This is a genomic window from Leptotrichia sp. HMT-225 (assembly GCF_030644325.1).
Classification (GTDB): Bacteria; Fusobacteriota; Fusobacteriia; order Fusobacteriales; family Leptotrichiaceae; genus Leptotrichia; species Leptotrichia massiliensis.
The window spans coordinates 576,714-634,384 of the sequence record NZ_CP130323.1 but is presented as its reverse complement, the minus strand read 5'-3'; the positions used below and the strand labels follow the sequence as shown (position 1 = coordinate 634,384).

Here is a 57,671-nt window from a genome sequence, read left to right as displayed (position 1 = left end):
CTGACGATTCATGCTTCAAAAGGATTAGAATTTGATACGGTATTTTATTATAAAAGAGAAACAAATAAGGGGCGTACCGATAAAGATAATTTTAAAAGCTATTTAGATTTTGATGAAAAATTTAATATTGTAAAAAAATTTATTGTGCTGTTTACAGATTATAATAAAAAAATGTTTGAGAATGAATTGAGTGAAATGAGAGATAATAATTCTCAAAAAGAAATTATGGAAGAAATTAACAATGATTATGTTGCATTGACTCGTGCTAAAAAAAATCTGATATTATTGTTTGACGCTGAAATAACAAAAGACAAACGATATGCTGATTCTTTAGTGAAAAGAGTGATTGATGTTTATGAAGATGAAAACAGATATGAAATAGGTGAAATTGTAGAATCGGAAATTCCTGAAGAAACAACAGATACTTCAGATGTAAAAGTGAGCAATAATTTATTTGAAACGTATTTTGATGATGATAAATTTGTTGTAAAAAAATCTTCAAATACATTGGAAAATGAGTTTAAACGTAAAAAAGGGCTTGCAATGCACTACTACTTTGAACATATTTCAAATAATCTGGAAAATGATAAATTAATTGCAAAATCTGCACTTTTGAGCCGATATGGAAATATGCTTGGGAAAAAGATTGTAGAAGAATTAATTGTCAGAATGGAAAAATTCATTGAAAAAAATAGCGATATTTATGATGAGAAATACAAAGTTTATACAGAATTTGAAATTTATGATTCTGAAGGGAAAAAACGTATCATTGATAGAATTAACATTGATGAAAATAACAAGAAAATCTATATTTATGATTATAAGACTGGATTTGAGCCTGAAACAAATGAGAAATATCAGGAACAGATTAATGAATATAGGGATATTTTAAGCAAAAAAGTTTCGGCAGATTATGAAATTGATGTTCAATTGTTAGAAGTTTAAAGTGATTTTTGAAAAAAACGGATTTTTCTATTTCAAAAATAAGATTAATAGGTTATAATAATATGAAATGATTAAAATTTAGGAGGAAAAAATATGTCAATATTAGTTTTTGGACACAAAAATCCAGATACAGATACAATTTGTTCGGCAATTGCTTATGCGGAACTGAAAAATAAATTAGGAAAAGATGTTAAATCTGTAAGACTTGGGGAAATTAATGAGGAAACTAAGTATGCCTTGAACTATTTTAAAGTTGAAAAGCCTGAATTAGTGGAAAATGTGGCTGGAAAAGAAATAATTCTGGTGGATCATAATGAAAGAACTCAAACTGCTGAAGGATTTGAAGAAGCAAAAGTTCTGGAACTAATTGATCATCACAGAATTTCAAACTTTAATGTGGATGAGCCGTTGTATGCAAGATTAGAGCCTGTTGGATGTACTGCGACAATTATCTTAAAATTATTTAAGGAAAATAATCTTGTACCAAGCAAGGAAACAGCAGGACTTATGTTAAGTGCGATTATTTCAGATACATTGCTTTTCAAATCGCCAACTTGTACAGAATGTGATGTGAAGGCTGGTAAGGAACTGGCTGAAATCGCTGGAGTAAATGCGGATGAGTATGGTCTTGAAATGTTGAAGGCTGGAACTGCTCTTGGAGATAAATCTGAAGCAGAACTGTTAAATATGGATATGAAAATCTTTGAAATTGATGGTTCAAAAATTGGTGTTGCACAAGTTAATACTGTAAATGAAGCAGAAGTTTTGGAAAGAAAAGAAAAATTACTTGCTGAAATTGATAATATTATTACAAAAGAAGGATTAAAATTCTTTATGTTTGCAATTACAAATATTTTATCAAATGATTCTGTGGCTCTAGTTTCAGGAGATGGAAATGATATTATTGAAAAAGCATTTGGAGAAAAAGTCGACAGCAACTTAGTAACTTTGAAAGGTGTTGTTTCAAGAAAGAAACAAATTATTCCGCCATTGACAAAAGCAATTCAAGGGTAAATTTATAAAAATAAAAAATAAGGATTTGAAAAATGGCAATAGTAAAATTTAAGAAAAGAGAAGAATTAAAAATATTATTTGCAATAAAACTGCCTCCAATAATTTCTGAACTTTATAAGGAAGTTAGAAGTAAAAAGACAGCGAATGAAATAATAAGAAATTCTCTTAACATGAAAAAAAATCGTGTAATTAACACACTAGAGCTTGTGGATGGCTTTGGAAACCAATTTTCTGTACTTGTTATTTATGATAATATTATGGAAGAAAAGGAGCTTTTAAAATACAATATGGAAATTGAAGATATTGATTTTAGAATTCTGGAATTTGATTTTAATGGCAAAATGGAAATTGAAGAAATGATAATGCACGTAAAACGATTATACAATAAATAGTTATATAATTCGGCACAATTTATTTAAGTAATGAGTTTTTATATTTTGACTAAAATTATAACTTAATGTAAAGCGAGGAATGTTTATGAAGAAAAAAATGGTAATATTGGTTAGTATTTTGATGTTGTTAATGGCAGCTATTGTAAATGCTAAAGAAAAAAAATCAAAAGAAGAAAAAAAATTTGAAAAGGCAATGCAAGGTTTTCAATTGGAAGCAGTAATAAAAACAACAAAAGGAGAGATTTCATTTTATCTATATCCTGAAGCTGCTCCTAAAAACGTTGCAAGCTTTGTATTTTTAGCAAAAAATGATTTCTACAATGGATTAACTTTCTTTAGAGTTGTTCCAAATGCACTTGTTCAAGGTGGGGATCCTTCTGGAAATGGAACCGGTACGGCTGGGTATTTTCTATCAGATGAATTTACAAAGTGGCTTACTTTCGATGTTGAAGGAATATTGGCAATGGCAAATTCAGGTCCAAATACAAACAGCAGCCAGTTTTTTATAACTATGCAAGCAATGCCAAACTTAAATGGAAAACATACAATTATCGGTGGAACAAAAAACCGTGAAGATTTAAGTATATTAAGAACTTTACGACAAGATGATAAAATATTAAACATCGACATTAAAGGAAAAAAAGTTGATAAATTTCTGGATTATTTCCCAGAAGAAGTTATTGAATGGGAATCTAAACTACAAAAACCTGAAAATAAGTAAGCAAAAAAACTCTCAATTTATGGTTGGGAGTTTTTCTTTTTTTGTATTACTTGTAAAACTTGTAAACTTAGTTCACAACTCCCAGTAAAAATGATATAATATTACATAACTTAAATTAAAGAAATGAGGAAACCAATGCATAAGGAATTTGCCGAAATTTATGATATTTTTATGAAACATGTAGATTACGATAAATGGTATGAATTTTTGAAAATGTTTATTAAAAAAAAAGGAACTGTCTTGGATTTGGGATGTGGAACTGGAGAATTTTTATGGCGGTTCTTGAAAGATGGATTTTCTGTAGTTGGAGTAGATTTATCCAAAAAAATGTTGGAAATATCTGAAAAAAAATTATTAAGAAATAATTTAGTAAATAATTACAAATTAGTAAAAGAAAATATTATAAATTATGATAATATAAATAAAAAGAATGAAATTAAACAAGTTGATTATATTATTTGTAATTTTGACACAGTAAATTATTTAAAAAATGAAAAAGAATTTTTAAAATTTATTGAAAAATGTACCCAAAATTTGAAAAAAGATGGATATTTGATTTTTGATGCTGTGACGGAGGATATTTTTGAAGAAATATTTGAAGATGATATTTTTCTAGACGAAGAGCCGGAATATACAAGTATTTGGCGACATGAGCAATTAAGTAAAAATAAACATTTGATCGAAATTGATTTATTTATCCGTGAGAATGAAAATGATAATTTATTTAGAAAATATAACGAAGTTCAGCATAAATTTATTTATGAGCCTGAGTGGATTGTGGAAACTGTTCAAAATAATGGTTTTGAAATATTTGATACTGCTTCTAATCCTGAATTTGGAGAAAGTAGAATATTTTTTGTACTAAAAAAATTGTAATTATCGTTAAATCAAATTGATAAAAATTTAAAAAGGAAGTAATTTTATGGAACTTGAAAAGGAAAAGGAAAAAGAAACTTTAGAAAATGAAATAACTGAAGAAGACAAAATTGCACAACTAGAAGAAGAAAAGCGAAAACAGAGACTTTTTGAAATAGAAAAGAAGTTGGGTAGACATAACAACGAAAAAGAATTACAAAATAGAAGAAACAATAAATTAATGAAGTATTTTGCACTTGCAACAAATATGGTTTATATTCTAGCATTACCGATATTGCTTATGTTAGGATTTTATTTGCTTTTGAAAAAATATTTTTTTAAAACCGATCAACCACTTGTTTTAATTATTTTCTTAATAATCGGAGCTATTTCTGGATACTGGTCGCTTATAAAACAAGTAAATAACATAAAATAACTAAAAATTTCAAAAATGATTTTAGAAAGGGAAAAAAGAAAAATGTTTGAAAAGATGCCAGAAGAAATAAAAAAAGCATACATCATTTCTATTTTTACAATGATACTACTTTCTATTTTAGGAATAATTTTTAACTGTGTCGAGCTTTATTTTGGGTACTTGATTGGTGCCATAATTTCTACTATAAATATAAATTTACTTGTGACTGGAGTACACAACATTTTATATTTTCAAGACAAGGGAAAATTGCGTGGAAATTTTGAATATTTGAAAAGAATGATAATATTTTGTGTGGGAATGTTTATTGTTGGAAAAGTAAGCCAGAAATATTTTGAAAATCATGTTTTAACAAATATTCTGGCAACTGGAATTGGAGCATTAAATTTTAAAATTTCATATTTTTTATATCATTGGACTAAAAAATTATTTATACAAAAAAAATAATTTACTTTAAAACAGCATATTTACAAAAAAATATGTTACAAAATATGCAACTGAATTAAAAACACCATTAAACATACCGTTTATAAGTAAATGTATTATAGAAAAACAGAATATCGCTACAAAACTTGTAACATACATCAATAATATATTTTTTTTAATATCTTCTAATCTAAATTCCTTTATCTTATCTCCTATTGTGGGCTTTTCCACTTCTTTCCCAAAATATGAAACTTTTCCACCAAACTGAACTCCCAATGCTCCCGCTACTGCACTTTCTGAATGTCCTGAATTTGGACTCGCGTGATTTTTTCTATCTCTTTTAAATATTTTCCATGCATTTTTGTAATTATATCTTAAAATATAGCTTGCTACTGTTATAAAAATTCCTGAAATTCTCGCTGGAATGAAGTTTACCACATCATCTAATTTTGCCGAAAATGTACCAAATTTTGCATATTTCTCATTTTTATATCCAACCATTGAATCAAGTGTATTTATTGCCTTATAGGCCATTGCAAGTGGAAGTCCACCTACAAACATATAAAACATCGGTGCAATCACGCCATCCACCATATTTTCCGAAATAGTTTCCATTGTACTTCTAATAATCATAACTTTATCCATCTTTTCAGTATCTCTTGAAACCAAATAAGACAATTTTTCCCTTGCCACTTTCAGATTTCCTAATTTTAAAATCTTATAAACCCTTTTTCCTTCACGAGCCAATGATTTTACTGAAAATATCGTATACATCAAATAAATTTCAAAAATCTGCAGAACTTTTACAATTTTTGTTAATTTGACAAATCCGTACATTACTAAAAATGTACTTATAACTACTAAAATACCTAAAACTGCTCCACCAACAAAGCTTCCCTTTTTCCCATATAATTTTTTCTCTAAAAATGTAATCATTTTACCAATAATCTGGACTGGATGTGTAATTTTTTCTGGATCTCCAAAAATCAAGTCCAAAATAAATGCAATCCATATTTTTATTAAAAAATTCATTATTATCTCCTATTTTATTTAAAATTATTTTTTTAATAAGCTATATCGTCTGTTGCTTTTGTCCCTATTTTTTCCATAATTTCTATCATTCCCGCATCATTTTCATCATTTTTATTCCAAAAATCTTTACTGTAAAAACGTTTCCATTCTCCATTTATTGTATCATAAACAATCAGGTAAGCCATAAATTCTTCTTTATTTTCTGGACTATAAATATACATTCTATATTTATAATATTCTGGAGAATTACTGTATTCTAATTCTGTTAAGTTTTTCCAAGGGTATAATTTGTTTACATCATTTTCAAATTTATCAATATAATCAGCAATTTCAATATATGTAAGATCTGCTTTACTTCCCCCTTTATTATAAACTAACCCGATTTCCAAAGAACTTACGTTTTCTTTGTCTACTGTTTCATATACCATTTTATTTTTTTCTATATCACAATAAATTTTATTTGTTAATTTTGCAGTTTTTACTAATTCTACCATTTTATTTGCATATCCTGTATTGTTTTCATACCAATTACAATTAGAAGAAAAAGCTATTGTTCCCCCTACTAAAAATATTAAAAATAGAACTTTTTTCATAATTTCATTTCCTTTCTTTTTTATTGTTTTTTTATTTAAAACTAATCATAGCCGTAGCCCTTCCAGCAATTTTTCCTTCCCTTCTATAAGAATGAAATTTTTCATCAAATGTACTTTCAGTTGCCACAATCAAATTTTCCTGTTTTATCCTAAGTTTAAGTGCCATAAGTTCATTAAATTTTGTATTGTCAAAATGATATTTTCCTGTTTTCTCATTAAACCAAAATGATTTTTCCACAATTTCTCTGTTACTTTTCCCAAATTTTTCCACAAACTTATCATAAAATTCATTTCCAACTTCGTAGTCCTTCTGACCAATTCCAATTCCTAATGCCATTACTACATTCTCAACTTGCGTCCCATAATTTTTTTGCATTTCCAAAAGCCCTGACTTCATCATTTCTTTAAATGTCCCCGGCCATCCTGAATGCCACGCTCCTATAACCTGATTTTCCTTATCATATACAAAAATCGGCAAGCAATCCGCATAAAATGTAAAAATCGCAATGTCTTTCCTTTTTGTCAGAAATCCATCAATATCTTCTTCTTTTTCATAATAATATTTCGTTGTATCTTCATCAATAATTTTCACATTGTTAGAATGTGCCTGAAATGCCATCACTTCCTGTTTATCTGTTAAATTCAAGTCTTCTAATAACTTTTCACGATTTTTTTTTTGTATTCCTTCTTCCTGATTTTCAATGGGACAGTAATCAGACATATTTCCAGCAATTTTTTTTGTATAAACTGTTGTAATACCATATTTTTCAAACTCTTCAATATAATAATAATTTTCCTTTTCTATAAACATAACTATCTATCCTTCTATATTTTTTTACATATTGTTCGCTAAATTTGAAAATATTGTTTCTAATGCTTTAATTTGTTCATCCAAATCTTTCATATGCCAAGTATTATTTACTTTATTCATATTTGAAGTTACAGTCATTTCTATATAATTTTCTTCTTTTTTAAATTCATCTTCTATAATTTCACTTATAGCATTCATAATTTTAGAAAAAACTTCTTTTTTATTCATTTTTTCCATTTGAGCCATCATATCCTCTGTATCTTTATATTTTAATTTTTGTGCAACAAGTTTAAGAAGTTCATATTCATTCTGAAATTTTGCAATATTTCCTTTACTACCATCAAAAATTTTTACTTTTTGAGTAACCTGTGCTTCTGTGTCATTAAAAAATCTAATCTCTTCTATTTTACTTTGCTGATGCTCAATTCCTTTTTCCATCATACTAACTGCCATTTGCTTTAACATTTCAGCAGCAAAACTTTCATCTGTACCTTGAGTAGCTTTTTCTACCGTCTTTTCTAAAAAACTTTTAGCCGCTTCTTTCGTTTTACTTTTGTATTTCTCAGTGTCAGCTTCAAAACCCTTTTTTACTTCTAAAGAATTTTTTTTCATTTTTTTCTCAGAAATTTTATAACTTTCACTTTTTGTAACATTATAGTCTAATTTAGGCTCAGGTCCGCACATTTGTACAGTTAATAATACTAATACTGTCATTACTAATTTTTTTATTTTCATAATATTTTATTTCCTTCCTGTTTTTTTTATTACACTAAAATAATTTTTTATTACCATTTTTTATAAAAACATCATTATCATATATCCTGAAATTATCGAGAAAATCCAAAGCGTAATACCATACAAAAGATTTTTCCCAGTCATTTTTTTTATAGCCTGAATATTTAATGAAGTTCCGATCATATAAAGTGCAAGAGACAGCATCATTTTCCCTATTTGAGTAAGTAAGCTGTAAATTATCGGCAAATTTATTATTGTCGCAACAATTGAAGCTAAAATAAAAAATAATATAAAAATTGGAAATTTAATCTTCTTATTTTCAGATTTATTTAAAATGCTAAGAACAATAACTATCGGAATAATCCAAAGTGTTCTTGTAAGTTTCATAATTGCGGCTATTTTCAAGGCTTCTGTACTGTGAAAAGCTGCAGCTGATACTACCGAACTTGTATCATGTATGCTTAATGCAGTCCATATTCCAGTTTGTTCAGCATTTAATTTGAAATAATTTATAAAAAATGCAAAAAGAAATAATGCAACTGTGTTTAAAATAAATACTATCCCTGTAGACAAGGCAATATCCTCATCAGAAGCCTCAATTACTGGAGAAGTTGCTGCAATGGCACTTCCACCACAAATTGCAGTTCCAAACACAATTAATTGTGATAATTTTTTTTCCATTTTAAAAATTTTTGCCAAAATTAAACCAATACTTATCACTAAAATTAAACTGATTGCAGTCTGAAAGATCCCTTTGCTTCCAACAGCAACAACCTTGCTTATGCTAAGTCCAAATCCAAAAAATACAACAGCTGAATTTAACGTAAGTTTTCGTATTTTTCCTAAATTTTTCGGAACCAGAATTAAACTAAAACTTGCTAGAATAATTCCCATAAGAAGAGATATTCCCGAAGCAAACGCATGAACACTTTTAATTAATGGAAGTATTAACGCAATTAAGCACCCCACATAAAATATAATTTTTTTATTCATTTTCACCCCTAATTTCTAAAAAATCGTCAAAAGTCTTTTATTATTTTTTTCTATTCCCAAAATAATCAGTTAATTCCAAAAATAATTGATTGCCCTCAAACTCATCTTCAATAATCTTTTTTGCTTTTTCCAAATATTCCTGAAGCAGCTTTTTGCTTTTTTCAAGTCCAAAAATACTAGGATAAGTCGTTTTTTCATTTTGGACATCATTGGATTTTTTACCAATTTCCTCAAAATTGCCTTCAATATCCAAAATATCATCCTTAATCTGAAAGGCAATTCCTAATAATTTTGAATATTCTACCATTTTTTCACGCTTTTTACCTTCAATATCCAAAGCAATCATCGGCAATTCTATTGCAGCAGTCAGCAATTTCCCAGTCTTATGAGCGTGAATATACTTTAATGTGTCAATTTCCACTTTCTTATTTTCAGACTCCATATCCACAAACTGACCTCCGACCATTCCAAAAAATCCTGCATATTCAGACAATTTCGAAATAATTTCAACCTTATTTTTATCTCCTAAACTTTTAGAATTTGCAATTATTCCAAAGGCTTCCGTCAAAAGAACATCTCCCACAAGAACTCCAATTGCTTCATTGTATTTTTTATGAACTGTAAGTTTACCACGTCTGTAATCATCATTGTCCATCGCCGGCAAATCATCGTGAACAAGTGAATAACAATGTATAAACTCAAGCGCATTGGCAATTTCCTTAATTTTATCATAACTTTTACAATTATTTTTTTTAAACAAATCGCAAATCATATACATTAAAATAGGACGTATTCGCTTTCCTCCGTTCATAACCGCATATTCCATTGCTTCTGCCAATTTTTTAGGATATTTATCCCTATAATTCTGAAGCAATTCTATCAGACTGTCTTGCACAATCTTCTTTTTTTCTTCCAAATATTCCCGTAACATTTTATCCCCCGTCACTCAAATTTTTATTTTACTTAAAAACTAATACTAAACTCTTTTTGAAAATAGGAATAAATTTTTATACTAGCTATTTCATAATCATTCAACTAATTACTATGTTTTTCTTTTTTTAAATTTTTTTAATAAATTCACTATTTAAATGGATTTAGTATGAACTCAAATATTTTAAAAAATCTATCTTTAATCTTTATTCAAACTCTTCCATTTCCACTTTCCCATTTTTTTCAAGTACCTTCATAACTTTCCCTTCCCCAGCTTCAAGCAATTTCTCGGAATCTTTAATAAGCTTGATTGCTTTCTCATATTCAGAAATTGAATCATCTAGCGATAATTCCTCACTTTCCAATTTTTCCAAAATTTCATCAATTTGTGCAATATTTTCTTCATAACTTTGTTTTTTTACTGCCATTTTTATTTTTCTCCTTTATTTTTTTATTTATCCTTCAAACCTATAAAAACTAACTACCTTCTTATTATAATCCCTTTCATCATATTTCACAAAATTACCTATTTTATAAGCCATTTTCTCATATGTGCTATGTTCTGAAATTATAATTCCATCTCGTTCCAAAAGATTTTCTTCTGATATTTTTTCAATCGTTTTTGTTGAAATATTTTCCTTGTAAGGCGGATCCAAAAATATTATATCAAATGTTTCATTTTTTCTTGAAAGGATTTCTATCGCTCGAAAAACATCATTTTTATAGGCACGACATTTTTCTTCCATGCCTAAATGATTTACATTTTCAATAATTACTCTAAGTGCCTCCTTATCCTCTTCAATCATAATCGCCCTTTTTGCCCCACGGCTAAGTGCTTCAAATGAGACATTTCCAGTTCCTGAATACAAGTCCAGAAATTTTGCATCTACTACTTTTTCTCCAATTATACTGAAAATTGCCTCTTTTATTCTTTCTAGCGTAGGTCTGGTTTCTCTTCCTTCCCTTGATTTTATTCTTCTATTTTTCAATGTTCCTGCTACAATTCTCATTTTTTCCTCTTTTCAATTTTTATGATTCTCTCTATATTTGAATTAATCTGTGTATATTTTACTACATTTCAGGCAAAATTACCAACATTTGCCCTACTTAAATTTTATTGAAATTTTTCCATCCAGATTTACTCCACTCTCTAGCAGTTCATAATGCTCTTTTGTACTATTTTTACTAATATTCTTAAATCCATAATCTTTAAAATTTATACTGTCAATTTTTAAATCTGATTTATTATAAACATTTACATACAATATTTCCGCCTTATTTTTGTTAAAAAAATTGTCAACTAACTCAAAACTGTAGACAAAATCCTTATTTCTTGAAAATTTTGTATTTACTAAATTATAATAAACAGCGATTTTCCCTTCTTCCATCGATGGAATAACCTTTGAAATGGCAAACCATTCACGCTGGATACTATCTGTAACTTGACTTTCATAAATATTTTCATCAAATTTTATAACTGCTCTCAAGTTTTGTGCCTTTTTATAATCTGTCAAAAACTTTATATTTTTTACAAATTTTCCCCGATTATTCGTATTTTTATTACTGAAATCCTCTTTCAAACTTTTCTCAATATTCGTATCCAGCCAGAACATAAACGTCGATTTTACATTATAATTCCCAATATTCTCAAATGTATAAACACTTTCAACCTTTATTGTCTTATTTTTCTCAATCGTAATATTCAGATCTTCCCTCTTTATAACTAACGGCTCCTGTCTTACAATTTTCAAATTTCCAATTGCCAAAAATTCTGATTTTGCAGAAAATGTTACAATGTTTATTGCAAAAAATATTATCATTATAAATGTTACTTTAAAAGATTTTTTTAATTTCTTATTATTCAAAAAAAACATATTTCAACTCCTTTAATTTTTTTATCATTTCAACTTTATTCTCTCAACCCCCACCAATTTCACAACTTTCCTAATAAACTTGAGCGACAAGTTCACATTATATTTTTCAGACAGTTTTACAACTTCCTTTTTCTCATTCGTTTTAAACGCTAAAAATACTTGATTATCACCTTTATTTTTCAAAATAAGCTGCTTCAATTCCTGATTTTTTTCTTTCACTTCTTCGTCAATCAAGATGTATAATTTCAGATTCTTGTTTTCTTCCAGATTTTCAATGTTGCAAATGTTGTTTAAAATAACTGTATTTTTATTTTGCTCGGAATTTACAATTCCTTCCAGCACCATAATCTGATCTTCCGTAATTTTATATCCAAAAGTTATGTATTCTCTTGGAAAACAGACAACTTCAATACTTTTTTGAAAATCTTCCATTTCAAATTTTACCATTGGCTCTTTTCCAGCCCGTGTTGCAAATTTTTTTACATTTTTTACTATTCCGATAATTCGTACTTTTTTTAGCTCTTTTTGAGAAATTTCTGATATTTTATTGTGGAAAATTATATTTATCAGATTTTTTTTCTCATTTAAAGGATGACTTGAAACATAGATTCCCAAATATTCCTTTTCATTTTGAAGCAATACTTTTTGAGGAAATTCATCATTTTTTTCCATCTGGAAGTCAACTGACATTTCTTTTTTACCTCCGAATAAAATTAATTGCAAATCTTCTTCAGATTCGTATTTTTTCTGGCTGTATTCTAGAACTTTGTCAATGGACTTGTATTTTTCAAACCTATTTCCATCAAGTCCATCCAATGCTCCTGACAAAATTAGCGATTCCAGCTGTTTTTTTGTAATTCCGTTTTGCTTCATCCGATATCCAAAATCTTTGTAGGAAACAAACTTTCCGTTTTTTCGTTCTTTTTTTATTTCATTAATTAATGCTGCTCCCACGCCTTTTATCGCAAAAAGTCCAAATCTTATTCCAGCCTTTCCAAAATTTTCGTTATCCGCCTGATTTTCTTCAATTTCAAAATCATAATCAGATAAATTCACATCTGGCAAAAATATATTAATCCCTTTTTCCTTCGCTTCATTCACAAAAACAACAAATCTATCCAGATTATGCACTTCGGTTGTCATTATCGCAGCAAAAAATTCTAATGGATAATTTGCCTTAAAATATGCTGTCCAGTAAACAATCAAGGCATAAGCCGCCGAATGTGACTTGTTAAATCCATATCCACCAAATTTTTCCACTAAATCATAAATTTCGTTTGCCTTTTTCGATAAAACTCCGTTTTTTTGAGCATTTGTTACAAATTTTTCACGATTTTTCTTCATTAGTTCAGGATTTTTCTTTCCAATCGCACGCCGCAGCTCATCAGCTTCCCCAAGTGAATAATTTGCCATTTCACTCACAATTTTCATAACCTGTTCCTGATACAAAATTATTCCGTAAGTTTCCTCAAGTATGTATTTTAGCGAATCATCAATATATTTTATCTCAGTCCTGTTATTTTTCACATTTATAAAATCATCCACCATTCCACTTCGCAAAGGTCCTGGACGATACAGTGCAAGTAATGCGATTATGTCCTCAAATTTTTCAATTTTCATTTTTTTCATAAGGCTTCTGATTCCAGCTGACTCACATTGAAAAACTCCCATTGTATCAGCTTTTGTAAGTAATTCGTAAGTTTTTTCATCATTTAGCGGAATATCATTTAATACAATCTTTGTTTTTCTTCTTTTCTCAATATTTTCAACAGTTTTCCGCAAAATTGTGAGATTTTTCAATCCAAGGAAATCCATTTTTAAAATTCCCAGCTCTTCCAGTTCCTTCATCTGATACTGTGTCGAAACAATCTTTGTTTTCCCATCAGAATAAGTCGGAATCTCGTCACTTAGCACATCTTTGGAAATAACGACTCCAGCAGCATGAACAGAGGCGTGCCGCACTTTTCCTTCTAATTTTAGCGAATAATCAATCACTCTTTTTATTTCCCTGTCAGTTTCATACATTTTCCTAATTTCAGAAATATTGTTCAAGGCATCTTTCAGTTCCGTATTAAATGGTATCATTTTAGCGATTTTATCGACTTTTACAAGCGAAACATTTAACACGCGTCCCACATCACGAATGGCAAGCCTTGCTTTTAGCGTTCCAAACGTAATAATATGTGCCACATATTCTGCCCCGTATTTATTTACCACATAATTTATAACAATTTCCCGCTGTTCCTGATCAAAATCTATGTCAATATCAGGCATTGAAATACGTTCAGGATTCAAAAACCTCTCAAAAATCAAGTTATACTCAAGCGGATCAATTTCTGTAATATTCAAAGCATACGAAACAATGCTCCCAGCCGCAGAACCCCGTCCAGGCCCAACGTAAACCCCATTTTCACGTGAGAATTTTATAAAATCCCAGACAATGATAAAGTATCCGTTGTACCCCATTTTATCAATAATTTCCAGCTCATACTCTGCACGCTTCAAAACATTTTCCAAATTATGCTTTAATAATTCTTCCCGAATTTTAACTTCTTTCAATTTCTGCCCAGCAATTTCATCTTTTGCAATTTCTTTTTCAATTATCTCAAAATTTTTATCCAGCTGCAATTTTTCAGGTTCTGAAACAGATTTTTTCAAGTATTTGTGAAAAAGTCCCTCAAATACTAGATTTCGTAAAAATTCCTTTTCACTCACATTTTGTGGCAATGAATATTTTGGAAATTTAAAATGATGAAACTCAAAATCAACATTGCAGTTTTCCACAATTTTTTTCACATTATTAATTCCAGTTTCGTAAAATTCGCTATATTCCTTATTTTCAAAACTTTTTTCTATTTCCTTCTCAGACTTTAAATACAGATCATCATATAAAATTTCACTATTTTCGGATTTTTCTGTATCAATTTTGCTTCCCTCTTTTATTGATTCCACAATTTTCTGCAAAACTGCATCTTTTCTATTTGGATAATAAACATCGTTTGTAATAACAAAATTATCAAATTTATTTTTACGCACAATGTCAAAAAGCATTTTCCTAGCCTTTTCCAGCCTTTCCACAGCAGGAACTTCAATAAAAAAATTATCCCCAAAATCTTTACCAAGTTTCTCAATAACCCTTCTAACCTGAGTATTTTCCAAATCCAGAATACCCTTTACAACCTCACTATTTATGCCACCTGACAAAATATACAAGTCATCTGAATATTTTTTCAATTCATCATATTTAATTTTATTCCTATTCCGTGTGAACCTGCTATATGAAATTGACGATAACTTCGACAAATTCTTATACCCATTCTGATTTTTAGCAAGTAAAGTAAGCGAATACTCCCCCACTTTCTCCAACCCATCCAGAAACACTTCAAGTCCAATAATCGGCTTTATTCCAGCATTTTTACACTTCTTAAAAAATTCGATTGCCCCAAACATCGAAGTATCGGTAATTGCAAGTGCTTTTATTCCAATTTCCTTAGCCTTTTCAACATATTCATCTATTTTTCCTACTCCTTCAAGCAGTGAATACTCCGTATGCAATTTCAAATGTACAAATTTATTTTCCATAATTTCTACCTAATTTCTATTTTTATAAAAATACCTAAAGTGCCTTTATCACTTCATAAATCCCATCTTCATCATTTGACAATGTAATCCTGTCTTTTGAAAATTCCTGTTTCAGCTCTTCCGTAGCATTCCCCATAAGATACCCATATTTCACAAACTTCAACATTTCCAAATCATTCCACTGATCCCCAAACGCCATTGTTTCTTCTGGAGAAATATCATATTTTTTCAACAGTTCCTTTATTGCCAGCCCTTTATTTACTTCCTTATTCAAGCATTCTAAATAATGCGGTTTTGAAAATACAAAATTAATATGTGGTAATTTTTCTTCCAACTCCTTTTTTAACTCCAGCAAAATGGAATTTTCTGCAATAAATAAGGCTTTCGTAGAAGTTTTTCCAATGAATTCATCAAAATTTTTCACATAATATGGAATTTCCACACTTTCTGAATAATTTTTACCTTCATCTGTTTCATTTTCAATATATAACTTGTCATCCATATATAAATTTAAGTGAATTCCCTTTTCTCTTGAAACTTTAATAAGCTCCTTAACATCCTGTGCCTCAACAGGTTTTTCAAAGATAACTTCACTATTCAAAGGATTTGTAACTCTCCCACCATTATAATTAATTACTGGATTTTTTATACCCAGCATTTCTACAAAAGGCTTTGATGAAATAAAGGTTCTCCCAGTTGCAATAAATATTTTCACTCCCTTTTCTTCCAATTCTCTCAATTTTTTTATCAAATTTTCCGAAACTTTATGCTCACTTGTCAGCACTGTTCCATCCAAATCCATAAATATCGCTTTTATATTATTCATTTTAATTCTACTCCTTATTAACAAATTTTTCTTTAATTTTTTTAACTTATTTTATACCTCAAGATATTTTGATTAATAATTGTTTTTTGAAATTAACTGTTGTAATTAAATTAACAATATCATGATTTTTGTAAAATCAATAATAAAAATTACCTTTTTTGTAAACAACTAATCAACAAATTTATTACAAAAAAAATCTATAAATCCAATTTCATAATCATGTTCAAAAATACTGCTATTCTCAATTTTTATGACTTTTTCTGTCTTGTACTCAACCACATTATCATCTTGCAAATAAAATTCTTCCAAATCTTTTTCTAAATTTTTCAAAAATTCCTCTTCTCCAAAATTATCAAGTGCTATAAAAAATTTTACATAAGTTTCGTATTTTTTTATTTCTCCATATTTTTTCAATATCCCCTCAAAAATTTTAGGATTTTTCAAGTTTTTCAAAAATTCTTTTTTCTTTTCTAAAACAAGAAATTCTTGTACTCCAAAAAGGACTTTTTTATTTTTGGTATTTATACCAATTTCTATACTTTCAGTCATTATATTCTCATATTTAGTAGATTTTCCTTCTGCTTTAAGCAAATTTTTTAATTTTAATAAACTAAAGAAATCATTTTGCAATTTTTCGTATTCATCCATAACAAAACAATCTTTCTCATTTATTTTCAAAAATATATCAGCAATTGGCAAAAATACCTCAAGGATATAGTTCAATGTGTTTACTTCAATATTGTCAAATTGCATTTTGGGTTTAGTTATTTGCCCTTTTTCAAAGTTATTTTCCTCAATAATATTTTTACCATTCATACTGCTAAAATGATTATTTTCATGAGTATTTAAAATTTTTATATAATTCAAAATATATTTAGCAAAATAAGTCCATATTTCATTATTTGCCATTTTTTCAGATTCAAATAAATAACTGGAATATCTATTAGAAAGTTTTTCTACTGCATTTCTAAAATAACTTACAATTTCATTTTCTAATTCTGTTTCTGCTTGCATTTCATGTTTAAAATTAGGATTTATCAATTCATTATCAATCTTTTCCAATTTTTTACATTTTTCAATTAATTCTTGCGTCTGAATTTCACAAATATTTTCCAAATCTTTATTTTCGTTTGTTTTTACCAAATTTATAAAATTAATTACACTATACAAATATCCTACATTTTTTCCAAGATTTTTACTCAAATAATATTTATGTTCTAAAAAAAACAAAAAAACATCATCTGGATTACCTTCATAATTTTTAATTATTTCATTTTCAGAAAGTATCATTTTTATTGGTAAAAACACATTTATATGCCAATTTTTAGCTGCTTTCTTCAAATCCATATTTTCATTTTTTCTCTTATCTAAAAGATTTTTATAACTTTCAATTTCTTCTTTCAAATATTTATATTTTATTGGCTCTGAAAGAAAAATATCAGAAAGTCCTGTTTCCTTCTCAAAAATCATATTCTCCCTGTAAATAACTTTATCTTTCGTATCCTTTGTTGGCAAAAACTCCTCCACTTGTGCCTCAATTGTCGCAAAATTTAGAAATTTCGCTACCGAAACCCTGTGATTACCATCATAAACATAGTAATTATCCTTTATTTTGTACAGAATAACTGTCGGAAGCATGCTATCCGATGTGTATCCGATGTAAATATTTATCCATCTCTGCTTTACGACATTATTTTTAGGAACAAAATTTTTATCAAAATCTGCATACTTTTCAACGCTTCCTACTATTTTATCAAGCGGAACTTCTTTTATTCCCAAATTTACGCTATTATAGGCATTTTCTTCCTTTTGAATTTCGGAAAATGACTTTAAATTCTCCTTTTTCTTAAAATTAAATCCAAATATTCCTCTCGAAGACTTCAAAAATTTTTTATAAGCCTCTTCTGCTTCCAGCACGCTCATCAAAGTCCTATTTTCCATTTTTCCTCCAAACATCCACTTTTTTTAAAATAAAATATTTTAATAACTGTACAATTTTTTAAACATTTTTTATTTTTCAATAGTAAATATCCTATATCCAAACGTATTTGACACCATTGTATCCCCAACTATTGTATCCTGATAATTCATAAAATTGGACAAGTGTATATGTCCATGAATCCATAATTTGGGCTTAAAATGCTGTATAACTTTATGAAATACCCTAAATCCATTATGAACACCATCATCTCTATCGTGAATCCCTTCAGGCGAAGCATGGCTCAAAACAATGTCAACACCTTTACGAAGAAAAAAAATATTTTTTAAAATTTTCATTTTCATCTGACTTTCACTATACTGATGTTCTTGAAACGAATAAACCTTGCTCCCATCAAGTCCCAATATCCGCAGTCCCTTATATTTTATAAATTTACCATTAATCACCTTTGCAAATTCTATCGGACAATCTCTATTATACGTATGATTTCCATTAACACAAATCAAATCCTTATTCAGCACTGAAACAAGATAATCCAGATAATTGTTGGAAACATCACCAGCAGACATTATAAAATCTATATCCTTAAATCTCTGCTTCAATAAATCCTCTTCCATATCCGCCAAAATCTCAATATCACTCACACACAGAAACTTATATTTTTTCTTTTTGCTTTTCTTCATTTATTTTAATCTCCAATTTCAAACATATAATTATTTTTTTATTTAAAAATTTATCCTTATAATTTCAGATAAGTTATTTTTATTTAATTCTATGAAACAACTTCAATTAAATTTTCCACAAAATAATCTATATCTTCAATAGTGGTATCTTTCCCAATGCTAATTCTAAATGAACCTTTCAATTCCTCGTCATTAAGCCCCATAGCCTTCAAAACATGTGAATTTTCAAGCGAGCCCGACATGCAGGCTGAACCGCCGCTTATGCAGATTCCTCTTAAATCCAGTGCTACTAGCAGCATTTGAATATCCACTCCTTCTATGTAGACATTCGTTGTTGTTTTTATTCTATTGGTTTTTTCTCCATTTATCCGTATTTTTTTACCTAATTTTTTTATTTCAGTTTTCAATTTATTTTCTAGATAATTTTGCAGTTTATCTTCTTTTTCTGATATTTCTTCCAAATTTTCATAAACTTCCTCAAGTGCCACACCAAGTCCCAAAATTCCGTGAACATTTTCTGTTCCAGCCCGTCTGTTCCTTTCCTGCGAGCCACCCCAGATTTCCTTTTCAAGTGAATATTTTTTATCAATAAATACAAATCCTGCTCCCTTAGGCCCATAAAATTTATGAGCTGTTGCTGTCAAAGCATTTATTTTCAAGTCTTTTGGCAAAATTTCCAATTTCCCTATTGCCTGAACTGCATCTGTATGAAAAAATATATTTCTCTCTGCCAAAATTTCTCCAATTTCCTTAATTGGCTGAATAACTCCAGTTTCATTATTCACAAACATTATTGAAACAAGTACCGTATCTTCCCTCAATTCCTGCTTCAATTCTTCAATATCCACAGCTCCATTTTCATCAACGCTAATATACGAAACTTCATATCCTTCATTTTCCAGCTGCTCAAAGGTTTTTAAAATCGTAGAATGCTCAATCTTAGATGTTATAATATGTTTTCCTTTATCCTTATTCGCCTTTAAAAATCCTCTTATCACAAGATTATTCCCTTCAGCACCGCCAGATGTAAATACAATTTCAGTTGTTTCAACCTTCAAATTTTGTGCTATAATATGTCTTGCTCTTTCCACAGCCGATTTTGCCCGTTGCCCCAAAGTATGTACAGACGATGGATTTCCGTAATTTTCACTAAACGATTTTGTCATTTCTGCTATCACTTTGTTAGACATTTTTGTAGTTGCGGCATTATCTAAATATACTATTTTCATTTTTAACTTTCTTCTCCTTTTTGTTATTTCTTTAATTTTATGATTTATAAAATTTTATAATTATAATGAACTATTTTCAATTCAAAAATATATTTTACCTTTCTAATCATCCTCTTGTCTTACCAAAAAATATATTTTCTTCTAAAAATTGGAAATTTCCTATCTACGTATTCATTAACATAGTATTGTGCTTCAGCGTAACTTCCCATTATATTTAAAAAATCCAAAGAATTCTTAAAAATTCCTATTTTTTCGTCTTCCACTTTAAGTGCAATAATATAAGGAAATATTCTATTAAAATAATTAAGTTTTTCTTCTTCGGTTTCAAATTTGTCTATTTTATTTTTCTCAGCAGTTTCAAAATACATTTTTAGTCCTTCGATGTACTCCATTTTTCGCCGTCCTGAAACTGTATATTTCCCTATCGCCTTCTCATATACCAAAAACATTATTCCCAAAATAAATAGACTTAATCCCAAATAAATCTCCATATACATCATTACCGCAATAATTATTCCCAAAATAAACATTACATATAAAAATTTTAAAATCCCTTTAGGCATTCTATGTATATACTCAAGCCATATAAATATAAACATTGTACCAATAACTGCACTTCCAAAACTCCCCTGTAATAATTGTAATAATACAAAAATTATAGATATTGCTATTCCAAATATTATTGGAATAAAGAATATATAATTATTTTTATAGATTGTCCTTTCATATTTTTTCTCCAAAAAATACACAATACGATTTTTGTACCCAATCATCTTGAGTTTATTCTCAAATAACTCATTTTCCGAAAGAACATCCAGCAAATTATTTTCTTCCTCAAACAAAGTTTCTTTTCTCAATTTCAAATTATCCCTATTTTTCTTATTCAAAACATACTTCTTATTTCCTGTACTAGCTTCATCAACTTCGGAAATATATCCTTTCAGTATTAACGATAATATGCCTATTTTTATTATTTCTTTTGAATCCCTCTCTCCATTAATATATGCTACGAACATTGAAGAAATATAATCTGGCTCTGCAAATTCAGGAATAACTGTTTTCCTTTTCGGATCTCTTCCAAAAAAGTGCCACGTTAAGACAGAGTACACTGCAACAAGTAAAACCACAATAATTTCAATTATAATTATATAAGATTTATTCATTAATAAACTCCTTAAAATTCAAATTGTATCTTTTCATATTCCATCCCTTTCATTTTCTGTATATTCTGTTCAATTTATCTGTATTCCTAAACAAATTTGAAAAATTAATATTTTCTACCAATATTATAAACTAAAAAAGACTACTTTACAATAAGAAAAAAAGCCGGTATTTCTACCAGCTTCCTCCACCTCCCCCGCCAGAACCTCCGCCAGAGAAGCCGCCTCCACTAAAGAAGCCTCCTCCGCCTGAGCCACTCTTAGATGAACTAAATTTTTCACTCATAATTTTCGATTTTCCACTGCTGTAACTTCTTGAAAATATGTTCGTAAAACTGTTGTTACTATAAGCATACATATGAGTGTGGCTATTTATATAAGATTCATTTATGTCGAAGTTGTATAATTTTATTGTTTTTTTCATTAATTTTATTGCCTCATTTTTTACTCCAAGTGCTACTGCAAAAGGCAAAATTCCATTAAAATATTCGATTAATTCCTTTACATTATCAAATTTTCTTATCTGATTCTCTTCTGCTGTTTTTATATACATTTTCATACCTTTCAGGTACTCTTTTTTTCTTAAGCCTTCATTTGTATATTTACCAATTAACTTTGCATACACAATAAACAATATTACAAAATATGTTGTAAAAACAAAAATCTCAATTCCCTGATAAAAAGACACACCTAAAATCACTATAATTACTAATCCTATTAACAATTTTTTACTAACTGTTATCCAAATTCTATGAAAAAATGAGCCTAATGTTATAAGTATATACAATATTATAAAAGGATTGAAAATCTCAAAATTTGTCTGTGAAAATATAAAAATCATAAAAACAGGAGCTGCACAATAAAACGGAACTAAAAAACTTCCATTATTTTTATAAATTATTTTATGATACTTATCCTTCAGAATTTCAATGATACTATTTGCCTTATTATAAATTCTTTTTTCACTACCAAAAATATCATTCTTTTCTGAAGAAAGAGCATCAAGCAGCATCCTTTCCTCTTCCGCCAGCTCAGTTTCCTGTGTATACACAGTTTTGGATTCCTTGTTATATTTAATTTCACCATTAACTCTATTTGCTACTATAAAGCCTTTTGTAAGTAATGTAAATATTCCTGCATTTAATATCTCCACTGTGTCTCTTTCACCATTTATATATGCCGCAAACATTGGAGAAATGTCTTTTGGTAAATTAAATTCTGGAATTACAGATTTCCCTTGCGGATCTTTTCCAAAAAACTTCCACGTTACAATAGAATATATTGTTAAAAATAACAATAAAAATGGCAAAATTATTATTGCTGGATTGGAAAGATATACAATTTTTAGCTTATCTACTAAAGTTGGACTTATTTTATCCGTTTTCAAATTTAGCATAAATGTAAGCCCATTTTTGGCCTCCAGCTCTTTTGTTGAAATGTGTATTTCCTCATCATTTTCTAAAATGTCATAATTTTCACCTTTTTCTCCATAACTTCCAGTATAAACTTCCAACTTTTCAATTTCATTTTTTTTAATTTTTTGCCCATCAGGAAATCTTATAATAACACTTGCCTGTTCAATAGGAACATTCCAAAACTGTCCAATAGCATTGTAATACACTTGATAAATTCCATCTTTTTCAAACACAGCATTATAAATATCGTAATTCAGCTCATATATGCTCTCAGTCTTATACAAATTTACAAGTTCTGTTTCGGAACCTATTCTGTACCTTATTCCTTCATAAAAATGATTTTTTGTATATTCTTCATCCTTTCCGTCCCTCTTTATCCAATTCATTTTGATAAAAGACTTATGAACATCAAATCCAAACCTTTTTGAACGCAAAGGAATATCTCTATAAATCCCGTGCTTAAACTCTTCGCCAAACTGATAATCAATCACTTCATTTACAGTCAGCGTGCCATTTTTATTAATTTGCACTGTAACTTCATAATTTCTTATTTTTTCACTATGCAATATTACTGCAACAAGCCTGCTTGAATTAAATAAAAACATCACCATAAACATAAATAATATTGAAAATTTTTTATCTTGAAATATCATATTTTATCTATCCTTATTTTTAGTTATTCTAAAACTTTTTCAGTATCAAACTTTAACAATTATACAAATTTAAAATTTATGTAAAAATCGTAAAAAGCCAGTATTTCTACCAGCTTCCTCCACCTCCCCCGCCGGAACCTCCGCCAGAGAAGCCTCCACCACTTGAGAATCCGCCTCCGCCAAAACCGCTTCCGCTCGAATTTCTAGAGTTTTCTCTCAAAGTGCTAAATCTTTCTTCTGCTATTTCATTGTATGCATTGTTATAACCTCTTGAAATCATATCTGATAAAAAGAAATTATTGTATGAATTAAAATGTACTCCTCTATTTATGTAAGAATATGTACTTTCATCAAAATCATAAAGTTTTATTGTATTCTTCATAAGTTTTACTACTTCATTCTTTACACCAAGAGCTACCGCATAAGGCAATATCCCTTTAAAATAAGCTACCAGCTCATCTACATCATTAAATTTCATAATCTGATTTGCTTCAGCAGTCTTTATGTACATTTTCATGCCATCCAAGTATTCTTTTTTTCTCATTCCATCAACAGTATATCTTCCAATTATTTTTGAATAAACAGCATACATTGCCATAATTATTCCAATTATAATGAAATTTAAAACTCCATATATTAATGAAAAGAATAATACTGCTATCCACTTAATAATTTTTAAAAATTTACTATTATTTCCATAAATATTATTGATAATTGAAAAAATCGTATTTAATACTATTCCAAAGAAAATAGCAACCATAACTAGAGAAACTGCTCCGGAAATGCCATCAGAAATACCTGCCGTTCCGCCGCTTGCAGTTGACGAAATCATAAAAACTATAATCATACCGACAATAAAGACAATATTAAAAATGTTATTATCCTTGTAAACTTTCTTTTTATACTCTCTTTCAAATGATTTTAATATTTTATTTGAAGCGTCGTAAAGACTTCTTTCTTTTTTAAATATATATCCATTATCAGAAAGAGCATTAAAAACAATCTTTTCTTCTTCTGCTAATTCAGGTTTGCTTTTTCTACTGTCAGACAATGTATATTCTACATTTCTTCCATTACCTTCTTCGTCATTAGCTTCAACATAACCTTTAGAAAGCAATGAAAGCACTCCGATTGTCAATATTTCTTTTGGCTCCCTTTCTCCATTGATGTAAGCCGCATACATGGCAGAAATATCCTTTGGTATGTTAAATTCAGGAACAATTGCCTTTTTATCCACATCTCTTCCAAATATATACCACGTTACAAATCCATAAATTGCTAGAATTATTATTATAATCGGTCCTACAGCAATTAAAGGATGAGCATAATAAAGTGTCTGTAATTTATCCCAAAATGTTGGGCTTATATTATCTGTTTTTAAATTCAGACGAAAACTTAATCCATTATATGCCTCTAAAACCTTATTTGTTTTAATTTCAACAGTTCCATTATTCAAATTTGTAATATAATCTTTCCCACTTTGTCCATATTCACCTGTAAAAATATCTAATTGCCTAATTTCATTTTTTAAAACAGGTTCTCCATTTGCAAATTTTATATTTACCGTAGCTTTTTCAATAGGAACTTGCCAAAATTGACCAATTGCATTAAAGTAAACCTGATAAATTCCATTTTTTTCAAACACTGCATTATAAATCACATAATTGAATTCGTATCTATTTACGCCATTTTCCACAAATCTGTCTGCAGAACCAACCCTATATCTAATACCTTCATCAAAAAGTTTCGTAGAGTATTCTTCAGAAATACCGTTTCTCTTTATTGAATTCATTTTTATATAAGATTTGTAAATATCCACGCCGTTTTTCTTTGAACGTAATGGAATATCCCTATAAATCCCGTGCTTTGCCGCACCGTCAAATTCATAGTCAATCACTTCATTTACTGTCAAAGTCCCATTTTTATTCATCTGAACTGTAACTTCATAATTCGTTATTTTTTCAGCAATTAATGATTTCGCACTTAAGAAAAATAATGTAAAAAATACAAACATTATTGAAAAAATACTGTTTAATTTTCGGTTGCTAAAACTCTTCATAATAAGCCCTCTTCTAAAAAATTTACTAAAAAAATTAAAACTTAACTTCTGGAGCTTTTTCTGCTCCTTCCACAGCATTAAAGAACTCAGCTTTTTTAAATCCAAAAATTCCACCAAAAATATTATTCGGAAAAGTTTCCACGAAAGTATTTCTGTCTCTTGCTGTTCCATTGTAATATTTTCTTGAACTTTGAATTTCTGTTTCTATTTGAGTTAGTTGAGATTGCAGGCTCAAAAAGTTTTCATTTGCCTTCAAGTCTGGATAGTTTTCCTGTAACATCATTATCGATCTTAACGTTTTTGTCATTTCATTCTCAAGCTTTTGAATTTTTTCAATATTATCAATATCCTTTGTATCAATCGACATCATTTGACTTCTCAATTTTACTACATTTTCTAGCGTTTCCTTTTCATGTGTTGCATAACCTTTAACAGTATTAACAAGATTTGGTATCAAATCCAGCCTTTTTTGCAAATATACACCTATTCCACTCCAACCTTCCTCATTCAGATTTTTTAGTCTAATATATTTATTATAAATCCCCATTCCAATTACAACCAAAACTACCAAAATTCCTATTAAAATAAATACAATACTCATAATTCATTCTCCTCTTCTATTTTTTATTTTTATTTATTTTATTTACCATAAATCCAATTAATATTACCACAACCATCCCTATAAAAACATTATAATAAACCGTGTAATCTCTTGGCTTTGAAACTTTCTTTACATCTGCCTTTTCCAATGTTCCTACAAAAACTTCATCCCGTTCTTTTATTGAATCAGCAAATTCCGCAATATCGTACTCAGGCTTATCTAAACTTTCATCTCCAAAGGTTATTTTATAATCTTCCCCTTCTGTCGCCCTAAACACAATTCTGTCTGGAACATAGTTTCCTGTTACTCCATTTATTTTGAGCGGTGAATTATCTCCATTCTGTATTTCAACGATTATTTCAGACAATTTTGGAACATTTTCTAAATTTATTATCAAATTTGACTTTTCCCCAACTTTAGAAATTATGCCTTCCACATAAAAATTATCTCCACTTCTCACAGTATAATTTCTCTGAAACTCATCATTTACATCTAGAACAATATTTTTTAATGGCAAAAACTTGCTCTTGATTTTCAAAATTGTACTTTTTCCTTCCTGCTCAATCTTATAATCCAATTTTGTCCCTACAGTTTTAAGTTTTCCAGCCTCATTATTTGACAATTTCAAAATTGCTTCACTAAAGATATTTCCTTTATCTAACGGCGTTACAATTTTATAAAATTCATATCTTTTTTCTGAAAATTCGATTGTAAAGTTTGACTTATCAGGTGTCTTATAAATTTCTCCTGAAGTTACCTGTTCCCAATCTGTACCGTTATTACTTCCAAGCAAAGTATACTCGGTGTAAAAATTTTTGGAAGGAATCAGCTCGAGCCTGTTTCCAATTATATCCTTTAACGAACTGTCGGAATTAAATTTCACAATAAATTCCATTTTATCCTTTTTCGTCAATACTTCAGCTATTTTTGCCCTTGCCACAATTTTTTCACTGTGCTTTTCCTGCTCTTTTTTAGTTTCGATAACATAAGGAACTTCCTTCCCATTTTTATCAATTATCCGTATATCTCCAAGATTATTTTTACTGTTCTCATAAATATCCTCTGTCAAAAAAAATTGCTTGTATGCCGACTTTCCTGTTATTTTTATAGTTTTAAAATACTGGCTGGAAAAAAGTTGAACAATTGTCAATAAAAATAAAAACAATATTATTTTATTTATTTTCTTCATCTTTCTCACCTTCCCCAAAATCCGTGCCACTCAAACTCTCTTTCACTTCCTGTTCCAACTTCTTCAAAGCCGTCTGATAAATATAAGAAGTTCCAATCAAAATAGCCCCCATACTAAAGTAAGCAATCAACTTATAGGAATTATCAAATCGTAAGAAATCCCATAAAAAACTTTTTGCCACAAAAAATATTCCTATCCCAAGCCCAATTCTTCTAACATTCCTATTTGGCACTTTAAACCCTTTCCAAACTAAGTATCCGCACAATAGCAGTCCAACTATATCCAAAGCCAATCCAGCTCCTAAAATTAATACACCTGAATGTTCATATATTCGTAAAATAATATTTGCTACACAAAGGAAATATATTGATTCTCCCAGTATCCACAACGGCTTTTTCTCATTTTTTTTGAAAAAGCATAAATGAATATCATTTTTAGCCACAATAAACAAATAAAGATTTACAAAAATTAATAAAATTAAAGATAGCAGATAACTTATTGGAATTTTCTCTTCTTGTATATTCCAGCTCCAACCAGAAATATATAAGATAAAATTAATCATATTTATGAATAGTAAATAAATTATTTCAATTATTACTAAAAATCTCAAGCTAAAACTATCCTGCAATTTCTTTATTTTATACGTTACCGTTCTTAAAATAAAAAGTGAAAATAATACGCCAAACAATACATCTTTACCATAATTTATAGTTTCAAATGAAGTAACAACATCAAAAACAACTTTATTTATAAAAAATATTGAATATGCAAAAATCAGATATTTAAATATTCCATTTAAAATCCTAACTTCCGTCTTGTAGCTTTTTTGTTTTATCAGGAAATAAAGCACAAATGAAAATAATATTATCATCAAATCCTGAATATACACAAGTAAATATTTTTCTTCCCGCACAATCAAATTACTTACCAGTGAAACTAGATAAATCGCAATCGTTCCATATCGCATTTCTTTATTTTTATATTTTCTATAAAAGAAATATAATAGTGCAGTTTCAGCACCCCATGCAACCACAACAAATTTTTCTGGCACAATTAACGGAATAATTAGGATAAAACTTCCTAATGCCACGATATAAAAGATTTTTGCAACTTTGTTGTCCTTGAGCCTGTCGCCAAAAAATCCGTAAATTATTCCGACTGTTCCAACTAATATTGCTTTTAGCCAACTTGGCGTTGCCTTGTCAAACAGGCTGTAAATCAATGAAAATTTTATAATTAGATTTAAACTTAGAAATATATAGTCGATTATGTTGCTTTGACGGTTTTCTTTCTTGTGAGAATTTAGGAAAATGAAACTGTATGCTGTTGTGAAAATTACGATATAGAAAAATGCCGTAATCTTGTCGTGAATACTGTAATTTAAATAATAAACTAGCCCCGTCATATTCACTACACCTGTAACAAATCCAAAAATCTTGCTGTATATCCAGTCTTTTTTCCAAGAAACTCCAAGCACAATTCCCTGCAAAATCAAAGAATATGCCAAAACATAATAAATCTGGACATTGCTCTTATTCACCCAAATATAGGCTCCGTAAGGCAAATATCCACCAATTAGCGACAATACTCCGATTATCTGGCTATCATATCGCAATGAAAGAATCACAACCAGCCCTGTCAGTATTACTGATATAAAAAGTCCCGCTGTCATTGGATAAAGTTTGAGATAAAGTGTAGAAAGAAGCGTAGTCAAATAAAGAATCCCAATTCCACCGCCAATCAGCCCAACTGCAAAATGCTTTTTATTTTTCTGATAAAATTTTTCTCCAGTAAAAAGAAAAAACATCCCAAGCAAATACGAAGCCGAACTTTTTACATAATTATTTGCCAAAATTTTTACAAACTGTGTCCGAAATACCAAAAAAACTCCCAAAAAGATTGATATTATCCCTAAAAAGTTAAAACCCTTCAAACCAATAAGTTTTTCAAATACAAATCTTTTTTTCTCTCTTTCAAAAAGAAACTCCCCTTCCTTCAAAGCCGTTTCTTCTTTTATTTTATTATGAAAAACCGAAGATTCCTCTTGAAGAAATACCTTATTTTCAAAAGTTTTCCTATTACTTTTCTCTAAAAAATGACCAATTTTTTCATTAATTTTTTTAAGTTCATCTCTTAAAGAATCAGCTTCATCTGAAAATTCGTGAGAAAGATTTCTTTCCAGCATTTTGACTTTTCTCTTCATTTTCTCTGCATAATTAGAAAGTCTTCTAGTCACTCCACTTTCCAATTCCACATTCATCTTCTCAGCCAAAATATTCTGAAACTTATCAATCTCACCATTTCTCCTAATTTTTCTCGCTTCCTTCAATTCCTCAATAAGTACTGCATTACTATTTTTAAGCCTTCCAATTTCCTCTTCCTTAACTTTCATCTTTTCATGAAATGCCTTTAAATCCTTCGCCAGCCTTTCATTATCTTCCAAAAGTTCTTTTTCCCTGCTTATTCCAGCCTCATTTTTTATATTTGCAATTATTGATTCTATCTCCGAATTTATTCTCCCAATTTCATTATACTTATTCTCAAGATTCTCTAATTCTTTTAGTTTGTTAATCATTGTAAAAACACCTCAAAACTCGCAAATTTTTTATAAATATATTCTGTCAGTTTTTTGCAATATATTATACAATTATAATATTCAAAAAAGTATCTGTATCATTTATATATAAACACTTTTCCTTAAAATAAATCTATTTATAAATAAACAGCAAAATTTCTCTAAGCAGTTTGCAAGCTAGTGCCGTAGATTGCCCAGACTGATCATATACAGGCGATAATTCGTTCATATCAAGCCCAACAATATTTAACTGCGAAATTTTTTCTATTGCCTTATGAAGTTCCACAAAAGTAACTCCTCCAGCTTCAGGCGTTCCAGTTCCAGGAAATTCCGATGGATCAAGTACATCTAGATCCAATGTAAAATACACAGGCTTCCCTTTTAATTTTTCTACAACTTCATCAAGTCCATCAAAATTAAATTTTGTTGTATGAAGATGTTCCTTTGCAAATTTCCATTCATCTCTTTCGCCACTTCTTATTCCAAACTGAAAAATTCTGTCATCTCCAACAATGTCCCAACATCTTCTAATTACAGAAGCATGCGAATAATACTGCCCTAAATACTCATCTCTCAAGTCTGTATGTGCGTCAAACTGGATAATGTGCAAATCTGGATATTTTTCAGCAACTGCTCTAACAGCTCCCAACGTAACAGAATGCTCTCCACCAATCATAAACGGAATTTTCCCATCCTTCAAAATTTTGGCTGTTTCATCCTGAATATCCTTCAATGTACTTTCCGAATTTCCAAACGAAAGTTCCAAATCTCCTCCATCAAAAACCTTAATATCCTCCAAATCCTTATCTTGATAAGGGCTATAAGTTTCTATCCCAAAACTCTCATTTCTCATAACTGCTGAAGCAAATCTAGTCCCTGGTCTAAACGAAGTTGTGCTATCAAATGGTGCTCCAAAAATAGCAATTTTGCTCTCATTATATTCATTGTCACATCCTATAAATGTATGTATATTTTTATTTCTCATATAACTTCTCCTTCTAGTTTTTATTCTAAATTATTTTATTAAATCTTTCACATAATTTGGCAAAGCAAAAGCCCCTTTATGCAATTCTGTATTATAATATCTTGTTTCTATCCCAAACTTATTCCATTCATCAGCCTTCAAGTCCTTTACAGGATTGTATTTTTTTGAAGCAAAACCAAATAGCCAATGTCCTGATGGATACGTCGGTATATGCAGCTGATAAACTGTCGCAAATGGGAAAACCGCACTTAATTGTTTGTTTGCTCTTGCCGTTGCTTTAGCATCTGCCTCATAATATGGGCTTTCGTGCTGATTCACAAGAATTCCGTCCTCTTTTAGTGCATTAAAGCAGTTTCCATAAAATTCTCTTGTAAATAAATCTTCTCCAGGCCCAAACGGATCTGTCGAATCCACAATTACAATATCATATTCATCAGTTTTTGAACGTACGAATTTTAGTCCATCCTCATAATAAATATGTACCCTTTCATTATCCAATTTATTTGCCGTCTTAGGCAAGTATTCTCGACAAATATCGACAACCATCTTGTCAATTTCCACCATATCAATTCTCTCAATATGTTCATACTTTACAAGTTCACGAACAGTACCTCCATCTCCAGCACCGATTACCAATATTTTCTTAGCCTTAGGATTTACAGCCATGGGAACGTGAGTTATCATCTCATGGTAAATAAACTCATCCTTTTCTGTCAGCATCATAAATCCATCCAATGTCAAAAATCGCCCAAATTCTGGCGACTCAAAAATATCAATTCTCTGAAAATCACTTTTTGCACTAACTAACTGCTTATCAATCTTTATAGAAAAACGAACATTTTTCGTATGTTCTTCTGTGTACCATAATTCCATCTGCTACACTCCTTTCAATTTGTATTACCTTTTTTTAATATCTAACCTTTTATTTCCAATATTTTGTACTTTAAAATTTTTTTATAAATTCCTCAACTTTTCCATTGTTTATAATTTTATTCTATTTCTTACACTCATTAAACATTTCTCAAATAATTTTCCTTAACCTTAACTCTGTTCAGCCATCCAGCTAGAAAATCATTCTGAGTTACATTATTTTTAGCAAGAGACTTGTAATATTCACGCTGTAAATTATGATAAGCCATCAAAAATTTAGCTGGATTAACTTCGTTTAAATATTTTAATGTCATAGGCCCAACCGCTCCATCTACACTAATTACATTTTTACCATAAACCTTGTTCACAGCCTCCTGAGCCTTTTTAATTCCATATCTCCCAGCATTTACTGAAAAATCAAATATGCTTAGTGCCACTTTATCATTTTTTACTTGATCCAATTTTCTAGCCTTATAATATTTTTCTTCATAAATTTTTTGTGCCATTGCTTTTGTTAAATCTTTCATACTACCTTTGTATCCACATTCTCTGGCTCGCTCCTTAGTAATGCCATATTTTGTTTCCCCGCCTTTATCATTCTTATCATTAGAGTAGCTTCCTTCAACTAGCAAAATATAATTAAAAAATTTCAAAAATCTGCTGTCAGCCATTTTTGTTTCCTTCTTTCATTTATTTTAATTGGAATTTCGCAGACACTATCTGCGTTTTTACGTCAAAAATTTTCACTCTAAAACAACATTTATCTTCTCAACATGCATATCTTCAGTTCCTGTAAGCAAACAGCCCTTTTCTTTCGCATATTCAATATAGCTTATAATTTCCTCAGTAATTCGCTCCCCCGGTGCTAATATCGGTATCCCTGGCGGATAAGCCATAACAAATTCCCCACTTATTTTACCAGCACTTTCCTTTATGGGAATCATTTCTTTTTCTGAATAAAAGGCTTTTTGTGGTGGAAGCACAACATCAGGATTTATGTACTCGTGATCAAACATTCCTGTAGAATCTTTTGAATAAAGCCTTTTAATTTCAGCAAGCGAAGAAATTAGCCGCTCTATTTCCAAACCTCTGTCCCCCGCTGAAATTATTGCCAAAATATTTCCTAAATCTCCAAATTCAATCTGAATTTCATAATCATCCCTCAAAATATCATAAACTTCAATTCCCGCAAGTCCAATATCCTTTGTATACACAGATAATTTTGTCGTATCAAAGTCATAAACTGAATCCCCGTCAATCAATTCTTTCCCATACGCATAATATCCGCCTAGTTTATTAATTTCATTTCTGGTATATTCTGCAAATTTAACTGTCTTTTCAAAAAGTTCTCTTCCATTTATCGCCAAATTTTTCCTTGCCACATCAAGCGAAGTCATAAGTAAATACGATGCACTTGTTGTTTGAGTCAAGTTTATAACTTGCCGAACATAATCAGCGTTTATTCTCTCACCACTTAACAAAATCGAACTTTGTGTTAAAGAACCGCCTGTCTTATGCATACTGATTGCCGCCATATCTGCTCCAGCTTCCATCGCTGAAATTGGTAAATTTTCATCAAAGTAAAAATGTGCTCCGTGTGCCTCGTCAACTAACACAAACATATCATTTTCATGTGCCAGCTTTACAATAGATTTCAAATCTGAACAAATTCCGTAATAAGTGGGATTATTCACTAGTATTGCTTTTGCATCAGGATTTTCCTGAATTGCCTTTTTCACATCATTAATCGACATTCCAAGTGATATTCCCAATTTCTTGTTAAGTCCGGGATTAATATAAACTGGTATCGCTCCACAAATTACCAGTGCATTAATAGCACTTCTATGCACATTTCTTGGAATAATGATTTTATCTCCAGCCTTGCAAGTTGCCATAATCATAGCCTGTACAGCCCCAGTCGTCCCGCTTACCATAAAATAAGCCTCTTTTGCCCCAAAAGCCTCTGCCGCTATATCCTGAGCCTCTTTTATAACCGAAGTTGGATGGCATAAATTATCAAGCGGCTTCATCGAATTAACATCCATCTGCATTGCATCCAGCCCAATAAAATCCCGAAACTCCTTATTTCCACGCCCTCCCTTATGCCCTGGCACATCAAATCTCACAACCCTGTTAGAAAGATGATTTTTTAAAGCATCAAAAAGAACAGTCTTATTTTGTCTATCTTTATCAATATTTTTCCCCATTTCTTCAACTCCTTTCATATTTTTTAATTTATTTATAATTTTAAATCCCAAAATTTTTTATTAAACATTTAGACAAGTACATTTACATTTTTATTAGTAACTATTTTTTTGTAATTTATATGTTTTTTCTTTTTCTTAAAAGCAAAGGGGAATAATCGCCATTCCCTTTTATTTCGCAATATTAGTTATTTCAATTTCTTCAAATTATAATATCTGAAGATTTTGGAGAAAGTTCTACGCACTAATGCCCGCTCGTCTAAGCATTTTTTGAAAACAAAAATTAAACTCGCTTCGCTCACTTTCACAAATAAAAATTGATAAAACTTTACAAAATAAATTTATTATAAAGATTATTGCGAAAGAAACACACAAATGTGTTTAGTAATTTTTATTTCCAAAAAATCACGACATTTCTGATTCAATTATAACAATTATTTTACTCATTATTTTCATGAATATAATTAAAAAATTTTTCATAAATTTCCGAGATTTTAATTTTTCAGTAAAAGGCAACTTGTTTGAGCTTTTCTGTTATATTTGAATTAAATAACAACCTTATGAAATTAAAATAACTTTTATTAAAAGCGAGTTTTGTCTTTTGCTGTAAAATTGAAATTCGAGAAGCGGGAGTGCAGAGGTATGGCGTTTGATACCTCTGCTTTAAAAAAATTAATATAAATAAAAATAAGAGAAAAACTATTATTAATCAAAATACTTTAGAAACCAAAATATAAAAAATATTTTTTTGATATTTAATTTACGTATAAAATATTCTTAATAAATATTCATTCCGCTATAAATTTCAATCATTTCCTTCCTAAGTCTATCTGTAATTTCCAGCCTTTTTTTAGGTGCAATTTCATAAACATCTTGATTGAATAGATAATTTTGTAATCTGATTTCCTTTATAAGCATTTTTGTATGAAAAATATTTGACTGATACACATTTACATCTATAGCATCGTAAATTTTTAACTTTTCTAGCTCAATATAATCTTGAATAGAAGTTATATTGTGATCTGTAAAAAATTTCTTTCCTGAAATATCTCTTGTAAATCCACGTATTCTGTAATCAATCGTAATTATATCCGAATCAAAGCTGTCTATCAGATAGTTTAACGTATTTAATGGCGAAATTTCCCCACAAGTTGCAATATCAATATCCACTCTAAAAGTGGAAATTGAATTATCTGGATGGTATTCCGGGAAAGTATGCACCGTTATATGGCTTTTATCCAAATGAGCGTGAACTGTGTCGGTGTCTTGACTTGTATTTCCCTTTTTCATGCTCTGGCTATCTATCCCAATTTCCTCAAAGAATGGTTTCCCTTGATTACAAGATTTATCAATGTTCTCAGGACTTATTCTTTCTTCTGCAATCAAAACATTTACAGAGGCTCCCTGTGGCTCATAATCCTGCTTTGATATATTCAAAACTTGTGCTCCTATCATTTCTGCCACACGAATAAGTATTTTTGTAAGCCTTTCTGAATTATACTGTTCGTCAATATACGCAATATAGTCCTTCTGCTCCCTCTCTGTTTCCGCATAGCAAATATCATAAATATTAAAACTTAATGTCTTTGTTAGATTATTGAATCCATATAGCTTAATTTTATTATTTTCCAACTCATTCATCACTTCCTCTCCTTTTCCATCAATTTCTTTCATATTTTTAAAACTCTTTTAAATACAGATAAATTTATGATTTAGATTTGATTTTAAAATCTTATTTTGATAGTCTTAAAAATTATTTATTTTTCTATATATTTTTAATTATTTTTTTGACTTATTTTTTCGCCAAATTATAACATTTATACACAATTTTTACAATTAAAATTGTAAAATGAATTTTCAAAAAAAATCACAGCTAAATTAATAACTGTGATTAATAAATAAAATATCTTTTTATAAAGCTATCCTATACTTAACTATCCTATTTCCACACCCCATAACATAAATTTCATCTTCAATTACACAAATTTTTACAATTCCTTCCTTCAATACTTTTTCCTGTTTTAAAATATGAAATTTACTATCTGTAATTACCAATTCTCCACTTTCCAAACCAATAAAATATTTCCCTTCAAATTCTTCAATGTACGTTATTTTTCTGTCAGAAATTTTTATCGAATTATAAAGCTCTTGATCCAAAATGTTCCATATTTCTATTTCACCATCTTCTGTTCCTGCAAAATATTGAAGTCCAACTATTTTTGAGTAAGTGTGATTATTTTCCGTTTTTACTTCAAATATTTTTTTTAATTTATTTTCAAAAATATTTATTGTATTTATATGTTTATAGTCTTCCCTAAATTTGATTATAACGTTTTCTCCACTTGTGAAAATTTTGTAATTTCCATTTTTTCTAGTTCTTGTCAACTTTGTAGAAATAAGTTCCTCTGTGTCAACATCATAGGAAAATAGACAATTTTTTTCAATATAGACAATCCTGCCGCTTGTTATGAAATTCATTACTTTTATGTTATCATTTGTATCAAATACAAGTTCAACTATTTTCTTTTTATTTCCATCACATTTATAAACTTTACCATTAGGAGTCGAAACAAAAAACATACTTGAAACAAATAACTGGTTTTTTTCTTTTATATATTTTATAATTTCGCAGTTTTTTACTTTTCCGCCGCTTTCCTTTTCAAATTTATTTTTATTAAAATATATCAGCTTTTCTCCAGTTGTTATAATTCTTTTGTTAACCGGCTCCACGCCAAAATCGTTTATTTTTGTTCTATATACAATATCTTCTTCTAAAATTAATTCCATTTTTCCCCTTAATTAATACACAATATCTTCAGTAGGATTATATCCGCTATCCTTCAATGTTTTTCGCATTTTCTCGCTTGTTTTGGAGAAAATTTCATTATTATAATATGTTTTCCAGTCCCCGTCAATCTTATTTGTGTCTAAAATATATTTAAATAGCATAAAAGTATCTTTTTTAGTTGCATCATAAGCATAAAGTCTGAAAGTATAATATCTTGGTTTTTTCTTTTCATCTTTTTTTGGAATATTTGTAGGAATCAGTTTTGCAATATCATTTTCAAAATCAATTAATATTTTAAAAATATTCTCATATGTCAATTCTCTTCTTTCACGTATATTGTAAACTAATCCAACTTCCAAATTATCTAGCCCAACATAATAAGTCATAAAATCACGTTCTACATCGCAATAAATATTTCCTGTCAAACGTGAACGACCTATAAGTTCAATTTCCTTAGTTACATATATATTCGGATCTTTTATCCAATTACAAGTTTTTGAAAATGAAATACCCGACACCAATAAAATAATTAATATGATTAATTTTTTCACGTTTCCTCCCAATGTTTACAATTTCATTTAATATAAATATTTTATAAAAATATCCTTATAATTAAGTTTTAAAATACATAGTTTTAGATTTTAAAACTTTGTGAAAAATATTTTATTATTATGTTTATAAGTTTTATTTTACCTTTTATTTTTATTAACATATATCACTAATAAAAGTTTACCATATTTTTTTATTAATTTCAAGACATATATTAAAACCTCTTTAAAAGCAAACTCAAAAATCAAGTTTTTACGTAAAAAAGAAAATCAAATTAATGATTTTCCAAAATTATATATGTATAATATTTAAAATACTCATCAAAATAGGTACTACTAATATAAATAAAATTGTACTTGTTGTAACTACATTGGTAGAATATCCAATATCCCCATTAGTTTCATTAGCCAAAATTGGCAATGCTGCAAAGACTGGTGCTGCCGACTGTATCACAAATGTCTTTATTTCCAGTTCATTCAACTGCACAAAATGTCCAGCAATTTTTAATAATACTATCATGACAATTGACGAAAATACAAATCTTCCAAGTAAAGCCAAATTTGTATCCAAATCAAACCGAATACTGTGAAGCCCTGCATCTGCTAGCACTATTCCTATATACAGCAACGCAAGAGGAGTTACAACACTTCCAAGATATTTGGTAGTTTCTACAATTGGAGTTATCACTCTTATGCCTGACAAAAGTACAGCAAAGGCTATCACAAAAGCAATAAGTGGAGGAGATAATAATTTTTTTAAATTAAATCCACCTTTTCCATCTTTATTACCGTCAATCGAATCTCCTGATAAAAGCATGTATCCCAATGTCCAGATTGACACAGTATTTGTAATGTAATACATCAAATAATATTTTGAAGCGGCTTCTCCAAAAAGTGCCATATTTAACGGAAGCCCAATAAATATAGTATTTGCATTTACCACAGCATTATAAAAGATACCACGTCGTCCATCTCTCATTTTTACCATCTTTATCACAAAAAAAGCAGCCAAATATCCAATAATAACTGAAGCAAATGTAAAAATTAGACGATTTGACACTTCCTTCAAGGCATCCATATTCAAATATTTCAAAACTGAATAAAATATTGAGCAAGGCAAAGCCACATTTGTAATAAGTTTTGAAACATTTTCACTAAACGTATGGTGAAACCAGTGCCTTTTTTTCAAAATATATCCAACCGCAATCATAACAATAATAGGGAAAATACTTCCCAGTGATTTCAAAAAAATCATTTTTTAACATTCCTTTCTCTACTATACTCCATTTTTTTCACAATCAAACCTAATAATCCCATAACTTTTAAATTTGATTTTTCCACAATTTACTTCAAAAATATTATTTCAAACAAACAAAGCAAGGACTTTTAAAGCCCCTGCACTTTTATCAATACTATAACTTAAATAATAAATCCGTGTAAGTTGGGAAACTCCAATATTCTTGATCAATAACTTTTTCCAAATTATCACAAGGAATTCGTAATGCCTCAAGTCCTGTTACCAATTTTTCTTTTGCCAAATCTGTCTGTTTTCCTAAATCTTTTTCATTTCTTACTCGATTAATTTCTTTTTCAAGTGATTTTACTCCTTTTCTCAAGCTTGTAATATTTGCTAATACATCTTTTAAGATTTCTTCCTGCTCCTTTATGAACGCTTTCCCGTATTTTGAATTTTTTTCAATATGATCAGCTAATAAATTTGCATATTTTAATCCTGATGGCAAGATATTTTTGTTCGCAATGTCAATCAATGTTCTTGACTCTATGCTTAACTGAGTTACATATCTGTCTGCATAAGCATTGTATCTTGCAATAGATTCCTGTTCAGAAAGCATTCCAATTTCCTGAGTTAGTTTAAGCACATCTTTGTCTATCATTTTTCTAAGTGCTGTATTTGAAGCCACTTCGTTTGTAAGTCCACGTTTTTTAGCTTCTTTTGCCCACTCTTCACTGTATCCATTTCCATTAAAAATTATTCTATGATGTTTTTTATATGCATTAGCAATAATCTCATTTGCCACTTTCGGGAATGATTTTTCAGTTGCTTTTTCAAGTTTATCTGCATATTCAGACAGCACTTTTCCTACCATTGCATTTATTACAGCCGCAGAAGTTGCAGGTGTCGAACTTGATCCTGGCATTCTAAATTCAAATTTATTTCCAGTAAATGCAAACGGAGAAGTTCTATTTCTATCTCCAGCATCCATACTAAATGTAGGTAATACATCAACTGACAAGTTTACTTTTGATGATTCTGACACAGGTGCATCTTTTTTATATGCAATATTGCTTAAAACTGTTGTCAATTCATCACCTAAGAAAACTGAAATAATTGCAGGTGGTGCTTCATGTCCACCAAGTCTGTGATCATTTGTAGCAGTTGCAGTCGCATATCTTAACATCGGGTAATATCTGTCAACAGCTTCAATTACCGCAGCCACAAAAATTAAAAATTGAGTATTTGATTTCATATCTTTTCCAGGACTGAAAAGATTTTTACCATCATCTGTTCCTAGTGACCAGTTATTATGTTTACCTGAACCATTTACCCCTGCAAACGGTTTTTCGTGAAGCAATGCTACTAAATCGTGTCTTAACGCTGTTTTTTCAATAGTTTCCATTATTATCTGATTTTGATCCGATGCCAAGTTTGCTACTGAAAATAATGGTGCTACTTCAAACTGATTTGGAGCCACTTCATTATGTCTTGTTTTTGATGGAATGCCTAATTTCCATAATTCAACGTCAACATCACTCATAAAGTTTATTACTTTTTCTTTAATTTTTCCATAATAGTGATCGCTTAATTCCTGCCCTTTAGGTGCAGAAGCTCCAAATAACGTTCTTCCTGTAAGTAACAAATCATCTCTTGCTTCAAACATATCTTTTTTAACAAGAAAATATTCCTGCTCTACTCCCAAAGTATTAAATACATGATTAGAAGTTTTATTTCCAAAAGCACGCAAAACTCTTAATGCTTGTCCACTTATATATTTCATTGATCTTAATAAAGGCACTTTTTTGTCCAACGCTTCACCAGTAAATGAAATAAAGGCTGTGGGAATATACAATGTAACTCCATTTTTATTTTCTCTTATAAATGGATATGAACTTGTATCCCAGATTGTATAACCTCTTGCTTCAAATGTACTACGAAGTCCTCCATTCGGAAATGAAGATGCATCAGATTCGCCTTTTATCAAATTTTTTCCAGAAAACTTGTAAATAAGTTCCTCATTTTCAGTAGGTTCCAAAAATGAATCATGCTTTTCCGCTGTCAAGTCATTCAATGGCTGAAACCAGTGACAGTAGTGAGTAGCACCTCTTTTAGTCGCCCAATCTTTAATAGCGTTTGCAATAACTTCAGCAGTTTCTTTCGACAATTCAGTTTCCCCCAGTTGCGACGCCTTAAACTCTTTAAAAACAGCCTTGGAAACTCTTTTTTTCAAATTACTGTCCCTAAAGACATTTTCTCCAAAGCTTTTCATAGCGTTTTCCATAAATTTTAACCTCTTTTCCGTATCAATTTCTTATGAAGCAGTATTTTTAGTCTCTTCATTTTTTCAAATATATTTTATTATACAATGTGGGAAAATATAAGTCAAACAAAAAATTTTTTCATTTATTATTTCTTTATACATAAATAAATTTCTATTTTTTGAGTTATTTAATTATTTTGGTTAGGATATGTATAAAAATCTAAAATATTTTATTTTATAAAAAATAGTAAAAACTTAAAAAATATGTTAAAATAAATTCATAAACAAAACTACCAAAGGAGTTGATTACCTATGAAAAAATTACTAACTTTTCTACTACTAACACTTTCAATTCAGCTATTCTCAGCTAATTACAAAGTTGTTCTAAAGAAAGGCGTTACTTTATCACAGCAGGAAATTACAAAAAATAACAGTGAAATTGAGATTGCGGCTAAAAGGGATTATGATTCAATTAAACGAGCAGTATCAGTTGGGATGAAATCTATGATTTCCAGAATGTTGGATGAACAAATTCAATTACCCGCAATAAGTCAAAAAAATTCTCTTAAATTTCAGAAAAAAATGAACGAATTATATAATGATATGTTTGATTATATAATGGATAAAAACAAAATTGACGTTGAAAAGATAAGATATGTTACAAATGATATTGTTGAAGTAACATTAAATATAAAAACGCCAGATGTAACAACAAATTTACAAAAATATTCAGAATTAATGAATAACAACTTTCTAAACGAAAAAGAAATGAAAAATCTAAATAATTTCTCAGAAGACGAAATCTTTGATAAAATAATAACAAAAATGTTTAGTTCAATGAAACAAGCCTTCCAAAAAACCGATAAGTATGCTTCTATGAAAACAACAATTTACTTGGAAAAGGATAATGGAAAATGGGGAATTGCTGAACTTGATGAAAAGTTGAAAAATTATAAAGAAATGTATAAAATTACAAAATAATTCAATAAAATCTCTAAATTATAGAAATTCTATTATAAAAGGGCTATCCATATTAAGATAGCCCTCTGTTTTATTAATTATTTAGGTGATACTAAAATTTTAACTTGACTTTTTTCTTTTACAAGTGCTTCAAATCCTTCACTTACAATGTCTTCTAGTTTAATTCTTTTTGTTACTAATAAATCTTTTGAGAAGTATCCTTGCTTCATTAATTCTAATGTTTTAGGGAATACATCACGGTATGCGATAACTCCTTTTATTGTTCTTTCTTGAATTACCACTTCGTTAGGCTGAATCGGTGCTTCTGTTTCCCAGATACTTACAACCATCAATTCTCCGTCTTTTTCAGCCGCTTCTAAAGATTGCTGTAATACAGCGGGAACTCCTGTAACTTCATAAGAAACGTTTACTCCGCCATTTGTTTTTTCTTTTATAAATTCAACTGCATTCACTTTTGTAGGATCTACTATTATTGCTCCTAATTTTTTAGCTATTTCCTGTCTTTCAGGTGAAACTTCCACAGCATAAATTTCTGTTGCTCCAGATGCTCTCAATGCATCGATGATAAGAAGCCCGATTGGTCCGCAACCAAATACTGCTGCTGTATCTCCTGTATTAAATTTGCTTTGTCTAACTGCATAAACTGCTACTGCTGCAGGTTCTGTCAATGCTCCCTGTTCATAATCAATTTCATCTGGTAATTTATGAGCCTGATCCTCATTTACAACTACAAATTCAGAGAATCCTCCTCCTCCACCAGCAAGTCCAATAAAATTCAAGTTAGGATCCAAATTATATTTTCCAATTAAGCCATTTTTTGCTAAAATTGGTTCAACTGTAACTTTGTCTCCTACTTTGAATTTTGTAATTCCACTTCCTATTTCCACAACTTCTCCACAAAATTCGTGTCCCATTGTGATAGGGGCTTTTTCATTTGTATATGGATGCGGAGCATTTGCTGGAATAAATATTGGTCCTCCTAAATATTCGTGTAAATCACTTCCACAAATCCCAGCATATTTCACTGCAATTTTAATTTGATTTTCTTTCGTAATTTCAGGAACTTCGACTTCTTCCACTCTTACATCTTTTCTGTTATGCCATCTCGCAGCTTTCATAATTGCCATTTTATTACCTCCTAAATTAACTATTCATAATATTTTATAAATTTCTTTCTTGATACTCTAATAGTATACCCCATTTTTTCTCAAAAACAATACTTTATATCTATAAATTTATACAAAAAAATAAGACAAGTTAATTCTTGTCTTACCAAAATAATTATTTCTAATCTTCAATTTCTTCAAAGAAATCTCCCATATTTCTATATTTTTCGTATCTTCTTCTTAATAACTCACGAAGTGAAAATTTATCTATTCTCCTAAATTCCTTTAAAACAGCTTCTTTCAAGGTTTGAGCGGTCTCTTCAAAATTTCTATGAGCACCACCTAATGGCTCTTTTATAATTTCATCTATTATTCCTAGACTTTTTAAACTAATTGCATCCATTTTCAAACTTTTTGCAGCTTCTGGAGCTTTTGTTGAATCATTAAACAAAATTGAGGCACATCCTTCTGGAGAAATAACAGAATATACACTGTTTTCAAGCATTAAAATTGAATCTGCCACACCTATTCCCAATGCTCCTCCACTTCCACCTTCACCAATTACTACTGATACAATTGGTACTCGAAAACCAAACATTTCTGATAGATTTTTAGCGATGGCTTCTCCTTGTCCTTTTTCTTCTGCTTCTATTCCAGGATATGCTCCAGCCGTATCAATCAAAGTTAAAATTGGCAATTTAAAACGTTCTGCCATCCTCATTAATCTTAATGCTTTTCTATATCCTTCAGGACTGGCCATTCCAAAGTTTCTGTAAATATTTGAATCAATATCCCTTCCTTTTTGCTGTCCAATTATCATTATTTTGTACCCGTCAATTGTCGCAAGTCCACCTACAACGGCATTGTCATCTTTTGAAAGCCTATCTCCATGAAGTTCTACAAAATCCTGTGTTAATTCGTTTATATAATCTAAAGTATACGGTCTTTTAGGATTTCTTGAAATTTGAATTCTGTTCCAAGCATCCATTTCATTTTCTTCAAAATCTTTGTATTTATCTTCTAGATTTTTTTCCAGTTCTGTTATTTGAGCAGAGAAATCAATGCTTCTTTCAGCTGAAAATCTTTTTAACTCGGCTATATTGTCTTCCAATTCCTTAATTTCATCTTTTATACTCATAATTTTTATCCTTTCATTTGAAAAAATTTTAAATTTACACTAATTTTTCCAATACTCTATAAATCGTTGTTTTCAAATCTTTTCTTTCTGAAATTATGTCAATCATTCCGTGTTCCAACAAAAATTCTGCTCTTTGAAAGCCCTTTGGCAACTTCTGATTTACAGTTTGCTCAATAACTCTAGGTCCTGCAAAGGCAATCAAAGTATTTGGTTCTGTTATAATTACGTCTCCAAGCATTGCAAAAGAGGCAGTTACTCCTCCAGTAGTTGGATCAACTGGAACCGAAATAAAAGGTATTCCTGCTTCATTTAATTTTTTTACTGCTCCAGAAGTTTTGGCCATCTGCATAAGTGACAAAATTCCTTCCTGCATTCTAGCTCCACCAGAACTTGAAACAATCACAACTGGTATTTTATTTTTAAGCCCTCTTTCCAAAGCCCTTGTAATTCGCTCACCAACAACAGAACCCATACTTCCACCCATAAAATTAAATTCCATTGCTGCAATACTTACTTCTATTCCATTTATTGTTCCAGTTCCACTGATTACTCCATCCAACATTCGGCTTTTTTCACGTGCAACTTCAAGTTTTTCTTCATATTCAGGAAAATTTAATATATTTTTTGAATTGAGTGTCATATCCTTTTCCATAAATGTTCCTTCATCAATTAAGAGTTCAATTCTTTCAAATGCCGTTAATCTGAAATAATTCCCACATTTTGGACATACATTCAAATTATTTTTTAAATCCTCGTTATAAATAATCTCGTTACATTGATTACATTTTTTCCACTTGTTATCATCTACAACATCAACTGTCAATTTTGATTTAGATGTTAGTGTTACATATTTATTTTTCGATTTTCTACTTGAAAATAATCCCATTTTCTTCACCTCGTGTTTAAAATTAAATAACAGATGTTACAATACTTTATATAATACCTCATGTTTATTAGAAACAACTTTGTTTGTATATATTTTTTTAAAAAAATGCTTTATCAAAAATTGAAAACTTGTAATTATCAAAAGAAAGAAAGTAACAACAAAGAAAAAATCTGTCACTTCCGTCTTTTATACCATATTTTTTATCTCCAATAATTGGAAAACCTTGATCTGCGATTTGAACCCGTATCTGATGTTTTCGCCCTGTTACCAGCTCAATATCTAGAAGAGTTGCATTTTTACTATTTTTTCCCAATAAATTTAATATTTGTTTTGAATTTTTTAATTTATCAAAATTAATTTGTTTAAAATGTGTAATACTTTGTTTTGATTCCTTTGAAACAGGATTTTTTGAAACTGCTACCTTATTTTCTGTTGTTGTCAAATAATTTTCAATTGTAAAATTTTTCAAATTAAAATCTTGATTTTCTTTATTTATATTATGAACAACTGCAAAATATTTTTTATGAACTTCATTTTCTCTAATTTTCTTAGAAATATACCTCAAAAACTTCAAATTTTTACAACCTATGACAAGTCCTGATGTTTCAAAATCTAATCTATTTGCAAAATTAATGTTTTCATTTTTATAAATTTCTTTAAAAACTTCGGCAAGTCCATATTTATGACCAGTCCCCTTGTGCATTGGCACTTTTTCGCTTTTATTTACAATAAAAAAATCTTGATTTTCAAAAATAATCATTTTTTTATATTTTTCAATCTCATTTTTTTGTATTTCTAATTTTTTTACTTTATTTTTAGTTTTTTGTGACTTTTCATAATTATTTTGAAATAAATTTTTTACAGTAATTTTATCTTCTAATAAAAGCCTGTAATTTTCTTTTGATTTTTTTCCATTTACTTTAACATCTCCAGCTCTTATTGCTCCAAAAATTCTGCTAAGCGATTCATCCTTAAAATTTTTCCTCAAATATCTGTCTAGCCGCATTCCTTCCAGCTCAGAATCTACAATAACTTGCTTAACTTCTTTCTTTTCCAAAAATTCTCTCCTGTTTTAATCACTATGAAGTTTTATACTTTCAATTATTCCTATCATTATAAACGATGCCAAAAAGGAACTTCCACCATAACTCATAAACAATAGAGGTTTCCCTGTAACAGGTACAAGTCCGATTGTCATCCCAACATTTACAATTACATGCATGAATATTACTCCTGCAAGTCCATAGAGTATGAGTTTTCCAAAGTCATCTCTAATAATCCGAGCTATTCGCATTATTTCGTAAATTAGTCCAAAATAAAGCAATAATACCAGTGAAGACCCTACAAATCCCAATTCTTCAGATAATACTGAAAAAATAAAATCTGTCTGTGCTTCTGGTAAAAATTCTAATCTACTTTGACTTCCTTGTAAAACCCCCTTTCCTAATACTCCTCCTGCTCCAACTGAAATTTTTGACTGTATTACATGCCATCCGCTTCCTTTTCTATCAGTTTCAGGATGTAAAAATGTTTCTACCCGTGTTCTCTGATAATCACTCAGTACAAACCTATAAACTGGATAAACTGACAACATAACTACTATTGTTATTATCCAAATTGGTTTCATATTTGCACCATACAAAAAAATCATAAATACAAATGCACAAACTATTATTAATGTTGTTCCCAAATCAGGCTGTATCAAAATTAATAAAATAAGTGGTAATGAGGGTAAAATTGCTCCCACAATCTCTGTTAGATTATTAATTCCATTTTTATATTTTGTTGCAATCCAGTAAGCTATAATAATAATAATTGATACTTTTACAAATTCAGATGGCTGTAATTGAAATGGTCCTATTGAAATCCAACGCTGTGCTCCTAAAGTTTTTTTCCCAGCAAATCGTACAATTAATAATAAAGTCGCACCAATTCCATAAATATGCCAAATATATCTTTTTACAATTTTATAATCAATAGATGCCAAAATAAATAATAATACTGAACCTATCCCAATCCACAAAATATTTTTTATAACCATTCCGTTTTGTCTTGTCGCACTATACACAAATACTGTACTGATTGTTACAAGAGCGTATACTATTAATAAAATCATTTTATCCATCCGAAAAATACTATTTTTCATTCGATCAATTAATTTTTGACTTTGAAACATTTTTTTCTCCTATTTTCTTATTTTTATTTAATATTCCCCAAAACTGTAATATTTTCCGTCAAATATTTAGTTTTTGCAAAATTATTTACATCCTCAAGTTTTACTGCATTGACTTCATTTTTCATCTTTTCAGAATCTAGAATTTCATTTTTTCTAATATAATAATTTCCCAAAATTCCCATTCTTGAACGTGGATTTTCCATTGCAAATGCAATCCTGCTCATATATTTATTTTTTGCCTTCTGAAGTTCATCCTCTGTTACTCCATTTTCACGTAACTTTTTAAACTCTGAAAGTGTTATTTCTATTGCCTTTTCATAATTTTCCAGATTCGTTCCAATGTATGTCGATGTCAAGCCTCCTGATAAATAATATTGATTATATGTGTAAACAGAATAGGCAAGTCCATTTTTCTCACGAATTTCCTGAAAAAGTCTGGAACTCATTGAGCCACCAATTATATTTGCTAAAATATCTGTATATATTTTATTTTTACTGTTGTAATCTTCATTTTCATGTGAAATACAGATATTAACCTGGTTTATATCCTTTGTGACTATTTTCTTTCCAGCATTAAATGAAAAATCTATTTTATCACGTCTATCAGTCTTTTTATCGACTAATTTTGAAAAATACTGATCAATCTTTTGAATAATCTCATTTTTATCAAAATTTCCAGAAACAACAATTAAAATATTATCTTTTGTGTATCTTTCCTTGTAATATTTTCTGATTTCATCAGCAGTAAAGCCTTTTACACTTTCCTGTGTCCCAATAATAGGTTTTGAATACTGCCCGTTTATACTATCTGCATAATTCATTTCAAATACTAGATCATCTGGCGAATCCTTATACATCTTAATTTCTTCCACAATTACATCTTTTTCTTTTTCCAGTTCCTTTTCATCAATTGTAGAATTTGTAACAATGTCAAACAAAATATCCACAGATTTTCCTAGAAACTGTGTTAAGGCATTTATATAAAAAACTGTTTCTTCTTTAGTCGTATGTGCATTCACATTTGCCCCAAGATAATCAATTTCTTCAGAAATTTCAAAATAATTTCTAGTAGGAGTCCCTTTAAATACCATATGTTCTAGCACATGTGAAATTCCTTCCTCCGTATCACTTTCATCTCGTGAACCAGTTTTTACAAATACTCCAACTGAGCAGGTAGAAATACTTTCAAGTCTATCAAAAATTACTTCTATTCCACTATTTGTCTTTATTTTCTCTATCATACCATTCCCTTCTTTTTTATCTTATTCTAATTAATATTAATTTTTTCTATTAAAATTACCATGATAATTACGTTGAAATCTTGTGATTTTTTAGAATGTAAACAATTGATTTATACTACTTAAAAAAAGAAAAACATATAAATACCTATTGACAATCACTTCATTTTATAAAAATCAAAAATATTTATTAGTATTCAGAATCTTTAAATAATTTTATTCCAACTACTAAAAATATAAGTAACGGAATGAAACATGCCGCATAAATTGGAACTGCTCCAGATACTGCCATCGAACGTAAAATCGTGCTGACACCATAATAGGCGTAACCAATTATTACAGATAATCCTATATTTAGAGCTGCACCTCCCCTTACGTATCTACTTCCTAGTGAAAGTCCGATTAGACACATTACGAAAGAAGCCAATGCAAATGATATTCTGTAATAAAATTCAATTCTCAAATTTAACGAATCTGCTCCAACCCGTGTAAAATAAACTACTTTTTCACGTAATTCAGGCATTGTCAAATTCTTTGCTTTTACTGGACTTGCTAGGATATTGTCCATTGATGCGATAAATTTAAAATTCTTTGTATCAATCTGTTTTGTAACATTTGTTTTACTATCATATTCTTTTAAATCCGTAAAAGTCCATTGGTTTGTTTTTGGATTTATTTTGGCTGATGGTGAAGTGTAGATTTTTTTTATCTGGCTAAATCCTTTTTCAAATTTTAAAATTTGAATAAACTCCATAGTTCCAGTATTCTTATTGGCATGTTCACTAAAAAGAACTGTACTTTTGTTAATTTTTACAAAAATGAATTTCTTTTCTGATTTTACTGGCTCTTTATTATCAATTTTTAATGATTTTAAATTTTCTTTTTTTGTATTTGATTTCCCTAAAACATCATAATTTAAATAAAAAACACCTAAACTTACTAGAAATGAAAAAATCATGGGAAATAATGCTATCCTTGCAAAACTTATCCCACTTGTTTTCATCGCTGCAATTTCTAATTGTTTTGCCATTTTGCTTATACATAAAAGGCTTCCTAACAGTACTCCAAGAGGAGCAGTATTTGTTATAATTTCAGGTACTCCGTATCTAAGATATCTTATGGCATCTCCACCTTTCATTTTTCCATCCATAAGCCATCCTGTAAGACTAATACTTTCAGCTAGTAAAAATATTAGAAAAAACATCATCATTCCCAGAATAAAGCTTTTTACATAATTTATAATTATATATTTATCTAACTTGTTCATACTCCTCCTTTCGTTAATTTCCTTTATATTTCTTTATTGAAAAATATATACATAATATAAATAAAACAAAATTAGGAATCCACATTGCAATGTTTGCAGGTACATTATTCTTTAGTACCATAATTTTTGCATAACTTGCCATTCCTATATAACCAAATATAACTATTAAACTTATTCCAAAACTTATTCCTCTTCCACTTCGTCTATGCCCTACTGAAAGTAATACTCCCAACCAGCACAAAAATGTACTTGCAAGTGGTCCAATAATTCTTTGATAAATTTCCACTTGTGCTTTTAATGCCGCTTCCTTTTCTTCAGGATTTTTTATATTTTTTTTATAAAATTCATTTAACTCTTTTATATTCATTTCATTACGGCTCTTTTTCTTTTCTTTTGTGTCTTCTCTAAAAAAAGTTGTAATTGGAATTTCTTGCTCCTGATATTCAGCCGACACTCGACTATTTCCATTTTTTTCAAAAGCGTATCCTTTTACTTTCTGTAATCTTATTATCCCTGGATCAAATTTTGCATTTTCTGCTAAAAATACTATTGGATAAGGATTATCTCCACGTTTATTTATAATCAAAAAGTTTTTAGCTGTAGCTTTTTCATTGTTAACTTCGTCAATGTAAAATCCAAATCCTTTTTCTTCGTTTGTTAAAAATACTTTTGCTTCTGATAATGAACTTGGCTTTGAAGCTAAAACTTGTTTGGTCTGAGCATTTATATTCTTTAGAGCACGTGGATTTACATAAAGCTCAAGTCCAAGTCCAATAAGAGTAAGTATAACTCCAAAGATAAATGCTGGACGAATTATTCTAAAAAGTCCTATTCCAGAACCTTCCATAGCAACGATTTCATTAGTTTCAGAAAGCCCACCATACACAAGCATTACTCCCAAGAATGCTCCCATCGGAATTGTCTGGACAAGAACTCCTGGTACAGCATAAAACAAATAGTCAATTATAGATATAAATGGCAAATCACTTGCAAACAATCGCTCCATAACTTCCATTACCACATTTAACATCATAATGAATGTAAATATGCTTATTCCAAATAACGACGGTAATATAAGTGAATTGTAAATATATCTGTCAATTATTTTCATTTTTATCAATTTCCTTTTTTATTTTTCTTTTAAAATTTATACTTCTTTAATATTTAAGTAAGTAAAAACAACATAAATTTAAAATTTAAGAAGTTTAATTAATAATTTTATTTTTTTCAAATTCATCTGGCTTCATATTTTTGTAATTGCTCAGAACATCCTCTATTACTTGTTTTTCCCTATTACTTATAACATATCCTTCAACGTCACTTTTTATAAAGTTTGGAAAAGAATCTGCAAATTTTAATGCATATTTTGTCATAATCTGTATAGAAAAACTTTTGTCTCTTATGTCTTTTATTCTTTTACTAGATTTAGAGCCTGTAATTACAATAATATAGGCAATGATTGCGACAAAAAATATTTTCATTATACCAAAAATCATCCCGTAAAATCTATCAAATTTTTTCATTTTTATACTTTGTAAAAATTTTCGATTGATTATTAGAATGGCAGAATAGACAATACATTGGATTAAAACCATAATAATAAATATTTTAAACTGATTTCTTGGTGTGATTTTATTTGAGTTCAAAAAGAACTTATAAATATGGTTTGTTATAAAAATAATAAAAATATACTTAAACATATTAAAAAATTCCAAGGAAAATCCTCTTCTATAACCAAGAATAATAAATATTACTAACAACACTATAACTCCAATATCTAATATCATTTTTTTACCCCTATTTTTTTACATAAATTCTAGGCACTCTTTGACTTATTCCACACATAATTTCATACGAAATTGTATTGCATAAATCAGCAACTTCCACAACACTTATATTTTCCCCAAAAAATTCTACAACATCGCCTTTTTTAGCCTCATTTTTCAATTCTTCAGGAAGTAGAATTATAAGCTGATCCATGCAGACACGTCCCACAATTTCACATTTATGCCCTCTATAAAAAACATAGCCTTTATTTGACAAATCACGCCTTACTCCGTCAGCATATCCGATAGAAACTGTAGCATAAGTCTTTCCAGCTTTTCCTTTATAAGTATTTCCATAACTTATAAAGCTATCTTCCTTTAATGTCTTTATATAGCTAATTTTTGCAAAAAGAGACATTACTGGCTTAAATCTATATGGAGCTGTTTCTTCATCTGTAACTCCACCATAAAGTATAATTCCCACTCTTACAAAATCTTCTATGCTGTCCTGAAACTTCAAAGTTCCAAAGCTATTGTGTAGATGTCTGTATTTTATTGATGGTATCCCACTTGATATTTTTTCACACATTGCTTTAAATTTGCTTTCCTGCAATTTTGTATAGTCTTTGTCGCTATCAGATGATGAAAAATGCGAGAAAATCCCTATCGGATTAATATGGCTAGAATTTTTTAAGGTTTTATTCAAATCTTCGACTTCACTTTCCTGAAATCCTACACGTCCCATTCCCGTATCTATCTTTATAAATACATCTGTCGTTTTTCCTTTTTCTTTTCCAGTTTTTTCCAAATATTCTATTTCCTCAAAATCTGTCACCATAAAATAAATATTTTTATCAGCAATTAAATCCATATATTCATTTTCCACAGGACCCAGTATAAGCACCGTAATATCATTATGAAGCTCCTTAATTTTAAGCGCTTCGTCACTCGTCGCAACTGCGAAGTTCTTTATTCCCTTTTTTATCAAAGCATCGCATATTTCAAGCATCCCATGTCCATAGGCATCTGCCTTTATAACTGCTATTATCTTATCTTTTGTCGCAATTTTTTCAATTTCATCAATATTGCTATATAAATTATTTATATTTATTTCTGCCCAGCATCGCATTTTTCAATTCACCTTCTAAACTTATCATTTTATTTCTTTATCCGCATCATCAAATCGACTTTTTTAATTAAACTAAAACTTTATCTCTTTCATCATACCCGTTTACTGTTTTACCAGAACTTTTTATAACATCTTTAGCTTTTGGCTCATTTTTACCTTTTTTCATTATATAAACCAAAGGACTTGCTACAAACACTGATGAATAAGTTCCAACAAGCATTCCTATAAATAGAGTCATACTAAATGTTTTTAATGTGCTTCCACCAAGAATAAGAAGTACAATTACAGAAAACAACGTAGTTAATGATGTGTAAATTGATCTTGTAAAAACTTGGTTTATGGATTTTTCTATCACTTCTCCAAATGATAATGTAACTTTATTTCTACCTTCCCTATTTCTTTTAATATTTTCACGAATCCTGTCAAATACAACAATTGTATCGTTAATCGAATATCCTAAAATTGTAAGAATTGCCGCAATAAATGGTGTATCTATCTCATATTTAAGCATTGCAATAACTCCAAAAGCAATTATTACGTCATGAACTAACGCCACAATTCCTGCCACTGCATAAATAAATTCAAATCTTATTGTAATATAGATGATAATCAAAATACTTCCAATTAACAATGCCTGAATCGCATTAGATGTTAATTCCTTACCAATTACGGCACCTACAGTTTCATTTTTCACAACTTCATATTTCCCAGTTTTTTGGCTCAATTCTGACATTACTTTTGCTTTTTGCGTATTACTTAATTGTTCAGTTCTTACAATAACAGTATTATCTGTATCTGAAAATTGCACTCTTTTAGCTTTCATTTGTGGTATTTCTCCAACTAAACCACTTAATGTACTGTTTACTGCATTCTGGTCAATTTTTTTCTCATATTTTAACTGAATTAACTCTCCACCTTTAAAATCTACACCCAGATTTAACTTTATTGCAAATAATGAAACTAGCGAAACTATAACCATTACTGCCGAAATTCCCAAATAAAGTTTTCTACGCTCTATTACTTTTAAATTAATCTTCATTCAAAGCTCCTTTCCAGAACAACTGCTCTCTTTTTATGTTAAATGTTTTTATAAATAACTTTAATATTACTTTTGAAACAAATACTCCTGTAATCACAGTAGCCACTACCCCAAGCGACAATGTTACAGCAAATCCTTTAATTGGACCAGTTCCAAGAAAGAACAATACCGCTGCCACAAGTAATGTTGTTATATTTCCATCAATTATGGCAGGAAAGGCATTTTCATAACCTCTTTCAACCGCATCGTGAAGCGATTCTCCAAGCCGTAATTCTTCCTTTATTCTCTCATAAGTAATTACATTTGAATCAACTGCCATACCAAGTGTAAGGATAAATCCTGCAATCCCTGGAAGTGTCAAAGCCGCACCAATACCGCTAAGCAGTCCTAAAACTAGAACTCCATTTATTAAAAGTGCAATATCTGCAACAATTCCAGGTATTTTATAAATAGCAATCATAAATACCGAAATTACACCTAAGGCAATCAACCCAGCTATTCCGGTCTGTTTTATTGAATCTACACCAAGTGTCGCTCCAACTGTTCTATTTTCAACAATTTTAATTTCCACAGGTAATGCTCCTGATTTTAGAAGATTAGCTAAATTATTAGCTTCTTCCATTGAAAATCTTCCAGTTATAATTCCACTTCCTCCATTAATTTCACCATTAATTCTAGGTGCTGACTGTTCCTTGTTATCAAGCATTATTGCAAGTTGTTTCCCAACGTTTTCTCTAGTAATTTTAGCAAAATCATTTGCACCTTTTGAATTTAACTCAAAACTTACAGATGGCATCCCAACTTGATCTCTTGTAACTCCCGCACTTTTCAACGCAGAACCTTCTAACAACACAGGTCCATAAGTTCCATCATTATTTTTTATTCTAAACTCAAGTTTTGCTGTTGTACCAATCAATTCAATAGCCTTTTGAGGATCTTTTATCCCCGCAAGCTCCACTATCAATTTATCATTTCCACTAAGCTGAATAACAGGTTCAGCAACTCCAATGCTATTTACCCGTCTTTCAATAATATTTCTAACTTTACTCATTGTATCAGCCTCTATTTTCCCCTGTGCCTGTAATACAACCGATGTTCCACCACGTAAATCAAGTCCCAATTTTACTTTATTAAAGTACAAAATAAGAGCTGGAACAAAAATTACTAAAAGTAACCAAATATAATGTGATTTTTTATTTTGCATTTTTTCATCCTTTCTTTTTTTATTTAAATATCTATTCTTATAAATATGTTTAATATATTTTTATTACTTTTTAAGTTTTATTTATTTTTAAGTTTATTTAAGCAAGGACATCAAACGCCATGTCCTTGCATCCCGGCTTTACGCAAAACTTTTTTATAAAAGAAAAATAGAACTCGCTTTTCAATTTCAATTATTTTTAATATAAATAATTAAATATATTTCAAGATTTATTCCAAAAGCTCAAACAGCTATTTTTCTTTTAACGAAGTTTTGCTTATTTTAAAATACATCAACGCTTATAATAAAATTTAATTGTTATTCTAATTAAAAATTTTACATTTAGAGTTTTTAAGTCAATGTATCAAGATATTTCTGCAAAATTATTGACGCTGCAACCATATCTACTACTTTTCTACGTTCTTTTCCATTCTTTTTGGAATAGTTTTTTAGATAATGCTCAGCCTCTGTTGTTGTGTAACGCTCATCCACAAAGATAATCTGAATATTTGGAATGTCTTTCTTTAATTCTTCCACAAATTCCTCCACTTTTTCCACCTGACGTTTTTTTGTACCATCAAGGCTCTTTGGCATTCCCACAACAACTTTTTTTGTGCCTTCATCATCTAGTATTTCCTTTATTCTTTCAACAGGATTTGTCTTTGTTCTGTCAATCACTTCGAGAGCAGTCGCAAGAATTCCCAAAGGGTCGCATTTGGCAACCCCAATTCTGACATCTCCCACATCTAATCCAATAAATTTTTTCATTTTTTATTTCTCATTTCTTAAACAATTTACCATTTTATAGACTTAATAATATCTACTTTAGTAAAAATCTAAATCTGTATATCTAAAAATAAATTTATTATAATTTTTCAGTTACAAATTCAAACGCTTTTTCAACAGCTTCTTTTACAGCGCTTCCATCTTTTCCACCAGCCTGTGCAAAGTCAGGACGTCCTCCACCGTTTCCGCCAGCGACTTGTGCTGCAACTTTTACTATTTCTCCAGCCTTCACTTTTGAAATCAAGTCTTTTGTAACTCCAACTACAAAGATTGCTTTACCATCATTATTTGTCCCCAAAATGATGATCCCAGACTGCATTTTTTCTTTTCCTCTATCTACAATCTCTTTCAGTTCATCAACATTTTTATCTTCAAATGAAGATTTTAGTACTTTCACACCATTTACTGCTTCAACATTTTCAAGCATTTCATTAATTTCATATTTTACAAGTTTTGTTTGCATTTCCTCATGCACTTTTACTGCTGCTCTCATATCTCCAATATATTTTTCGATAATATCGACAACATTTTTTTCGTCTGTTCTAAAAATATCAGATATTTCCTTTATTTTATCTTCAAGCCTATTCACATAATTTAGACTTTTATATCCAGTTGTAGCTGTAATTCTACGTGTTCCTGAAGCAATTCCATTTTCAGATTCGATATTGAATAATCCTATTTCTCCAGTTGATTTAACGTGTGTTCCCCCACAAAGTTCAATTGAATATCCGTCAATTTCCACAACACGGACTACATCTCCATATTTGTCTGAAAATAATGCCATCGCCCCTCTTGCTTTTGCATCTTCAATATTTTCATAATTTATTTTTACTTGTAAATTTGATAAAATAATGTCATTTACACCTTTTTCAATTTTTTCAATCATTTCTGGACTGATTGCTTCGTAATGTGAAAAGTCAAATCTTAATTTTTCATCATCCACAAGCGATCCAGACTGTTCAACGTGTGTTCCTAGATTCTCTCTTAAAACTTTGTGTAAAATATGTGTAGCTGTATGATTTCTCTGAATATCTTTTCTACGGTTTACATCAATTTGCATTTTCACTTCTACGCCTACAGCCGGAGCAATTCCTCTTGTGATTTCAACCTGATGAATAAAGACATCGTGTTTTTTAACCACATTTACAACTCTTCCTTCAAATTCTCCAGAAGTAATAATTCCCGTATCAGCAACTTGTCCTCCAGATTCAGCATAAAACGGAGTTTTGTCAAAAATCATCTCATATCCTGAAATTCCTTCACTTTTAGCAATATGTAAAAGCGTACTTTTTTCCTCAAAATTTTGTGAATATCCAGTAAATTCAGTTTTTCCATGCTTTTCAAAAAACTCATCTATAAATTCATCTTTTATCATATCAGAAATTGTTGTTCTGCTATCCTTTGAACGTTGCACCTGTTCTGCCAGTTTTTTCTCAAATTCTTCTTCTGATGCTTCAAATCCTTGATTTTCCAAGATTAATTTTGTAAGTTCAAACGGGAATCCAAAAGTGTCATACAATTTGAAAGTCAGTTCAGCTGGCAATTCCTTCTGATTTTCTCCTTTTAATTTCTGAATTTCTTCTTCCAGCATTTCAGTTCCATTTTTCAAAGTTGTTGCAAATCTTTCTTCTTCCAGCCTTATAACTTTTTCAATATATTCCTGCTTTTCAGCTAATTCTGAGTATGCTTCATTCATTGTTTCAAGAACATAAGGCACTAATTTATAAAGAAATATATCTTCTTTTTCAAAAACTTTCTGTTTTGCAGAACTTCCAGCTCCAAAAGCACGTCTTATAATTTTTCTTAAAATATATCCACGCCCTTCATTTGACGGCAATACTCCATCTCCAATCAAAAATACCGAGGCTCTAACGTGATCAGCAATAATTTTTACTGCTTCCTCATTTTCATTTCCTTGAATTTCAAGTACAGATTTTATCCCTTTTGTAATATTTGTAAATAAATCCGTATCAAAGTTGTTATCCTTGTTTTGTACAACCGAAGCAATTCTCTCAAGTCCTGCCCCTGTATCAATATTTTTTTCTGGAAGTGGCACAAGTGAACCGTCTTCAAGCCTATTCCATTCAGTAAATACCAGATTCCAGATTTCTAAAAATCTATCTCCGTCATCTCCCGGCTTTCTGTCAGCTTCTTCGTTATTTTTCCCCATATTCTGAGTATCGTAATAAATCTCGCTGCAAGGCCCGCAAGATCCCACAGGTCCTGCCGCCCACCAGTTGTCCTCTTCTCCAAGCCTAACAATTCTTTCTGCTGGCACTCCAATTTCCTTGTTCCAGATTTCATAAGCCTCATCATCTGTTTTATACACAGACACCCAAAGTCTGTCCTCTTCCAGTTTCAATACTTTCGTTATATATTCCCAAGACCACTCAATAGCTTC

The 57,671-nt window shown here is 29.7% G+C and carries 51 protein-coding genes (2 of these 51 cut by a window edge); 8 read left to right on the top strand and 43 right to left on the bottom strand.

Features of this window, described 5'->3' with window-relative positions:
* From QU666_RS03095 to QU666_RS03065, 7 genes are all read left to right on the top strand, one after another.
* A protein-coding gene (locus QU666_RS03095) for an exodeoxyribonuclease V subunit beta (RefSeq protein WP_021768359.1) crosses the window boundary here: on the top strand, positions 1-945 show its end. The gene continues 2,226 nt to the left of window position 1, outside the view; the window shows 945 of its 3,171 coding nt (coding positions 2,227-3,171); its start codon lies off the left edge, out of view; its stop codon occupies positions 943-945.
* 93 nt (positions 946-1,038) lie between these two features.
* Complete coding sequence (locus QU666_RS03090; RefSeq protein WP_021768360.1) at positions 1,039-1,959, top strand: manganese-dependent inorganic pyrophosphatase; 921 nt, start codon at positions 1,039-1,041, stop codon at positions 1,957-1,959.
* 32 nt (positions 1,960-1,991) lie between these two features.
* The gene (locus QU666_RS03085) at positions 1,992-2,351 is read left to right on the top strand and encodes a hypothetical protein (RefSeq protein ID WP_021768361.1); all 360 of its coding nucleotides are present in this window, start codon (positions 1,992-1,994) and stop codon (positions 2,349-2,351) included.
* A gap of 85 nt (positions 2,352-2,436) precedes the next feature.
* Entirely contained in the window at positions 2,437-3,072 is a 636-nt protein-coding gene (locus tag QU666_RS03080) for a peptidylprolyl isomerase (protein ID WP_021768362.1), read from the top strand.
* A gap of 123 nt (positions 3,073-3,195) precedes the next feature.
* Positions 3,196-3,948 carry a bifunctional 2-polyprenyl-6-hydroxyphenol methylase/3-demethylubiquinol 3-O-methyltransferase UbiG gene (locus tag QU666_RS03075; protein ID WP_021768363.1) on the top strand — a complete coding sequence of 251 codons (753 nt, stop codon included), beginning with the start codon at positions 3,196-3,198 and terminating at the stop codon, positions 3,946-3,948.
* A 46-nt stretch (positions 3,949-3,994) separates the two neighbouring features.
* Entirely contained in the window at positions 3,995-4,363 is a 369-nt protein-coding gene (locus tag QU666_RS03070; protein WP_021768364.1) for an AtpZ/AtpI family protein, read from the top strand.
* Between the two features lie 42 nt (positions 4,364-4,405).
* A complete protein-coding gene (locus QU666_RS03065) occupies positions 4,406-4,807 on the top strand; it encodes a hypothetical protein (protein WP_036069928.1) in 402 nt (133 codons plus the stop codon).
* Positions 4,808-4,813: 6 nt separating this feature from the next.
* On the opposite strand, the gene cbiB is transcribed toward QU666_RS03065, so the two are convergent.
* The 29 genes from cbiB to QU666_RS02920 all read right to left on the bottom strand — a co-directional run bounded on the left by cbiB (position 4,814) and on the right by QU666_RS02920 (position 40,578).
* The gene (gene cbiB / locus QU666_RS03060) at positions 4,814-5,818 is read right to left on the bottom strand and encodes an adenosylcobinamide-phosphate synthase CbiB (protein WP_021768366.1); all 1,005 of its coding nucleotides are present in this window, start codon (positions 5,816-5,818) and stop codon (positions 4,814-4,816) included.
* 32 nt (positions 5,819-5,850) lie between these two features.
* Positions 5,851-6,411, bottom strand: a complete 561-nt coding sequence (locus tag QU666_RS03055; RefSeq protein ID WP_021768367.1) for a hypothetical protein — start codon at positions 6,409-6,411, stop codon at positions 5,851-5,853.
* 31 nt (positions 6,412-6,442) lie between these two features.
* Positions 6,443-7,222, bottom strand: a complete 780-nt coding sequence (locus QU666_RS03050; protein ID WP_021768368.1) for a polyphenol oxidase family protein — start codon at positions 7,220-7,222, stop codon at positions 6,443-6,445.
* A 24-nt stretch (positions 7,223-7,246) separates the two neighbouring features.
* Positions 7,247-7,957, bottom strand: a complete 711-nt coding sequence (locus QU666_RS03045; RefSeq protein WP_021768369.1) for a hypothetical protein — start codon at positions 7,955-7,957, stop codon at positions 7,247-7,249.
* Positions 7,958-8,017: 60 nt separating this feature from the next.
* A complete protein-coding gene (locus QU666_RS03040) occupies positions 8,018-8,950 on the bottom strand; it encodes a YeiH family protein (RefSeq protein WP_021768370.1) in 933 nt (310 codons plus the stop codon).
* Positions 8,951-8,990: 40 nt separating this feature from the next.
* A complete protein-coding gene (locus tag QU666_RS03035; RefSeq protein ID WP_036069931.1) occupies positions 8,991-9,881 on the bottom strand; it encodes a polyprenyl synthetase family protein in 891 nt (296 codons plus the stop codon).
* 205 nt (positions 9,882-10,086) lie between these two features.
* Complete coding sequence (gene xseB, locus QU666_RS03030; RefSeq protein WP_018451160.1) at positions 10,087-10,308, bottom strand: exodeoxyribonuclease VII small subunit; 222 nt, start codon at positions 10,306-10,308, stop codon at positions 10,087-10,089.
* Positions 10,309-10,335: 27 nt separating this feature from the next.
* Complete coding sequence (rsmD, locus tag QU666_RS03025; RefSeq protein WP_021768372.1) at positions 10,336-10,890, bottom strand: 16S rRNA (guanine(966)-N(2))-methyltransferase RsmD; 555 nt, start codon at positions 10,888-10,890, stop codon at positions 10,336-10,338.
* A gap of 93 nt (positions 10,891-10,983) precedes the next feature.
* Complete coding sequence (locus tag QU666_RS03020) at positions 10,984-11,754, bottom strand: hypothetical protein (RefSeq protein ID WP_021768373.1); 771 nt, start codon at positions 11,752-11,754, stop codon at positions 10,984-10,986.
* Positions 11,755-11,778: 24 nt separating this feature from the next.
* Entirely contained in the window at positions 11,779-15,336 is a 3,558-nt protein-coding gene (gene dnaE, locus QU666_RS03015; protein WP_021768374.1) for a DNA polymerase III subunit alpha, read from the bottom strand.
* 34 nt (positions 15,337-15,370) lie between these two features.
* Positions 15,371-16,162, bottom strand: coding sequence for a Cof-type HAD-IIB family hydrolase (locus QU666_RS03010; RefSeq protein ID WP_021768375.1), 792 nt, complete (start codon positions 16,160-16,162; stop codon positions 15,371-15,373).
* A 168-nt stretch (positions 16,163-16,330) separates the two neighbouring features.
* Positions 16,331-18,103 (bottom strand): DUF4032 domain-containing protein, encoded by a 1,773-nt coding sequence (locus QU666_RS03005; protein WP_051285785.1) that lies wholly within the window; start codon positions 18,101-18,103, stop codon positions 16,331-16,333.
* A gap of 69 nt (positions 18,104-18,172) precedes the next feature.
* The gene (locus QU666_RS03000; protein WP_021768377.1) at positions 18,173-18,784 is read right to left on the bottom strand and encodes a metallophosphoesterase; all 612 of its coding nucleotides are present in this window, start codon (positions 18,782-18,784) and stop codon (positions 18,173-18,175) included.
* Between the two features lie 89 nt (positions 18,785-18,873).
* Positions 18,874-20,013, bottom strand: a complete 1,140-nt coding sequence (locus tag QU666_RS02995; protein WP_021768378.1) for a cysteine desulfurase family protein — start codon at positions 20,011-20,013, stop codon at positions 18,874-18,876.
* A 119-nt stretch (positions 20,014-20,132) separates the two neighbouring features.
* Complete coding sequence (locus QU666_RS02990) at positions 20,133-21,176, bottom strand: DUF2207 domain-containing protein (protein ID WP_021768379.1); 1,044 nt, start codon at positions 21,174-21,176, stop codon at positions 20,133-20,135.
* 172 nt (positions 21,177-21,348) lie between these two features.
* Positions 21,349-23,199: a DUF2207 domain-containing protein gene (locus QU666_RS02985; RefSeq protein WP_156908188.1), complete on the bottom strand. Its 1,851-nt coding sequence runs from the start codon at positions 23,197-23,199 to the stop codon at positions 21,349-21,351.
* A gap of 148 nt (positions 23,200-23,347) precedes the next feature.
* Complete coding sequence (locus QU666_RS02980) at positions 23,348-25,300, bottom strand: DUF2207 domain-containing protein (RefSeq protein ID WP_036069936.1); 1,953 nt, start codon at positions 25,298-25,300, stop codon at positions 23,348-23,350.
* A gap of 34 nt (positions 25,301-25,334) precedes the next feature.
* Positions 25,335-25,901 (bottom strand): LemA family protein, encoded by a 567-nt coding sequence (locus QU666_RS02975; RefSeq protein ID WP_021768382.1) that lies wholly within the window; start codon positions 25,899-25,901, stop codon positions 25,335-25,337.
* Between the two features lie 16 nt (positions 25,902-25,917).
* Positions 25,918-27,090 (bottom strand): hypothetical protein, encoded by a 1,173-nt coding sequence (locus tag QU666_RS02970; protein ID WP_021768383.1) that lies wholly within the window; start codon positions 27,088-27,090, stop codon positions 25,918-25,920.
* Positions 27,074-29,665 carry a DUF2339 domain-containing protein gene (locus tag QU666_RS02965; RefSeq protein WP_021768384.1) on the bottom strand — a complete coding sequence of 864 codons (2,592 nt, stop codon included), beginning with the start codon at positions 29,663-29,665 and terminating at the stop codon, positions 27,074-27,076. The genes QU666_RS02970 and QU666_RS02965 overlap by 17 nt, the downstream gene beginning before the upstream one ends.
* Before the next feature lie 133 nt (positions 29,666-29,798).
* Entirely contained in the window at positions 29,799-30,650 is an 852-nt protein-coding gene (gene speB, locus QU666_RS02960; protein ID WP_021768385.1) for an agmatinase, read from the bottom strand.
* A gap of 30 nt (positions 30,651-30,680) precedes the next feature.
* A complete protein-coding gene (speE, locus tag QU666_RS02955; RefSeq protein ID WP_021768386.1) occupies positions 30,681-31,523 on the bottom strand; it encodes a polyamine aminopropyltransferase in 843 nt (280 codons plus the stop codon).
* 137 nt (positions 31,524-31,660) lie between these two features.
* Positions 31,661-32,191, bottom strand: coding sequence for a glycoside hydrolase family 108 protein (locus tag QU666_RS02950; RefSeq protein WP_021768387.1), 531 nt, complete (start codon positions 32,189-32,191; stop codon positions 31,661-31,663).
* A 72-nt stretch (positions 32,192-32,263) separates the two neighbouring features.
* Positions 32,264-33,727 (bottom strand): aminotransferase class I/II-fold pyridoxal phosphate-dependent enzyme, encoded by a 1,464-nt coding sequence (locus QU666_RS02945; RefSeq protein ID WP_036069938.1) that lies wholly within the window; start codon positions 33,725-33,727, stop codon positions 32,264-32,266.
* Positions 33,728-34,501: 774 nt separating this feature from the next.
* Positions 34,502-35,365, bottom strand: coding sequence for an adenosylmethionine decarboxylase (speD, locus tag QU666_RS02940; RefSeq protein WP_036069950.1), 864 nt, complete (start codon positions 35,363-35,365; stop codon positions 34,502-34,504).
* Between the two features lie 270 nt (positions 35,366-35,635).
* A complete protein-coding gene (locus QU666_RS02935; protein WP_021769504.1) occupies positions 35,636-36,511 on the bottom strand; it encodes a hypothetical protein in 876 nt (291 codons plus the stop codon).
* A gap of 12 nt (positions 36,512-36,523) precedes the next feature.
* The gene (locus QU666_RS02930; protein ID WP_036071185.1) at positions 36,524-37,063 is read right to left on the bottom strand and encodes a hypothetical protein; all 540 of its coding nucleotides are present in this window, start codon (positions 37,061-37,063) and stop codon (positions 36,524-36,526) included.
* A gap of 289 nt (positions 37,064-37,352) precedes the next feature.
* Positions 37,353-38,315 carry an AEC family transporter gene (locus tag QU666_RS02925; RefSeq protein WP_021769506.1) on the bottom strand — a complete coding sequence of 321 codons (963 nt, stop codon included), beginning with the start codon at positions 38,313-38,315 and terminating at the stop codon, positions 37,353-37,355.
* A gap of 157 nt (positions 38,316-38,472) precedes the next feature.
* Positions 38,473-40,578 (bottom strand): glutamine synthetase III, encoded by a 2,106-nt coding sequence (locus QU666_RS02920; protein WP_021769507.1) that lies wholly within the window; start codon positions 40,576-40,578, stop codon positions 38,473-38,475.
* 291 nt (positions 40,579-40,869) lie between these two features.
* Here QU666_RS02920 and QU666_RS02915 point away from each other — a divergent pair, with 291 nt between their 5' ends.
* Complete coding sequence (locus tag QU666_RS02915) at positions 40,870-41,538, top strand: hypothetical protein (protein WP_021769508.1); 669 nt, start codon at positions 40,870-40,872, stop codon at positions 41,536-41,538.
* A 77-nt stretch (positions 41,539-41,615) separates the two neighbouring features.
* Here the strand turns inward: QU666_RS02915 and QU666_RS02910 are convergent, their stop codons facing one another.
* From QU666_RS02910 to alaS, 14 genes are all read right to left on the bottom strand, one after another.
* Positions 41,616-42,665: a 2,3-butanediol dehydrogenase gene (locus QU666_RS02910; RefSeq protein ID WP_021769509.1), complete on the bottom strand. Its 1,050-nt coding sequence runs from the start codon at positions 42,663-42,665 to the stop codon at positions 41,616-41,618.
* 160 nt (positions 42,666-42,825) lie between these two features.
* Positions 42,826-43,782 carry an acetyl-CoA carboxylase carboxyltransferase subunit alpha gene (locus QU666_RS02905; RefSeq protein WP_021769510.1) on the bottom strand — a complete coding sequence of 319 codons (957 nt, stop codon included), beginning with the start codon at positions 43,780-43,782 and terminating at the stop codon, positions 42,826-42,828.
* 34 nt (positions 43,783-43,816) lie between these two features.
* On the bottom strand, positions 43,817-44,668 hold the full coding sequence (gene accD / locus QU666_RS02900) for an acetyl-CoA carboxylase, carboxyltransferase subunit beta (protein WP_021769511.1): 852 nt from the start codon (positions 44,666-44,668) through the stop codon (positions 43,817-43,819).
* Positions 44,669-44,765: 97 nt separating this feature from the next.
* Complete coding sequence (locus QU666_RS02895) at positions 44,766-45,725, bottom strand: RluA family pseudouridine synthase (RefSeq protein ID WP_021769512.1); 960 nt, start codon at positions 45,723-45,725, stop codon at positions 44,766-44,768.
* 15 nt (positions 45,726-45,740) lie between these two features.
* Positions 45,741-46,844, bottom strand: a complete 1,104-nt coding sequence (gene rodA / locus QU666_RS02890; RefSeq protein WP_021769513.1) for a rod shape-determining protein RodA — start codon at positions 46,842-46,844, stop codon at positions 45,741-45,743.
* Between the two features lie 23 nt (positions 46,845-46,867).
* Complete coding sequence (locus QU666_RS02885; protein ID WP_021769514.1) at positions 46,868-48,085, bottom strand: pitrilysin family protein; 1,218 nt, start codon at positions 48,083-48,085, stop codon at positions 46,868-46,870.
* A gap of 187 nt (positions 48,086-48,272) precedes the next feature.
* Complete coding sequence (locus QU666_RS02880) at positions 48,273-49,349, bottom strand: LptF/LptG family permease (RefSeq protein WP_021769515.1); 1,077 nt, start codon at positions 49,347-49,349, stop codon at positions 48,273-48,275.
* 13 nt (positions 49,350-49,362) lie between these two features.
* Positions 49,363-50,460, bottom strand: a complete 1,098-nt coding sequence (locus tag QU666_RS02875; RefSeq protein WP_036071189.1) for an LptF/LptG family permease — start codon at positions 50,458-50,460, stop codon at positions 49,363-49,365.
* A 94-nt stretch (positions 50,461-50,554) separates the two neighbouring features.
* Positions 50,555-51,136 carry a CvpA family protein gene (locus QU666_RS02870; RefSeq protein ID WP_021769517.1) on the bottom strand — a complete coding sequence of 194 codons (582 nt, stop codon included), beginning with the start codon at positions 51,134-51,136 and terminating at the stop codon, positions 50,555-50,557.
* 10 nt (positions 51,137-51,146) lie between these two features.
* Positions 51,147-52,244 (bottom strand): alanine racemase, encoded by a 1,098-nt coding sequence (gene alr / locus QU666_RS02865; protein ID WP_021769518.1) that lies wholly within the window; start codon positions 52,242-52,244, stop codon positions 51,147-51,149.
* A 67-nt stretch (positions 52,245-52,311) separates the two neighbouring features.
* Positions 52,312-53,283 (bottom strand): protein translocase subunit SecF, encoded by a 972-nt coding sequence (gene secF / locus QU666_RS02860; protein ID WP_021769519.1) that lies wholly within the window; start codon positions 53,281-53,283, stop codon positions 52,312-52,314.
* Complete coding sequence (gene secD, locus QU666_RS02855; RefSeq protein ID WP_021769520.1) at positions 53,273-54,487, bottom strand: protein translocase subunit SecD; 1,215 nt, start codon at positions 54,485-54,487, stop codon at positions 53,273-53,275. The genes secF and secD overlap by 11 nt, the downstream gene beginning before the upstream one ends.
* 348 nt (positions 54,488-54,835) lie before the next feature.
* Positions 54,836-55,252, bottom strand: coding sequence for a Holliday junction resolvase RuvX (gene ruvX, locus QU666_RS02850; RefSeq protein WP_021769521.1), 417 nt, complete (start codon positions 55,250-55,252; stop codon positions 54,836-54,838).
* A gap of 97 nt (positions 55,253-55,349) precedes the next feature.
* On the bottom strand, positions 55,350-57,671 hold the 3' portion of the coding sequence (gene alaS, locus QU666_RS02845) for an alanine--tRNA ligase (RefSeq protein ID WP_021769522.1). It continues 294 nt past the right edge of the window; only the last 2,322 of its 2,616 coding nucleotides appear in the window; its start codon lies beyond the right edge, outside the window — the gene reads right to left on this strand; it ends in the stop codon at positions 55,350-55,352.

Bases quoted from the DNA above. Each gene is read 5' to 3' on its own strand.
- QU666_RS02990 (WP_021768379.1), bottom strand. From the start codon at position 21,176: ATGAATAAATCTTATATAATTATAATTGAAATTATTGTGGTTTTACTT.
- xseB (WP_018451160.1), bottom strand. From the start codon at position 10,308: ATGGCAGTAAAAAAACAAAGTTATGAAGAAAATATTGCACAAATTGAT.
- QU666_RS02980 (WP_036069936.1), bottom strand. From the start codon at position 25,300: ATGAAGAGTTTTAGCAACCGAAAATTAAACAGTATTTTTTCAATAATG.
- QU666_RS02970 (WP_021768383.1), bottom strand. From the start codon at position 27,090: ATGAAGAAAATAAATAAAATAATATTGTTTTTATTTTTATTGACAATT.
- speB (WP_021768385.1), bottom strand. From the start codon at position 30,650: ATGAGAAATAAAAATATACATACATTTATAGGATGTGACAATGAATAT.
- dnaE (WP_021768374.1), bottom strand. From the start codon at position 15,336: ATGGAAAATAAATTTGTACATTTGAAATTGCATACGGAGTATTCACTG.
- QU666_RS02965 (WP_021768384.1), bottom strand. From the start codon at position 29,665: ATGATTAACAAACTAAAAGAATTAGAGAATCTTGAGAATAAGTATAAT.
- speD (WP_036069950.1), bottom strand. From the start codon at position 35,365: ATGAATGAGTTGGAAAATAATAAAATTAAGCTATATGGATTCAATAAT.
- secF (WP_021769519.1), bottom strand. From the start codon at position 53,283: ATGAAGATTAATTTAAAAGTAATAGAGCGTAGAAAACTTTATTTGGGA.
- QU666_RS03010 (WP_021768375.1), bottom strand. From the start codon at position 16,162: ATGAATAATATAAAAGCGATATTTATGGATTTGGATGGAACAGTGCTG.
- QU666_RS02920 (WP_021769507.1), bottom strand. From the start codon at position 40,578: ATGGAAAACGCTATGAAAAGCTTTGGAGAAAATGTCTTTAGGGACAGT.
- QU666_RS02935 (WP_021769504.1), bottom strand. From the start codon at position 36,511: ATGGAATTAATTTTAGAAGAAGATATTGTATATAGAACAAAAATAAAC.
- accD (WP_021769511.1), bottom strand. From the start codon at position 44,668: ATGGGATTATTTTCAAGTAGAAAATCGAAAAATAAATATGTAACACTA.
- QU666_RS02915 (WP_021769508.1), top strand. From the start codon at position 40,870: ATGAAAAAATTACTAACTTTTCTACTACTAACACTTTCAATTCAGCTA.
- QU666_RS02885 (WP_021769514.1), bottom strand. From the start codon at position 48,085: ATGATAGAGAAAATAAAGACAAATAGTGGAATAGAAGTAATTTTTGAT.
- QU666_RS03065 (WP_036069928.1), top strand. From the start codon at position 4,406: ATGTTTGAAAAGATGCCAGAAGAAATAAAAAAAGCATACATCATTTCT.
- QU666_RS03075 (WP_021768363.1), top strand. From the start codon at position 3,196: ATGAGGAAACCAATGCATAAGGAATTTGCCGAAATTTATGATATTTTT.
- rsmD (WP_021768372.1), bottom strand. From the start codon at position 10,890: ATGAGAATTGTAGCAGGAACATTGAAAAATAGAAGAATAAAATCAAGG.
- QU666_RS03090 (WP_021768360.1), top strand. From the start codon at position 1,039: ATGTCAATATTAGTTTTTGGACACAAAAATCCAGATACAGATACAATT.
- QU666_RS03080 (WP_021768362.1), top strand. From the start codon at position 2,437: ATGAAGAAAAAAATGGTAATATTGGTTAGTATTTTGATGTTGTTAATG.
- cbiB (WP_021768366.1), bottom strand. From the start codon at position 5,818: ATGAATTTTTTAATAAAAATATGGATTGCATTTATTTTGGACTTGATT.
- QU666_RS03045 (WP_021768369.1), bottom strand. From the start codon at position 7,957: ATGAAAATAAAAAAATTAGTAATGACAGTATTAGTATTATTAACTGTA.
- QU666_RS02880 (WP_021769515.1), bottom strand. From the start codon at position 49,349: ATGAACAAGTTAGATAAATATATAATTATAAATTATGTAAAAAGCTTT.
- QU666_RS03050 (WP_021768368.1), bottom strand. From the start codon at position 7,222: ATGTTTATAGAAAAGGAAAATTATTATTATATTGAAGAGTTTGAAAAA.
- QU666_RS02985 (WP_156908188.1), bottom strand. From the start codon at position 23,199: ATGGTGATGTTTTTATTTAATTCAAGCAGGCTTGTTGCAGTAATATTG.
- QU666_RS03000 (WP_021768377.1), bottom strand. From the start codon at position 18,784: ATGAAGAAAAGCAAAAAGAAAAAATATAAGTTTCTGTGTGTGAGTGAT.
- QU666_RS03020 (WP_021768373.1), bottom strand. From the start codon at position 11,754: ATGTTTTTTTTGAATAATAAGAAATTAAAAAAATCTTTTAAAGTAACA.
- QU666_RS02875 (WP_036071189.1), bottom strand. From the start codon at position 50,460: ATGAAAATAATTGACAGATATATTTACAATTCACTTATATTACCGTCG.
- QU666_RS03005 (WP_051285785.1), bottom strand. From the start codon at position 18,103: ATGGAAAATAGGACTTTGATGAGCGTGCTGGAAGCAGAAGAGGCTTAT.
- QU666_RS02905 (WP_021769510.1), bottom strand. From the start codon at position 43,782: ATGAGTATAAAAGATGAAATTAAGGAATTGGAAGACAATATAGCCGAG.
- alr (WP_021769518.1), bottom strand. From the start codon at position 52,244: ATGCGATGCTGGGCAGAAATAAATATAAATAATTTATATAGCAATATT.
- QU666_RS03085 (WP_021768361.1), top strand. From the start codon at position 1,992: ATGGCAATAGTAAAATTTAAGAAAAGAGAAGAATTAAAAATATTATTT.
- QU666_RS02945 (WP_036069938.1), bottom strand. From the start codon at position 33,727: ATGGGGAAAAATATTGATAAAGATAGACAAAATAAGACTGTTCTTTTT.
- QU666_RS02925 (WP_021769506.1), bottom strand. From the start codon at position 38,315: ATGATTTTTTTGAAATCACTGGGAAGTATTTTCCCTATTATTGTTATG.
- QU666_RS03035 (WP_036069931.1), bottom strand. From the start codon at position 9,881: ATGTTACGGGAATATTTGGAAGAAAAAAAGAAGATTGTGCAAGACAGT.
- QU666_RS03070 (WP_021768364.1), top strand. From the start codon at position 3,995: ATGGAACTTGAAAAGGAAAAGGAAAAAGAAACTTTAGAAAATGAAATA.
- QU666_RS02870 (WP_021769517.1), bottom strand. From the start codon at position 51,136: ATGATATTAGATATTGGAGTTATAGTGTTGTTAGTAATATTTATTATT.
- rodA (WP_021769513.1), bottom strand. From the start codon at position 46,844: ATGTTTCAAAGTCAAAAATTAATTGATCGAATGAAAAATAGTATTTTT.
- speE (WP_021768386.1), bottom strand. From the start codon at position 31,523: ATGGAATTATGGTACACAGAAGAACATACGAAAAATGTTCGTTTTTCT.
- QU666_RS03040 (WP_021768370.1), bottom strand. From the start codon at position 8,950: ATGAATAAAAAAATTATATTTTATGTGGGGTGCTTAATTGCGTTAATA.
- QU666_RS02995 (WP_021768378.1), bottom strand. From the start codon at position 20,013: ATGAAAATAGTATATTTAGATAATGCCGCAACTACAAAAATGTCTAAC.
- ruvX (WP_021769521.1), bottom strand. From the start codon at position 55,252: ATGAAAAAATTTATTGGATTAGATGTGGGAGATGTCAGAATTGGGGTT.
- secD (WP_021769520.1), bottom strand. From the start codon at position 54,487: ATGCAAAATAAAAAATCACATTATATTTGGTTACTTTTAGTAATTTTT.
- QU666_RS02975 (WP_021768382.1), bottom strand. From the start codon at position 25,901: ATGAGTATTGTATTTATTTTAATAGGAATTTTGGTAGTTTTGGTTGTA.
- QU666_RS03055 (WP_021768367.1), bottom strand. From the start codon at position 6,411: ATGAAAAAAGTTCTATTTTTAATATTTTTAGTAGGGGGAACAATAGCT.
- QU666_RS02950 (WP_021768387.1), bottom strand. From the start codon at position 32,191: ATGGCTGACAGCAGATTTTTGAAATTTTTTAATTATATTTTGCTAGTT.
- QU666_RS02910 (WP_021769509.1), bottom strand. From the start codon at position 42,665: ATGGCAATTATGAAAGCTGCGAGATGGCATAACAGAAAAGATGTAAGA.